Origin of the sequence: Pseudoalteromonas lipolytica, assembly GCF_003515105.1 — a bacterium.
In the GTDB taxonomy this organism is placed as follows: Bacteria; Pseudomonadota; Gammaproteobacteria; order Enterobacterales; family Alteromonadaceae; genus Pseudoalteromonas; species Pseudoalteromonas lipolytica.
In genome coordinates, this window is record NZ_CP032092.1 from 173,015 (window position 1) to 230,685 (window position 57,671).

A 57,671-nucleotide genomic window follows, 5' to 3' on the forward strand; every position below is an offset into this window, starting at 1 on the left:
TATTAAATGGGCAGATGTCCAATTTATCTGAAGAATATATGGGGAAGATTGAGGCATCACCTTTCAGTCAATATCCGTTTGCAGATGTTAAGCAAGTTGCAATGCACCTTAGTTTTGATGAGTTAATTAGTGAAGGGGGCTTTGATGGCTTTGAGTTCAATGATTGGTTTTGGGGTCCGAAAAACCACTATGGAGTACAAAGCAGCTATATTAATCGCGTAGATGATATATCGAGAGGTAAGCCTTACTTTTTTCTTGTGATAGAAGTTTCAGGTGTAAAATTCTATCGAGCTGTCCTAGATGTAAACTTTATTCATAACAAGCATAGTTCGGCAAAAGTAAATTTAATTCCAATAGATGTTTTGTCATTTTTACCAGGGTCAGAGTTTAATATCTTTAATCGAACAGACTACCGTAAGTTGTGGCTAAAATCTTTGGAACAAGTATCCGTGACTGATGGTTCAATGAGTAATCGAGCAGTCAATATACTGCCAAAAGAAACAATTGATTGTTTGCCCGATACGTTTGCTTTTGATGTAACACTAAGTGAGTTGTTTGCTTTTAGAAAGGGGCAGACTGCATTACTCGACGGTGACTTTAACCCGGTAAAAAATTCACATGGAGACTACGTTGTTAATCAGAATGGTTTTCTAGGTTTAATGTCTACACAAGAGCCCGCCTTTCCCATATCTGTCAGCATGATGGGTAACTCGATAAATATTAGCTATTACAAAGACCATAAAATTGGGGATATAAGCGTTTATTTTGAGAAAAAGGTATTTTAATCAAAAAATACTGAAATTCAGTTGAAAATCACGCTTTTAAAAATTTTTTCAATTTTAAGATTAAGCCAGACTCAATATTCTGGCTTTTTTTATGGATTTTACAATTTACTCAATCGGTGAAACAGCGTTCATGTATGAGGTTCTAATGGGCCTTCGAAGAATGTTTGATTTTGGTTTTTCATCTTTGCATATTTTGATTGGTGCTACAGCTCTACTTTCACTGATGACTCTTGTAGTAAAAAGTTGGATCAACCCAAACTCTAACCCAGTACTATCTTGGTTTATTGGGCTTTGCATGTTCATGGTCTTGTGTGGTCCATTTTCTAAAGTAGATGTTGTTATTGAGTCGGTAAGAACAGGAGATGTGTATTATGTGAATGATGCACCTGGCATAGCAGCTGTTATTGCAATGATGACCTCAGGAATGTATGGGCTTTCACGAGATTATGAAGATTCATTCGCCTCACCGGATGGTTATCAGGCCGGTCAATTTCTCGATCCAATGAGGGCGCTAGTGGCGCTTGATAAATTTGGATATATGGGCTCTGAAGAACTAGATTCAGGCGTTAATGCCCAAAGGTACAGAATCAAAACATCTACAATGAACTACCTTCAAGACTGTGTAATTTGGGATCTTCAAGTTGGTGGCAATGACGCTGAGCTAAATGCTGACAAAATAAAAAATGCCCCAATGGAAAACTTTCTTGAGTCTATAAGAATTAATACACCATCAAGAAGCACTTATATTCAAATCGACACTCCTGCCATGGAGCTATTAACATGCCCAAACGCATACTTGAAGCTCAAAAGTTACTTTGATAGCTCAAGTTTCAGAGAGATGGCTGACAGGTTTTTGCAGAAAGAAAATGTAAAACCACAAGATGTTGAAGCCGGTGCGGAATCGATTTCTGCATTAAGCGCGACAATGAATGCATACCATTTAGCGACGGGAAGGTATTTATCAAATGTTTTTGCTGAAGCTGCTGCAAAAAGTGGGGATATGCAAGGGCTCCGCTCTGAACTTACTTTAATTGAAACAAAGTCTCAGCGACATTACCAAATGGCCGCCGATAGAAACCTAGCTTTGGAGCTATCAATTGGTTTTGCAACCTTCATTGAGGCCTTTGTGTTTTTCTTGATCCCAGTTATTGCAATCATGCTTGTAATGGGTGCTGAAGCTATGAAATCAGCTGCTATGTTCTTTGGGGTAACTGTGTGGGTTAACTTGTGGCCGGTAACCATGAGTGCGGTTAACCTTTTTACTTTACTTGCTATTCAAGGTCGATTCACATCAGTGTCAGCTGGTGGCGGTGGTGTAAGTGCAATCACATTTGGTATGTGGGGGCATAGCATGTCAACAATCGAATCATTTATTGCAGTGGCAAGTAGTTTGGCTGCTGCAGTTCCTATGCTCACTTTATATATACTGCATAGGGGTGTTCACACCATGATGGGTGTATCTAATAAGACGTCTCCTGATACAAATATTGATTCAAAGAAATTGTCACCTGATGTCACAACATCTGCAAATGGAGGTAAAGCAAGTCAAGGTGATACTACTATGCAAGCCAGTGATGTTCATTCCTCATATGGCCAATGGAGCCAAGCTCAACTGAATGGTGGACAACGAAATGATGTAAGTATTAATCCGGGTGGCGCAGGGCCAGCCTCGGGTTACCTTAAACAGTCATCAGCTGAGTTGTCAGCGATTGGCTCTAGAAATACTCAATTGGCAAATACTGAAGCCGCTAGCCAAACATTACAAAAAACTGCCACTGATAGTAAATCTGCTACTTTAGATTCAATCAAAGGCTATAAACAAGGAGAGTCGTTTGAGAGTGTGGATACTTCACAATTATCAGAGGACGAAGCTTTCTTAGCGGCACAAACCGCAGCATATGCAACTGAAAATAACATGAGTTTATCTGATGCATATGATCACGTACTACAGGGCTCGGCAAGCATGGTAGCAAAGGGGGCTCCATCAATAGCAGGGTTTGGTTTAGGTGCTGATGCGAAAGCAGCGATCACAGCAAAAGCAGCATCACAAAAGCAAGTAGGCGCCTCAGAAAGATTGTCAGAGGACGAACGTGCACAAGTTTCTGAATCGATAAAAGCTAACTGGGGGAATGCAGTAAAAATGGCTCAATCATCGAGCAGTGATAACTCAGTTGCAAGTAAAGAGGCGGTTTCCCGACAGGAAGCTGTTACAAATGCTCATACAAATATGCTTCAAGCTCAAGCCCTTGAAGCTGAGGGGAATACAGCTAGCTCCGCTTCAAAAGTAATGACGCAAATGAATGCGGGTGAGGTTCAAAACTCAACAACAGGAGCAAATAAAGCATCAATCGGCTCAATTGTTTCAACACTTTCAGATGAGCAGCAGCATGTTCTTTTAGGTAGTTTGATTGGTGATGAAGGCTTAAATAGTTTATCTGGTGACAAGAGAAGTGCTTTAATTTCTGAGTTGGGAGATAGGTTCGACTACCACAAAGAGCAGGTAAATAAAGGTGATAACGCGAGATTACCAGAAAGCCAAAAAAATAATATTGCTTTGGCCAATACGGTTACTGATGCAATCGCAAGAATGTCTGGAAATACAGAAGTGCTGTCTACAGATCATAATGGTAACCAACTTCCTCTTTCAACTGGAGTTACAGCACTTAAACAAGCTAATACCGAAAGAGGAGCTTCTGCAGGCTTAATGAGAGAATTAGGTGAAACATTACAAGCGCCGAGCCTGATTTCACTTAGTGACCAATTGAATGGATATAAACCGAGTGATAATTCACATATTCCAAAACCTGAAGATAATACTGGCATAGACACCAACACTTTAAGTAATGATGTAAATAGTGGCATAAAGACTGATCCAACAAACATGTTCAATAATGAGCGTAATGCACAAGCATTTGCTGAACACAAAGAGCAATCTCAAAACGAGGTTAGTAGTAGAGGTGCACCTGGTACAGGTGCTGTTAAAGCTAAGGGTGAGGATGTTGTTTCTGAGTCAAAAGATAAAAATGCAAATAATTTAGCGCATGCATTTGGATCATTAAAAGTATTAGGCTCAGAATCTAATGAATTATCTGGCGGTGTAGTTAGTTCTATTGGCTCACTATTCACCTCTTCAGTGGGTGAGGCTGTTACGGATGAGTTTAAGAAGTCTGGTAATGGTGAAGGTATTAATTCGAATCTAATTGAAATGGGTTTTGGTGTTTTATCAAACAATACACCAGAAGCTATTAGAAACTTACTAACTAGCGCAGCAAATGGTGAAGGTTCGATTATTAATGGTGAACGCTTATCTCCAAATGAAACACTAATGTATGCTGGGGCTGTTCAAACAGCAATGCGCCCTGAGTCTCTAGCTGCCTTCAATGAAAGTTTAAATTCAAACTCAGCTCTTCTTGCTTCAACGCTACCTAATAACCCTTACAGAAATGCTCAAGAAAATATCTCAGCTGTACAGGAGATGAGAGAGAATGAATCAATTAATAATGCCCTGAAGAGTAGTGAGTTAATTGCGGCATACTCAGCATTGGCAAACCTTGATGACGGTCAAATTGAGGACGTAATTGCAGCCACGAAAGGAGATGATAGTTTCTTAGGTATTAATGATGCTAAATACGCTCGTCATTTAGAAGCGCTAAATGAGTTATCCCCACAGTTAGGTTTAGAACCTCAGTACAACCCATCAAGGTATAAAGATGAGCCAAGTCAAAAAGGTAGTTTGGAATCAGTAAACTACGACTCTCAAGCTAGCTCAATGGCTGGGTTTGCTGGATTAAATGAGAGAGAAAATTTAGCTCGAACTGAAAACAGATCGAAACCTAGTGGCCAAGGTCTTGTTGAGGGTATTACCAAAGGAAATTATGACCAAGATGCCAAAGAGATAGCTAAATATGCGTTAGCAAACTTTAATGCAACTGGTGATACATCAGGAGTTAGCTTTAAGGAACTTAATGATCGAAATTTAGATAATTTTAAATCAGCACAAGTTTCTAGTCGAGAATTTAGTATTCCTGACTTTACTAACATCACCCCTGAAGCAATGGAAGATCTGAATAAGATGAGGGATGCACTTTTAATTGCAGGTAAAGATAGCGAGGCAGAAACACTAACAAATACAATTGCTTCTATTACTTCAGATGAGCAAACTAAAAATGGGTATGAATCAAGTGCATCTAAGGAGCATGAAAGCCAAGTAATTAATAACGCAATTCACTCAGAAGGTGTTTCTAGTAAAGCGAAGGAGTTTGCCGCGAACGCCCTTTATGGCACAAGCGATACTCCAAGAAATCTTTCTCATGATGACATGAGAGATCTACTTACAATAAACAACTTACTAAGCACAGCTCCAGAAGCACAAAGAACATTAAGTGAAGCGATCACAACTGCCTTCACACCGAATTATAGTGATGCCGGTACTAAAGAAGCAAATCCACCTGTAAACAGCCTTAATTCAAGCGAAGCCTCAGTGCCGCAACAGTCTGTAAATGAAAGTGATTATGATAAGAGCCCTGTCACACAACAGAATTCACTGAGCGAAACACCAAAAAGCTTATCAGTTGATAATAACCGTGGTGAAGCAATAGAAGAAACCCCTATCAAGCCAAGTGAGGTACATAGTGGGGTTAACAGTACTGGTAAAGATGAAAGCGGGAATGCTCTATCTAAAGAGACATCGATTGCAGGAAATGATTCAAGGGATCGCATTGATACCTACCAATATTCTGGCACAAAAGATGATTCTTATCCGAATACTACAGATTCAGGTCGTTCTTTAGTGGGCACACAATCAGAAAACCTTCAGGCTTCAGTAAGTAATGGCGGCACATTAAATAGTGAGGTTGGTTCTACTGGCAGTACCACTAGTCCAGGGTTGCAAAGCAGCCCTGCGAGTACAGACCAATCAGAAAGCCTTCAGGCATCGGCAAGTACTGGCGGTACGTTAAATAGTGAGGGCGGTTCTACTGGCAGTACCACTAGTCCAGAGTTGCAAAGCAGTCCTATGAGTCCAGACCAATCAGAAAACCTTCAGGCATCGGCAAGTGGTGGTTCTATTGTTGCTGAGTCTAGTCTAAAAACTGACACAAGCGATGATAATGTGCAGACTCAAACACAGTTAACAGCTTCTAATTCTTCTCAAAAAGGTGAGTCTTTTGAGCAATCTAACTCAGATGAAAGTTCAGTTTTGAACAACTCTAGCTCTGAGAACCTAAGTTTTAATGAAACAAACGCTGGTGAAGCAGAGATGGTTAACAATAGAGAAAATTCAATTGAAGAGAGAAACCCGTCAGGCCTACATCCTGTAGCTGGTGGTGAAGTCACTATGACCGAGTCACAAGAGGTTGGATTAAGGCAAGTTCTTGATAATACAGAAATGAGCAATGATGCATTATTAAAAGCGGAAAATATCTTGTCTCTAGGTGCAAATTCCAATTTGAGCTCATTTACAAAGGAAGAAAAAGCAGAGCTTTTAGATTTGGCTGACAATCTAGAGGCAAATAATTACATAGCTGAATCATTACAAATCAAAAGAACGTTGGAGAGCTAACATTGACGATGACATTAGAGCAAGAATCAGCAGCTAACGATGTTAATAATCACTCTTTGATTCTTGCTACAGCAGGTAGTGGTAAAACAAAAACATTAATTGAAAAAGTAAAAAACGTACTAAAAAAATCATATGACAGGAAGGTTATTCTCGTTACATTTACAAATGCGGCCGTCAACGAAATGCAAGAAAGGTTGGAAATAGCTCTTCCACAATCATCAATAAATAGAGTTTCTGTAACTACATTTCACAGGCAGTTTCTTAACCAAACAAAGAAACTCATGCAAGGTAAGCTACTAATTGGAGCAACATACTTCAACTTTATTGAGAGATTGAAGAATTACATCGAGAATGAGCACCTACTACCTGAGTTAAAAGTAACATTCAGTGACATTACGAGCATTTTAAATGATCAGCCATTAGATGAAAAAAAAGGGTTTGATAAAGACGCTGTTAAGCTAGTTAAAGAATGTTATCAAGAGTTAAAGATAAAGAACCACCTGTATGACTTAGATGACGCAACCAGGCGCGCGGTAGAAGGAACTTTAAGTGGGGAAATACCGCTATTAAATTGTACAGACCTAATGATTGATGAGTTTCAAGACACAGATTTACTACAATATGAGTGGATTGCCCTGCAGGGACGCGGAGGGATTAATCTAACACCTGTTGGAGATGATGATCAAAGTATCTACTCATGGAGAGGCGCTAGAAGTTATGAAACAATGCTTATGTTTAAAGATGAATTTAAACCCAATATTCATATGCTTGCAAAGTGTTTTAGATGTAGACCTGAAATAATAGATGCCAGTAAAAATCTAATAGAATTTAATAAAGATAGAATTCCCAAAGGTATGGTCTCGGGGAAGGAAGTTGGTGGCACTGTTAAAACATACATACATAAATTTAAAAAAAGTATGCTGTTAACATTTTTGGAAAACTACAATAAATATGATGGCGAGTGGGCGATCCTAAGCAGAACTAATGTTGCATTGGATTCAATAGAAGAGTTTCTGATAGAACATGAAGTAGCGTATTCAAGAAACAATCAAACAAGTATTTTTAAAACAAGCGCTGGTGATTTCGTAATTAAACTGTGTTCATATCTTTTAAATAAGTTTGCACACTACCATCTGTCAGAAGTTTTAGGGTACTTAAAAGAGGATGAGAACCTAATTCCTTTAATTTCTGAAAGTATCAAGAGTAATTCTGATATTGAGTCATATCTAAATAATTACGGTCAATCAATTAATGGAACGGCTTTTGAAATGTTCTATTCAAATTATTATTTATTTGAAAACACTCATGATTCCAAAGAAATAAACACCAGAATTGATTTGTTGATTGATTTCATCATAGAGCGCCGCTCAAAAGGCGACAAGCTGAATAAATGCGCTGTTGAAACATTACTTCTTGAAGGGCTCAAGACAAAAACAGGCTCTTGGTTCGAAAGAATTAAGCTTTACTCAGATAAAATTAAAGAGCAAAACAGCAAATCTGAAATTGATAAGTCAGTGGTAACTTTAACCACATACCATGGCTCTAAAGGCCTAGAGTGGACTAATGTGGCTATTTTTGATGTTATCCATGAAACAATGCCAAATATGCAGTCACCAATCGATGAGGAAAGACGTTTGCTGTTTGTTGGGATGACACGCGCTGAGCAACGGTTATTTATTCATAGCTACTTAAATAAGGCTGATATTGATGATTTAAAGGATGTGGGTGAATTGGCACTATTCAAAAAAGATTACGAATATAGCCCACCAATAACATCAGATATTAATGATGTTTGTTTTCCAAGCGAGTTTATCGAAGAGATTTACTACACTAACGATTAATCAAATGTTGTTTGACTTATTTCTGGAAATTTAATCTTTTGTATTGTTGACTAAAAATTTATAAGCAATTATATTGATTATAACCCTAAAGGTTCATCCTTTAGGGTTAACCAACCAACACAGACTATCAACGTCACAACCACTCTTCTGAGTCATTATCGGAATACAAATTTCCAATAATGATTTCTCAATCCACTTTACCTTTTAGGTCTTTGATTTTTGCACTATGCATAATTATGCCTATTGGTATTAAAGTGGCTTCTAGCTGTTGAAGTTAAATCTCAGCGTTAATACCTTCTTGGTATTAAGACGGTTGAAGTGATTCTTTCACAAATACCTAACCAATTCCTATACGGGATACTCTTCTGTATAGAAATCGAAATCTCAATCGATGCGACCGCTATACAGATCTACTTATTTTTAGTTCTGCGTTTTCGGTCAAATGCATTGGAGGAGATTATGGATATCATTCTTATATTACTGGCGTGCACATATGTTGCAATCAAAATTCACAGCATCATCGTTAAGCCAATTCTATCAATAGCTAGTTCAAGCTGGGGTTAATTTGAATAAACTAATTCCAACCTACTCGGGCTACAACAATCACAATCAGTTAAAGATTCAGAGTGTATATTGCATTGTATATGACAGGTTAACGTTAAAAGTTTTAGCAACAGCTGAAACACATAACGAGGCCAGTCAAATAGCAACTGAGATATTCAACAAAGACAAAGTATTCGCTGTTCCCGGTGAAATTAGGTTTTCAGATGAGAGTATTTCACATAGTAATATTCTTGGAATGAACCTTGTTAATTTTGAATTCTTTGTTGAAGCAAATATGAGTCATCCACTGATTAAATCAACTTTCACAGGCGAGCATTAGCTCCCTGTGAATTTCCTTACTGGTTATACCTATCCAGCTTGAAGCAGGATGCTTAGGTATAACCAGTAAGGAGAAACCTATGTTTGAAGATACCGCTTTTCATATTTTCGACAAATCAACATCAACACTTACATTATTCACAGGTGAGATAAAACAGATTGATGTTAATCATTTAGACAAACCAGACTACCTATCAGCTGTAAAGCAAAAGGCCATTTCTAGTGGCTTAATTGGCGAAAGTGATTTTGTATGTGAATGGGACGTTTAACAGATAGTAGGGTAAACCTTACTCTCTGAATGAGCTTTATATATTAGAGTTTATTCAAAGGGTTACGGTGAATATTGCCGTTATTTTTGATTAAGTCGCGCGATATTTTCTTTATGTAATTATATCTACATCAGTTGTGATGATTTTATAACTTTATAGAGGGCTTATTTATGCGTACTGCAAAAGATAATTCAGCAAGGCTTGGTGGTAGAGTCGCGAGTCTTGATATCAGAAATGGTCAAGATGGGTATTTTGGTACTGTGACAATTGCTTGTGATGACGGCTACTTTAAGAAGTCAAACGAACCTAACGGACAAAGTGAGTGGGTTGACAGAATTTACTTTTTTGATGTCAAAGTGGATAGTCGGTTTTTAAAGAATTTTAAACCAGCTATTGAAGTAGGGGACGAGGTAACTTTAAGGGGAAAACTTGTTCAAGAAAAGTGGACTGATAATGGTGGGCAAAACCGCTCTTCAACAAAGATTAAAGCTATCGAGCTAATTCAACATCTTAGAAAAGTTGAAGTGGAATGTTTAAAAGCCACTGGCTTAATTGGCAATCAGAACCAACAAAATAGTCACCCACAACAAAATAGTTCTTCAAACTACCAAAGTGCGCCTCAGCATCATAGTCAACAGCAAAATAATGCACAAAACTATCAGCGCAGCCAGCAAGACCAGAGCGCACCAATACACTATCCGCAATCGCAGGGCGGTTTTGCTCCTAAACCTCAACCAGGGGGGTATGGCGGTAGTCAACAATAACAAGCTAGATAAGGTTTCCTAGCCTAGGAATTTGCATGACAAGGATGTCACTTTTGTTTTTTCTAATATTCATAATACCTTTTCGCTTCTCGCGAATAACTCTGCTATGGCAGTTAAAGTTGAATATTAGTTACGCACTCTCAACATCAAGTTGAAAAGCAAAAATCTATTTTGTGAGTGCACACCAAGCAACATCGTTGCTTGTTTTAACCTCTGAGGGTTTAACCTTCACAGGTTAATCCTTCAGGTTTTTAAAATTTGGAGGAACTTATGAATAACAAATCAACCGGCGCATATTTACGTCGTCGCGAACGCAAATTAATTAAACGAGCAAAACGTGATGGATCTAACAAGTTAGTTATTCGCGCAAGCCGTTTATATCAAGAGTCAAACCGCGTTTTTCACGGTTAATCTCTAACCTATCTACCAACCCACAAGGGGAATTTTCCCTTTGCTGGGGATGTTCCCTTTAAAAATCTCTTTGGAGGAGAACATCATGGCTAGACCAAAAAAAGCCATAACCAAAGCTCAAATAAATGCAGAACTTGAAAGAAAGAAGCAGTTTAAGCCGAAGCGAACAACTGATCACTTTCTGTCAGTAAATGCAGAATATACGTGCCATTCGTTAGACGAAGACATCATAACAGCTCATCGAGCTGGTAAAGTTGCCTCAGGGCAGGATGTATTTTTTGGTTTAATGGATGATTGTTTGGATGCTGCAAGAGGTGAATATTACATTCATTGGTCAGACGAGAACATTAAGGCGTTATGGGAAAGTGTTTTGTATCGTTCACTAGGTATGCTTCGGTATACTAAAGCGAATTCAGAGATGCTAAACGACGAACTTGAATGGATTTGCTCTGCAAATTTTGATTATGTATGCCAGTGTCTAGATTTAGATGCTTGTTCAATTAGAATTGCAGTACCACAGATATTACAACAGTATAATCAACTTAATGAATTACTTGTAACTAACAAATACGCTAAAGCTCTTTGTGAATACAAGCACTTCATCTTAAATGGTAGCAATTTCTCATCGTCTAACTCTCACCTTTATAGTGACTTAGAAGGGCCTCACATCCCTCTTTGGCATGATCTAAAGTTTTAGGAGTTGATAATGGAAATTTATTCTATTCATGAGTCTAATACTTGGATTCTACTTGATGATAATGTTACTGAGCGAAAGCTGCTATTAGGTCAGAGTGATGAAGGCTATCACTTTGGTCATATTGATGGTTGGCCAGACTCAGTTGAAGTTTGGAATTCTACCAGTTATGCAACTAAGGAATTAGCGGCAGAGGCTCAAGTGAATTTTATGCTAGACCTTGCAGATGAGGATGAAACAGAAGAAGTATATGAAAAGTGTTCTGTTCTAAACTCACCAAACCTTCATCTTTATGAAAAAAGTTATATAGACTTTTTAGAAGTACCATTTTAAATATTAAGAAATCAAACCCATCAAGGGACACTATACCCTTGAAGGGATAAGTGTCCCTCAAAAATCTCTTTGGAGGAGACACAATATGAATACTCAAGCACAATCAAACGTATCTACAATTAAACCAGCAACTAAAATTGATTATAACGAAATGATAGAAGTTGACGCTCATGAGCGTTTCCCTGAAATCTTCGACCCTAATCAATATAAGATTAAAATTCGTAAACACCGCCACCCCAATTGTCAAAAAGCAGACATGCATTATACGCCGGATGAAGTAACACTTCGTAAAGCGTTAGCATGGTGGCTTGCGCCTGCCCAACCGAAACCTCTTGGCTTGGTTGGTGAAACAGGTACAGGTAAAACGGAGTTATTACTATTCATTGCAGATCGCTTTAATGAGCCTGTCTTCATTGAAAAAGTAACCGTAGGCATGAGTGGTGAGCGCTTAGAAGGTGGTTATGAATTAGCTGTTGATGGAAAAGGTAATAATGTTACTCGCAAGCGATACAGCCAAGCTGCATGCGGATACAAATACGGTGGTTTAGTTATCTTAGATGAAGTGGATAAAGCTAATGAAGATTTATCAACATCGCTTCATTTGTTTGTTGAAGGCAAGCCTTGGACACTTAGTGTTTTCGGTGAAACCATAAACAAACATGCTAACTGCCGAATAGCTGCTACAGCTAATACTACCGGTGGTGGTGATAGTGATAGGTATATTACTTCACAACGTTTAGACCAAGCATTACGTTCGCGTTTTGGTTGGTTAAAAACTAAATACCCAAGCAAAGCAGTTGAGTTGGAAATTTTGGAAAAGAACTTTCCGAAACTAACATTGCCGATTCGCAAGCTTATGGTACAAACAGCTGACTCTTTAAGAACAGCTGCATTAGGTAAAGACCACGATGGCAACATCGATAATGGATTAGGGTGTGTTTTTTCAACACGAACTTTAGTCCACTGGGGTTTTTACATGATGACATTTGGTGCCAATCGTTCTCCATATGAGTCATTTGAATTTTCGTTCTTAGGTTCCATTGATAATGATGAAATTGAAGAGGTTAATTCTGTTGTTCAACGAGTATGGGGTGATGAAATTAATAAACCACTTGGCGAGTTAATTAAAAAAAAGTAACTACCTCAAACACTAACACATCTTCTAACTCGGCCAACTTAAAAGTTGAGAGAGGGGACACAGTGTTTGAGTGCTTTGAAATTGAAAATGGTCGTTTTGTTGGTTTTAGCTACCAACCATCAAATGGTAAATACCTCCGTATTGAAGGGGGTAAAGACCCACTTAAAATTGACGATGTAAGAGACATTAAAGCTATGAGTATGTCTGAGTTAATTCAGGCAACCGATAAGATTGATTACATTAGGAACGGCAATCCTTATTTTCTTATTCATTCGGATGAGAAAATGAAGAACTGTGACTTTGTAAACTGTCGAGCTCAAGTTATGTTCAATGCTCAAGGTAACCTGAAATGCAATAACCCGTTTGATGTTTATCATCATGCCGGTGAAGGTAAATATTGGGCTGTAACATCATTCCAAAATACGACATATGTGTTGTTCAAGAATGATAATACTGAATGGAAATGGGTTTTTATGTCTGTAAACGGTGAGAGAAATGCTCTTGCCAAAAATAAAGAACAAAGAGGTTATTCACTTATGGGGATAGGCCACTTTAATCAAAATACATGGGATATTGAAGTGATGTAACCAATCACAGGTCCTATTAATCAACCAACCCTTTGGGGAGTACTTTCCCCAACAGGGAAGTCTCCCCTTTTTTTATCAAATTGGAGGAGACAACATGTCTTTATCAAACGAAGCAATCGCAAATGGCAAAGAGTTAGCAGAACAAAACACTTCACTTAAAAATGGAGCATGTTTGTTAGGCTGGCAATTAAGATCGCCATGTGGTGAATCAACTTTACCGAACGCAAAGATAGAACTAGATGGTCAGAAAGTATCATCTAATCAAATCAAGGGGAGTAAACTACAGTGGTTTCCTAGAAGCAAGCTGAAGCTTACAACGAAGTACAACAACCGTCTTACACGAACTTTTAATAGTTATGGTGTTAAGTACGGAGACTTTACGGTTGTCCCAACAACCAGATTAGATGAACTTAAGTCAGAGCTTGATGAAATAAAGCGTGATTGGCAAGACGAAGTATCAGTATTAATTGCTGAATATGATAAGTCAGTTAATCAACATATGGCTGAAAATTCGGATATCGCTGCACTGATCCATAAATATGCCTTATCTCAGGTTGAGTTCCAATCAAAATTCAAACTGACGTTTACAAAGCCTCTGGCTATGAAAGCGCTTTTTGATGATGATGAAGACGATATCAAAAATGATGTTGCAGAAACTCTTTGGCAAGAAATTGCTAAGGAAGCAAGTAGTGTCTACAAAACTAACTGGTTTAAAGACAAAACACCAGTTAATCGCGTAAGCCAAAAAGTACGTTCACCATTTAGAAGAATGATGAATAAACTTATTGATTTATCATTTGTAGATAGTGGTATTGAGAATGTGGTCAGCACAATACAGGAAGTTTTAAATAACTTACCTTCTAGTGGCTACATTGAAGGTCATTCATTTTCAGAGTTAACCAACTGGTTACTCGTGATGAGTAATGAAGACACACTTCGCCTTCATGCAGAAGGAAAACCTCAATATAGTGCAACACCAGAGCCGGAAGTAATTACACATGAGGATACCGACGAAGCGAATAATTTCGTTTCAGGTGAGTCAAGTGTATCCGCTTCTGAGAGTTCAATCATTGTAGAAACAGCTGATCAAGAAAATTCTTTTGAATTTGACCTAGCGCCTACAGAAGAAACCGATTTTTCCGAGCCTGTTGAGCGCAACAACTCATTAGGTGATTTTGGATTTAATTGGTAACAAATAAAGGAAGCAATCTAGCTTCCTTTAATTCTAAACCCACAGGGGATACTCACCCCTTGTGGGTGTATCCCCTCTTAAACATTCCTGGAGGAGATGCAAATGAATAAATCAAAACTATTAAAACGATTTAGAATGCTTTCAAGAGTAATGAGTAACCGTGGTGACATTACGATTAACTTAACTGGTAACAGATGCTATACAGATTACAACAGCATTACTTTACCCGTAGGTGATCTTGAAAACCCCGATTATCTCGAACTTTTGGAAGGCGCTATTGATCATGAAGTAGGCCATCTACGATGGACCGATAGAACATGGACAGCTAAGTCGTATGAAAAAGGAGCATTTTTCAATGCTATTAGAAATGGCATTGAGGATATTCGTATGGAAAGAATGGTTTGTCTGGAGTGGCCGGGTGCCATCTTAAATTTATCTAAGATGGTTACCCAAGGTATTAAAAAGGGATGGTTCAGTAAACCAACTGATAGCTTCCCGCCTTCATTACTGTTACAAGCTGTAGTTGTATATTATGGTCGATATAAAATTAACGACCAAGTACAACTAAATGAGTTCTGTGAAATTGCAATAGCTTTATTAACTGATTGTATTGGCCAAAAACCAGTACACGATTTAATTTTGCTATTGGATACGATACCAGCTCTTCGATCTAACCAACATAGTTATGAACTTACAGAACAGATCATTCAGTTACTTAAGAAAATAGAGTTTAAACCAGGCGATAGCCAAGGTAATGACTCAGGCGATAGCCAAGGTGATGACTCAGGCGATAGCCAAGGTGATGACTCAGGTGATAGCCAAGGTAATGACTCAGGTGATAGCCAAGGTGATGACTCAGGCGATAGCCAAGGTAATGACTCAGGTGATAGCCAAGGTAATGACTCAGGTGATAGCCAAGGTAATGACTCAAGTGATAGCCAAGGTAATGACTCAGGTGATAGCCAAGGTAATGACTCAGGCGATAGCCAAGGTGATGACTCAGGTGATAGCCAAGGTCAAAACTCAAGTGTTAGCCAGCAAGTAATTAATTTTGTAAATGAATGCCTAAATGCCGATGAAAGTCAGCTCATGGCAGATTTGCATGAACAAGTTAATAACGAGCTAGAGAAAATGGCTGATGAAGTAAGATCAAGTAATGATATGGAGCAACTAATTGACTTCAATGCTCCTTTAATATCAAAAAATGATCGTGGCACAGTTGGTACTGCAGATCTAAACCTAGCCAAGAGACTTTCAACACCTATAAGTCGAGAACTCCATAAAATAATTTATGGGTTAGACCGAAAAAGTGTGAATTTTTCTAAGCAAGGTAGGACTGTTGAGGCAAATAGACTTGCTGGAGTAAAAGCTGGTAATTTTAATGTTTTTAAATCAGAAAGAATTACTAAAGCCCCGACAATGGCGATATCAGTCCTCGTTGACAGGTCTAGTTCAATGAGTGCTTTTGAGATGAATGGTGCAAACACTTCTGCGCTCGCAATTAACTTAGCAATAGATAAGTTGAAAGGCGTAAATAGTGAATGCATATATTTCAGTGCCGGTGACCTATATGAAGCAAAATGCTTTAAATCAACAACTAAAGCCGTTAAAGACAACTTTAGAGTCAGTAGTAGAGGCGGAACACATACAGGTTTAAGCCTTTACTCTGTAATTCGTAGGCTTTCACTACGTGTAGAGCAAAAGAAAGTTGTTTTTATCATTACTGATGGCCAAGAAAGCGATCTAAAGTATTTAGAAAAGTCGATTGAAATGTCGGAACTTCTAGGTATTCAAATTGTATGCATTGGTATAAACACAGGAATGCTTTATGGCTTTGAGAATCAGGAATTACTCAACATTCAAACCGTTGAAGAGTTACCTTCAATTCTAAAACAAGTAATTAAAAATAAATTAATCGCTTAACCAAGTAATGCGCCCTTTTGGACGCATTTTAAAGCAAACACAATGTTTTAAAATGCGGCTATAAGCCAAATAGATTTTCTGCTTTTATCTTAATTTACTGATGGCACCTTGCTATCAAATTTACCGTAAGGTAATTAATTTTGATAAAGCATAAAAGCTACTCAAATCCTTGTATTTGTGTAGAACAAGTATCGACGTCTCGTTGTTACTTTGGGTTTAACCCTAGACTTAGCATAAGTGAGTTCAGCTTGCTTGTGTTCAACAAACTTAAATCAACCCATAGGGGATTATTATCCTCTGGGTAATTGTCTCCGCTTAATGTTTCTTTGGAGGAGACAATGACTATTTCTAACTTAAAACTAAATGAAGTAACTGGTAAATATATAATCACGTCTGAGCTTAGCTCTGATGAAATTATTGAAACAGCCAAGAAGCTTCTAAACAATAGGTTGAGAAGAGGAGCTATTTTTAATAGTCCTACTCAAGTAACTGATTATCTTGAAGTCCATTTGAAGGGGTTAGAGCATGAGGTTTTTTACATGCTTTACCTTGATAACCAAAATAGACTAATAGACAAAGAAATACTTTTTACCGGAACGATAAATGCTGCAAGTGTTTATCCCCGGGAGATTGTAAAAAGTGTACTAAAAAAGAATGCAGCCTCTGTAATTTTAGCGCACAACCACCCATCAGGTATTGCTGAGCCATCGCAAGCGGACAAGCTAATAACCACTAAGATCCAACATGCACTCAATCATATTGATGTAAATGTGTTAGATCACATCATTATTGGTGAAAACACAGTCTCATTTGCTGAGCGCGGCCTTATCTAACTTAAATTAAACCAACCCTTGTGGGGATACTTCCCATAAGGGGCGTATCCCCTTTTTTTGTACTCTTTGGAGGAGATACGCATGAATAATTCAATTAAAAAGGCAATTATGCCAATCCCATCGTCAATACCTAACACAGAAGTGAGAGAGGTACATATTGGCGGTAAAACGATTCTTTCATTACGTGCTAAGTGGGGACCTTTATTTGAAGGTCAACAACGAGCTCAAGCTCAAGGCTAAACGTATGAGTTAGCCTTAGGGCTAACTCTTCTTTTTATTCGAGGCGACCACCTAAAGCGCCTTGTATTCAGGACGCTTTAGGGTCGTCTTGAGGAATAGGAGAGTTGTAATGATTGAATCAAAAATAGATAAAGTACTTGCTTTAGTTAAGTCAAATGGCGGGTGGTCTTCTGTCTACTCAGCCTACCCAGGACTTAATGAAGCAGTTTCAAAATCAAATAACCACGGTGGTTCACCACAAGTACCATGCCCAAAAACTGGAAACGGAAGAACTAAGTTTCGCCTTTTCCGCGATTGGGTTGATACCGGTGGCGCATACCATAACGATGTAGGTGCTTTACCTGGTGGAATCGATGTAATTGCGTTTATGGAAAGTTGCTCAAAAAGCGACGCTTTAAACAAAATAATCGATATCTGTGGTGGTGACTTATCAAGCATCTCGCGCGAATACGTTCAAAATGTGAAAGCTTCACAGCCAAAAGGTATTAACGATGATGAAAAAGCAAAACGAGTCGCAAAACTTGAGAAGCTTTTTCAACACGCTATTCCTGCAGCTCATGATCAATCTGGTCGGATACAAGCTTACTTGAACAGCCGTGGACTTAAAACTGATGCGAAAACTCTACCGTATACACTTGGGTATGCTGATGAGCTTTGGTGGGGAGATGGTCAGTCTAAGCCTAAGAAACTTCACGGTTTATTAGGCTCAATGACTGATTCAGATGGTAATCGAATCACGATTCATCGAATTTTCCTGAACAATCAAGGCTTAAAAGCTGATGTACCTAATGCGAAAATGTTAATGCCTCCGCCAAGCTATATTGGTGGATGTTCTATCAAAATTGACTCACCTGTAACTGAAGGAGATAACACCTTCATTGGCGTATGTGAGGGGATTGAAACTGCATTAGCTGTACGCGAGGCTACAGGCTGTCCTATGTGGTCATGTTATTCGGACACTTTGCTAGAAATGGTTAAAATTCCAGATAATGTGACTTCAGTATTAATTTTTGCTGATAAGGATGCTTCTGGAGCAGGTCAAGAAAAAGCAGAAGCATTAGCTGCAAGACTACGTAGAGAAGGAAAGTTTGTTGATATTTATATGCCACCTTTAGATATACCTAATGGCAGCAAAAGTATGGACTGGCTGGACACCTACAACTTAGCAGGCCCTAGTGCTTTTTCATTTCGCTTACCTGTTGACATCTCTGTTAATACTGGAGGTGTCAAATGATTAGCGTTTCTGGTCAAGTTTACAATGACACAAATGGAACACTATTACAGACTTTAGAGCTGAATAGTGTTGCCCCTACATCTAACTGTAAATCAGGTTTTTGTGGGGCGTGTCGCATCAAATTACTAAAGGGCAATGTCGAATATATCGATGAACCAATTGGCTTTACAAATGAAGGTGAGATATTACCTTGCGTTTGTAAGCCAAAAGGTGACATTGAGGTTGAAGTAACCTTTTAGATTTTTACAACCAACCCATGCGGGGAGCCCCCCGCTTGGGAAGCTCCCCCTTTCTTTGGAGGAGCAATGAGTAAACATCATATTGAAATGGCAAAAGCTGGTGGTTCTCAGCTACGTCATTTCGCAGCATACCGTAATGGATACTATCCAGATATGGTTATCAGACACTTCATAGCAAAAACTACTCACTTTTTATTAATTGAAAAATATAGAAAGACTGTAGATTTGCTTGTGATACACAATGTGACAATCGCAAATGCCTGTGAAACGGCAGAATTGCTATTTGAAGCATAAACAACCCTTGGGGGATTACTCCCTCAAGGGTGTGAACCCTCAAATTTACTTTGAGGAGATTCAAATGAATTGCTTATGAAAAACAAAATGCTAAATAAGATCATGGTTGAACTAATCTTATTAGCAACAATTGTTGGCTATATTCCAGAGCTCTCTGTTAGTGGTTTTGCGGATATGTTTGGCCGTGTGGTTTCGACAACAAAACATGCTACGAAATTCAAATTCAAGGACTTATAAAGCTAGTCATTGCTTTTGTTTGTATGTTGGCATCTGTTGTGATAGGTTTCTATATAACTTTCCTAAATGGTTCCGAGGAGGACGATCAAGATGAATGAAATCCAAGCTATTGGTTTGACCTTTTTCATTTTTGGTAATGTAGTTTTTTTCGGTAGTTATTTATGGATGCACCACCGAATAAGCAAAAAATAAAATAAGAAAAGACCGTTAATCGGTCTTTTTTTTTGTCAAAATTTGAAGAGAGGAGCTACTGCGCATAGAACAATAACCAGTAAGGGGTAGACGCGAAGCTCTTCTATATTGCTGAAAATAGAAAAATTTCAATCAATTCCAAGTGTGTGAGTAGAATAAAGATTCATACCAAGTATTAAACTATCATCCTAAAATGGCAGCGATTGCATCGGTACGCTGCCATTTCTAAAACGTTTTTGCCCCATTACGCGTTAACGTAAATACTCTAATGGCAGCTGTGGGGGCGAACAACGGACCTTGCTGCTAACCTCAAGGAAGCAAATCAATCCCAAACTGCTTCAGCAATAAAGAAAACAGCCAAAAGCAAATTACAGTTATTAATGAGCTGATGAGTAACGATAGCCAAAAACTGTAGCGCTGCATCAGCATGGGGAAAAGTAAAAACATGGGCAATGTGGGAAGTACATACCAAAAAGTGTACCAAGCATGATTGGCTATTTTCTCTGACGGCTGCTTTTCAACATATAACCAAATCATGGCTAAAATTGTGACTGTCGGTAAGGCCACTATTAGTGCGCCTAGTTTATCATTTCGTTTTGCTAGCTCTGATGCCGCGACAATGACCGTAGCGGTGATCAAATACTTAGTTATTAGCCAACCCATATAATGTCCTTAAATGAAAAAACCGATTGCCTATCGGTTTTTGTTGTGACAATATAGCCAACGAATTAAATAGAGTAAAGTGTTATGCAGTTAGGTGAACTAGAAAAGTTAGTGCTTCAACATTTCTGGAATGTGAAAGAAGCGGATGCAAAGCAAGTACATAAAGTACTGGGGTTAGCTCGTGGTAATTCGTTAAATACTATCCAAAGTACGCTTGATAGGTTATTTAAAAAAGAATTACTTAAACGCACTAAACAAGGCCATGCGTATTGTTATTCAGCCAGAGTCGATCGTGAAGGCTTAATTGCTCAACTTATTTCAAATGTAACCAGTGACTTTGTTGATGATGGTGAAAATAGCTTAATTGCTGCGTTCAGTTCTGCTTCGGCACAGCTTAATGACGAACAACTCGATACATTAGAAAAAATGATCGAGAAACAACGCCAGCTTAGAAAGGAGCGGGCTTAATTATGTTAGTTGGAGATATGGCAATCGTTCTAAATTTGCTCAGTGTTTCAGTGCTTGCATTTGTGATCGGTATTGCAACTGTTGCTGTCGTATCTCGTTTTGTGTTGTTCAGACTCAAACAAGTCAGTTTTAATAGTCAAAAGTTTATATTGTGGTCACTAGTGAGTGCACCTTGGTGGATAGCCTTTTCTTGTATTGGTTACTTTATGCCTTACTCGTTAGGGTTTGATAAAGTTTTTAACATAAGCTGGTTCGAAGATTTTGCCCATTGGCACCATATCGATATTTTTAGCTTTTCAAGTTGGCACGCGTTAACCTTACTTTTAGCACTAATCTATTTAGCTTGGCGCGTAACTAAGACTACCTTTGTTAGAACCAAACAGTCCATCGCATTGTCGAGTTTACTAAGCTTTACTGATGCACAAGATGCTAGGACGACTAATGGCAATCAATATTTATTGATGCCTGTTAAAGTGCCTGTTGCCTTTACTACAGGTTTTATATCTCCCAAGATATATGTATCAACCGGACTACAAACCCAAGTTAGCGATGAACAACTTAATATCATCGTTAATCATGAACTGGCCCATGTAACGGCAAGAGATCCGTTATTTAAAGTGCTTTTCACGGCACTTGCCAGCTTCTATCCGTCACGTATAAAACAAACCCTAATCGAGCAATATGTCTTAATGACGGAAAAGATAGCCGACAATGAGGTCACTAAAGAATACGACCATCTTGATATCGCACAGACATTAATTGATGTCGCTAGACTTCAAAAAGCACTTCCTACGGATTGCGATCAGGCGTCTGTTAGCTACTTCGGACATGATTACACGAGTCTTCGTGTTGAGGGGTTATTGAATCCAATTAATAAACCGTCACTTACTACTATCATCATTACTCTAGCATTATTGGCAACTATGCCAGTACTAGCGGCATCCACTGTCGATAGTTTTCATCACTTTATCGAAACTTTTTTCATCCATTAATTAAGGATATGGAATGAGATTTAATCTTTATAAAAGCAACAGCAAAAAACCGATCGGCAATCGGTTTTTGGCTGTTGGTCTAGTTTTAACAACGGGGGTTAGTTTAGTAACATCAACCCCCTCTTTGGCAAACGCGCAAATCCAGCAGCAATCACAGTCATCACATCAGGTTATAAATTTAAGCAAGGCTGTGACCATGACTCTAGAAAGTCATCCTGAGCTAAAAGCCTTGATAGCTCAAGAAGCTGTGTGGCAAGGTAATATCGAACAAGCTGGCATTGGAGAGCGTCCTCAAATAGGTTTAATGATTGAAGATGCGTTAGGGACAGGTGAGCATAGCGCATTACAAAGTATGCAATCAACGCTCACATACTCTTGGTTGCTTCAACAAGATCAAATTGATGGCAGAGTTAATGCGGCAAAAAGCCAAGCAAATGCAGTAATAGTAGAGCAAAAAATAAAAGCCCTCGATTTATCTGCGACTGTTGCTAAACAGTTTGTTGAAATCTTGATAAAGCAAGAGCGCTTGAAACTCAATCAATTAGCGGTATCTCAGGCACAGGAAGTGGTTGACGCTATTGTCAAAAGAGTAAAAGCAGGCAAAAGTTCTAATGTCGAAATGCGCTTGGCTCAAGCTGAGTTGGTTCGAAGAAATCTAGCTGTTGAAGATTTAGAGCACGAATTAAAAGCCAGCCATTATCAACTGTCATCCTTATGGGGTAAGCCTCAGGCTGAACTTAAGTTAACGGGAAATTTAATGCTTAAGCCGGAAATTCCATCTGTAGAAAGCCAGCTAAACAAGCTTAAGCAAATCCCGCAAATACAGCAGTTCGCTAATGAACAACGTATCGCCCAGTCTCAAATGGAACTTGCACGTATTGAAGCCAAACCTCAGTGGCAATTCACTGCTGGACTAAGACGATATGAAACGACCGATGATTTTGGTTTAGTGGCGGGTGTCTCTATTCCTTGGGGAAGTGAAAATAGAAATGCAGGAACAATGGCTGCCTTACGCGCAAAACAAGATGTTCTGGCAAGTCAGCAACAAGCCCTAATGCAGAAACTCGATGCGCAGCTCTATGTGCTATTGCAAGAAATGGCACATTCCCATCATGTCATTGAAACGATTCAATTAGAAATAATTCCCGTACTAGAAAACGCGTTGACGGAAGCCGGTCAAGCATTTGATATCGGTAAGCTTAGCTACAACCAGTGGAGTGATATACGTAGAGAGCTGCTCAGCGCCCAAAATCAGTTACTTGATGCTTATCAATCTTTGCATTTACAACATATTGAAATTCAACGCCTAACTGGCGTGCCCGTTAGTGATAGCGAGTAAAACCATGAGTAAACTTATGAAAAATAAAAATATTCTGTCGTCATTAAGCTTGGCGATTATTATCTCATTCACAGGTGTCGTCGCACCTAATGCTATTGCAGCATCAACACCTGCGGCAGAGCAAGCTGAACCAGAGAAAGGTCCACACCGTGGGCGCATGTTACGAGATGGTGATTTTGCCATTGAACTCTCTATTTTTGAAACTGGTGTGCCACCAGAGTTTCGTGTTTGGGCGACAAATGATGGACAACCTATAGACCCAAAGAATGTCGATTTAAACGTAAAATTAATTCGCCTAGGCGATGGCACTGATGATATTAACTTCAATGCTCAAGGTGACTTTCTTCGCGGTGATATGGTGATTTATGAGCCTCACTCTTTTGTTGTAGCCATTGAAGCAACTTATCAGGGTAAAAAGTACAATTGGCGATATGACAACTTCGAGGGTCGCACCACAATTGAACAGGCAGTTGCTGATGCAATGGAAATCAACACTGAAATCGCAGGCCCTGCGACAATTCATCAAACCATACCCGCTTATGGAAAATTAAGTTTACCTGTGGACGCTAAGCGAAACATTGCTGCGCGTTTCGATGGTGAAATCACCAAATTACACGTCAATTACGGTGAAATTGTTAAAAAAGGGCAAACGCTATTCACAGTAGAAAGTAATGAAAGTCTTAAGCCCTACGTTATTAAAGCGCCCATTAACGGTGTTATTACCCAGTTATTCGCAAACGCGGGTGAGCAAACTAATGGTAAAACCTTACTCACCATTACTAATTTTAATCGCCATATTGCCAAATTAGCGGTTTATCCTTCGGATTATTCCAAGGTTAAACTGGAAACGCCAGTATCGTTAAACGTTGAAGGTCATGAGGAAAGCTTTGCAGGTAAGGTGTCATTTATTGAGCCTAGCGTGAGAGATGATCAGGCAAGAATTGTTTGGGTCGAATTAGAAGATAGTAACCTTGCCGAAGGAAGTTTTGTAAAAGCTGACATTGAAGTTGCAACCATTGATGTGCCACTGGCTGTAAAGCGTGTTGGCTTACAAGGTTTTAGAGACTTTACTGTTGTTTACGCCAAAGTGGGTGAGCAGTATGAAGTTCGTATGCTTGAGTTGGGCAGCGCTGGAGGCGAATGGATTGAAGTATTAGGTGGCCTAAAAGCGGGAACCGAATACGTGACCGACAATAGCTATATTTTAAAAGCCGACATTGAAAAGTCTGGCGCATCACACGATCACTAGGAGCGTATAAATGTTGGAGTCAATTTTACGCTTTTCAATAAAGCGCAAATTCCTTGTTATGGTGATGGTGTTAGCTGTGTCAGGTTTGGGGATATGGAATTTTACCAAACTACCGATTGATGCAGTGCCCGATATCACTAATGTACAGGTAATGATCAATACCGAAGCGGCTGGGTTTACGCCATTAGAAGTTGAGCAAAGGGTAACTTTTCCGTTAGAGACCGCGTTGTCGGGTTTACCGGGGTTAACCTATACCCGCTCAGTTTCTCGTTATGGTCTATCTCAAGTGGTTGCAATATTCAGTGATGATACTGATGTCTATTTTGCCCGTCAGCTTGTTAATGAGCGTTTATCAGCGGCACGCGCTGAATTACCGCTGGGCTTAGAGCCTCAACTTGGGCCAATTGCGACAGGTCTTGGTGAAATATTCATGTTCACCGTTGATGCTGAGCCTGATGCTACGCATGCTGATGGCACGCCTATTACACCAACGGATTTACGAACCGTACATGACTGGACAATAAGACCACAGTTAATGCGGGTGCCGGGTGTAGTTGAAGTGAACCCGATAGGCGGATTTGAGCGTGAAATATTAGTCGCTTTCAAACCTGAAAAGTTACTTGCTTTTGGGCTGTCACAAGCCGATGTGGTTGATGCAATTTCGCAAAACAACCAAAACCAAGGTGCAGGCTTTATTGAGCAAAATGGCGCACAGTGGTTGTTAAGGCTGCCCGGTCAGATTACTGATATGACTGCCATTGGTAATATTCCGCTTAAGTCGCTTGATGGTTCATCAATTTTTATAAAAGACGTAGCCGATATTGAAAACGGCAAAGGGCTAAGAACTGGTGCTGCTACACAAAATGGTCGTGAAGTGGTGATGAGTACGGTATTTATGCTTATTGGCGAAAACAGCCGCACCGTTGCCCATGCCGTGGGAGAAAAGCTCAAAGAAATTAACGCCACTTTACCAGAAGGGATTGTCGCAACCGCTGTTTATGATCGCACTAAATTAGTTGATAAAACCCTGCAAACGGTTCAGCTTAACCTGACCGAAGGGGCGGTTCTGGTTATCGTTGTACTTTTTGTCTTATTAGGGAATTTCCGAGCCGCATTCTTAACGGCTTTAGTGATTCCTTTTGCCATGTTAATGACAGTGACAGGTATGGTACAAACTCGCGTGAGTGCAAACCTGATGAGTTTAGGCGCGTTAGATTTTGGCTTGTTAGTCGATGGTGCCATTATCATTGTAGAGAATTGTCTTCGCAGGCTAAGTCAAGCAGGAAACAATCCTCTGCAGCTAAAAGAACGCATGGAACTCGTGTTCGAAGCAACAAAAGAAGTTATACGCCCAGCTCTATTTGGCGTGTTTATTATCACCGCTGTTTACTTACCAATTTTTGCCTTAGAAGGCGTTGAAGGCAAAATGTTCCACCCGATGGCGATCACCGTGGTTATCGCGTTACTTAGTGCTATGGTGTTATCGGTTACCTTTGTACCAGCTATGGTTGCCTTGTTATTTAAAAAGCCCGTGAAAGAAAAACATAGCCCAATAATTCGTGGTGCTGCTGTTCTTTACAAGCCCGCTTTGAGCTATGTATTAAAAGCCCGCTGGTTAGTTGTTGTAGTCGCAACAGTATTAGTTGGCTTTACAGGTTATCAGGCAACTAAGTTAGGCAGTGAATTTGCGCCTAATTTGGATGAAGGTGATATTGCCATGCACGCGCTGCGAATTCCGGGTACGTCATTGTCTCAAGCAATCGCGCTTCAGGAGTCTTTAGAAGATAAAATTAAACAAATGCCAGAAGTTGAACGCGTCTTTGCCAAAATAGGCACTGCCGACGTTGCAACAGATGCCGTTCCGCCAAGTGTCGCAGATAACTTCATTATCCTGAAACCTCGCGAGTTGTGGCCTGATCCAGATAAGACAAAAACTCAAGTTGTAGAAGAGTTAGCCGCGCTAGTACAGCCAATTCCGGGAAACCGATATGAGTTTTTACAGCCAATACAAATGCGTTTTAACGAATTGTTAGCTGGGGTGAGAGCTGAACTTGCGATAAAAGTGTTTGGTGATGACTTTGATACGTTGACTACTTTAGGCAGTGAGATAGAGGGTGCAATTTCTCAAGTTGAAGGTGCCGTAGATATACAAGTTGAGCAAACGACAGGGTTACCTATGCTTAATCTTGTGCCAAATCGTGAAAAACTGATGCAGTTTGGTATTAGTATTAGCCAAGTACAGTCTCAAGTGGCAACAGCTATGGGTGGTACAGTTGCAGGTAAGTTTTATCAAGGCGATGTGCGCTCAGATATTGTAGTAAGGCTCACAGAGTCCAAACGTAATGATATCGATTCAATACCTTATTTACCGATAACTTTGGCTGATGGACATACAGTACCACTTAAAGAATTGGTTGATATTGAGCTGATATCGGGTGCTAACCAAATAAATCGTGAAAATGGTAAACGTAGAGTGGTAGTAACTGCCAATGTTCGTGGTAGGGACTTAGGTAGTTTTGTTGCAGACATACAAGCAGCTATTAATGAAAACGTTGAAGTACCTGCTGGTTATTGGGTGGAATATGGCGGCACTTACCAAAAACTGCAATCCGCTTCAGAGCGTCTGAGTATCGTTGTGCCTGTCACTTTAATCATGATTGTTGGTTTGTTAATCCTCGCGCTTAACTCATTTAAAGATGCCATGATCATCTTTACGGGTGTTCCACTTGCATTAACTGGTGGTATTGCTGCGCTGTTATTACGTGATATTCCATTCTCAATTTCGGCAGCAGTTGGCTTTATTGCCTTATCGGGCATCGCTATCCTTAATGGACTGGTTATGGTGTCGTTTATTAGAGAGCTGCGTAAAGGTGGCTTAGCACTTGATAATGCAATCTTTGATGGTGCGATGACGCGTCTTCGCCCTGTGTTAACAACCGCACTGGTTGCTTCATTAGGTTTCATTCCTATGGCGTTAAACACAGGCATAGGATCGGAGGTTCAGCGACCTCTGGCAACAGTAGTCATTGGTGGCATTATTTCGTCAACGATTTTGACTCTGTTTGTCATTCCTGCCTTATACAGAATTTTACATAAAGAAAAGGAGTCTATTTTGACTGATGTTGAAGTATTGGAGTCTCAAGATGCCAAGTAACATGATTAAAGTACTGACCTATCTGACGATTGCGCTGTTAGCGCTTCTCAGTATCGAAGCTTTTGCTCACGGAGTCGATGATAAAACCAGAGCATTTTTAGAGCAAAATAATGGAGTACAGTTTATCCCGTTTTTATATATAGGCGCTAAGCATATGATAACGGGCTATGACCACTTGCTGTTTTTAGTCGGTGTTATCTTCTTTTTATATCGTAGCCGTGACGTACTGTTGTACGTCACCATGTTTACTATTGGGCATAGTACAACCCTGTTATTTGGTGTGTTAAGTGACATACAAGTCAACGCTTATTTAATTGATGCCATAATCGGTTTTTCCGTAATTTATAAGGGCTTCGATAATCTAGGAGGCTTCAAGCGTTGCTTTAATTGGCAGCCTAATACTCAGTGGGCGGTGCTGATTTTCGGTCTGTTTCATGGCTTTGGTTTAGCTACCAAATTACAAGAATTTAGCCTAGCTGATGAAGGTCTTATTACCAACCTGATTGCTTTTAACTTAGGTGTTGAACTTGGTCAATTTGCTGCGCTCGCACTTATTTTGATCATGATAAATGCATGGAGAAAACTGCCGTCATTTCAACGTTTTTCGACAGTCACGAATACTGCACTAATGAGTGCTGGTGTGATGTTGATGGGCTTACAACTTACTGGTTACTTCACTATTTAATCGATTTTTAACTTATAGAAATACAGAAATACAGAAATAAAAGAGAATTTTATGCAACATACAGTTAGTACCAAAACACTCGTTAAAGCGAGTATTTCAGCAGTCGTTGTCGCGGCTATTGCACTGGTTACCTTTATCTTACCAGCAGAGTACAACATCGATCCGACAGGTATTGGCAACAAGTTAGGTTTAACAGAACTTGCACAAGCGGTTGAAATGGAAACAACGTCATTAGAGACAACTAAAGGCACGGATGAGTTTCAAACAATAGAAGTGACAGTCCCTGCGGGACGCGGCATCGAATATAAATTTTATATGAAGCAGCATGAAAAAATGTCTTATGAATGGTTAACCGATGGTGCTCCATTGTACTTCGATTTACATGGTGAGCCTGAAGGTGACACAACGGGATATTTTGAAAGCTATGCTATTGCTACAACTAATGAAATGAAAGGCAGCTATACCACGCCATTTGCTGGTTCTCATGGTTGGTATTGGAAAAACAAATCAGATAAACCAGTGTCAGTACAGCTACTGGTTAAAGGGCAATACGAAGTTATTGGCCTTAAACAATAACGAATTTAACTTTACGAATTTCATACCAAATGGAGACTAAAATGAACAAACTAATATCAATCGTTGCGCTTTGTGGTGCCTTGCTAACTAGTAATGTACAGGCACATGGAGATCATGGTGTCATCAGCGGTCAGAAAGCTGTTAGCATCGCTGCAACACATATTCAAAAGATGACGTTTAAAGACGCTGGCTTTGAAGTCGGTAAGTTAGATGAGTCATGGAAAAATATTGATAAGTCGCAACTTTCGATTGCTAGCGTTGAAGACAATTTCTATGTAGTTAGTGCATCTAATGCTAGCAACGAAGATAAGCTTTACTTCCAAATTGCAATAAACGGTCAAGTATTAGCGGTTAAAAATAAAAACGACTTTTAATCAATTAAAAGGCACCTTTTGATACATGCATGAGGTGCCTTTGTTTTGTATCAAGTACGCTTATGACACAGAGCCACTGGTCGGCTCTAACTCATTTTTGTCCAAAAACGAGTTTGAAAGCGTTGGTTGAGGCTGTGATGAAGAAACCTGTATGATACTTTAATACGCAGTGGCAGCCCGATACTGACTTGGTTGTAGAAATTAGTATGAATCTTTTTTTGGGGTTACGTATCATTTAGAACGGTACGAACAGGGTTACTTGACTGTTTAGTATGAAACTTTATTCCTCTTCCACACCAAGCTAACTTAATAACTAACAGCCATGCCAGAACTCTGAGAGTTGGGCCATCTGATAAATATCGGTGCCGTCTTCATCATAATTTAGCTTGTTTTTATGTTGAATGGGACTAAACCAAAAGTTAACCGGTTTACCGTTTTCCACTTTCTTAAAAGCTATTTGAATTTGTGTATTAGCATACAACTCTTCATGAGGATGATATAAATCACCGATAGACTCGTATCCTTCAGGTGTTGTAAACATTACCTTATAATAACCTGGTCTATAGCTATACTTTTCCTCAATCAATACTTTTACACTGTAAAAATTTGGTATTACAAAGGTTCTGCTATCCAAGCATGACACACTATTGTCTTTAACAATAAAATGTCTACCAGGGTGAGATTTAAGGTCTGTATTTGCTTCAAGCGTATCCGGGTAAGTAAATCCACTTTTATGGCCAAACATTCCTTTTAATGACTTCTGTCTATCTTTATAGCTAGAGTTAATCTCAGTACCATTTAGCATGATCACATCGTATAAGCAGACTGAGCCATCATCGAGGATATACGTTTCTAAAACGCCACTTTCAAAGCTTCCAATTGCAACTTTAGAGGCAAGCATTTCCTGAATGTTTTTGTCTAATGTGAAAGCATTACCTTTAATATCTACAGCTTGTATTGAATTAATCGATTCTTGGCCAAGTTTTATATAAGCCCGCTTACCTTGCTGTACAGGAATAACAACAGGGTCATTTATTTTGCTAAGCTGTTCTGCAAAAGGCACGTCAAAGTCACACTTATACATAGGAGGCTTAAAATTGCTAAATGGCAAACACGGAACTTTAGTCTTTAATTGCTCGATAGGTTCATATCCATCAATAACCCTAGTTCGAAGCATGTTAGAGTAGTTCATTCGAGCAATGCCAAGGCAGTCGAATGGCAAGCGAGCCGTTTCTTTCATATAACTTATTTTTTGCTGGCCATAATACTCTCGAACTTCAAACTGTGTTTCGTCATCGCTTGCGAAAAATGCAATTTCACGCCAGTTCTCACGCTTTCCCGATTTATTTAAAATTTCTGACTCAACTTTAATCATTCAGATAACTCCAAAATCAAGGTTATAAAATTCGCACTGATCTTCTGATGCTTCATTCATTTCGGTATCTTCATTACTCACTTGGCGGTTATGTTGGCCTAGTACGATAATATTTGCAGGTGGTTCAATGATGTCATCTAGTTTTTTTAATGCTTCTTCAAGTTCTCCACCTTCTGTTGAAACGTACTGTGAAGTAATTACGCAGCTAGCAAACTTATCGTTATTAGCCTCTTTGTAGTACTTAAAGAAATCAGAGTAATATGAAGTTAATCGGCTTTTTAAAACGGGTAAGATTGGATGGCTAATTACACTATCCTGCATGTCTAGTGTTTTCAAGGCACGAAGAATTAATGCAAAACCAGCCCATTCAAGTGTATTGTTGAATACATCCATACCCCCAAATACGTTGTTTTGCCATGCATCAAAAGCAGAGTGCATTTCATACTCATCCATATACCAAACTTTGCTTGTACCATTTTCAAACTCTAATAATAAATAGCAACCAGAGTATGAAGCCTCCTGAGTGCTATCGCCTTTAACGTGAGATACTTTGTTTGAGCTAACATCAATTGAAAACTTATCGTTGTCATAAACCACTGCAAGTTCATAGCTTTTTACAATACCTTGAGTTTCAAGGTAGGCAATTACATTATCTGTATTTAGTGCAGGAAACAGACAATATGCAGTAGTGTAGGGATGTTTCCTAACTCTTATGTTTACTAGGTTAAGCAGCTCAGGACTAAGAGAGCCGATCAGCATATCCATTTCTTTAATTGTCGCAACAACGTCATCTAGGGCGCACTCTTTAATCAAAGCGGAATAATGAGAATGTGAAGCCAAGTTGAACAATGTTTCCCACTGTTTAATATTGTCTGAAGTAGATTTGATTAGCTTTTCAATTTGAACTGATAACATTAGTACGCCTCACGTGAATAAGCACTTTCGAATTGTTCTTCATAAGCTTGCTGATTGGAGCTGTGCTGACAATCTTGATCATCAAACAACATTGGGTCATTCATAACACTATCTCTATAAATACAAGGGCAGAGAGTCTTCCAGTGACGTTTAATAAGGGTTTTCTCCCTCATTTGATCCACATGTACTGAAAGCCACGCTTCATTGCCCATCGCCTTACCTTGCTCTTCAATAGCTAAAATCTCCTCAGGAGGCATGACTGTAGTCTTAAAAGAACCATCAATTAGCTCAGTTTGACAATAGCCACCGGCTAATTGTCCACGCATTGCTTTAGATAGTACGGTTGTAGTGTGGGTAACTTTTGAATTTACACCGTTGTATTGGAAATTGTCTTTTTCATAAAAAACATTCGCATTAATTTGTTTTACTTTTCCAGAACGGTAAGCAAGTTTAAGAATTCCCTTGTAGCCTAATCCTAATTGAGTCACATATTGGCCTGATGATTCACTATATTCAGTTTTTAAAAAGCAAAGCTGCTCAGTAGGGCAAAGTGAAAGGCCTATTTTTGCAGCTTTTAAAAATGAACTGATTACGGACTCAACTGGAGTGTAAGGGAAGCTATATTCTACGTTTAATCCAGACATAACGATTTGATAGACGTAGTTTAGCTCTGTATTAAAGTCTAGCTTATAACCATTTTCGGAAAGATAAGCATCAAACAGGCCTTTGCATGCTGTTAATTTTCCATACAATAAATTTTGATATTCTTGAAGTGATAAACTCATAACGCTCACCGTTGAACTTGGATATGTAATTAGAATATTTGATTTAAAAAATCGCGCTTATTACCAGTCAATAACAACGACCTCATCGTTTTTGGTGTATCCATACCAGTTTTCACTATCTAAACATTCTTTAAGAGTTGCAATTGCTTTCTTCATGTCATTATGAGCAATCATCTGGCGGGTACGTTTCATCTCAAAAACCTCGCATATATCAGCCTCTAAATATTCAACACCGATAAAAGCAAACAATTTAACGGGAATACCTGCTAAATTCGCAACATACTTATAGAAACTCTCTTGAACGTCATATCGAAGATCTCGGCATTGGAATCTAAACTTATTTGGATTGGCTGAACGAGTAGACTTAACATCACTGGCAATTGCATGCTTGTTAATGTAATCGAATTTTACTTTAAGCATTAATCCTGAGTCAGGATCTCGCGCTATTACAGTAAGCTCCGCAAAGCCATTTGAAATTAATCGCTTAGCTCTAGCGTGAGATTTGAATGTATCCAAAATTCTATGGGCGTCATCCCAGACTAAACCATCTATTGGTGTTTTATGGGTTATGTGTGACAACGCTCCATCGTTAAAAGCAGCTAATAGACTAGAACACTTATTATTTTCGACCATTTTTACAGCTTCGTTGTAGGCTTTAACTCCAGCGCCTTTAATTATGGATTTTGCAATCAAATCATCAAAAATTAGAGTGTTTGGTTTAGCATCTAACAAGCGCTTAACTAACTCTGATTTAGTGCCTGAGACCTTTTGACCTGCGGCTTTTAATGCGTCCTTTAGCTCAGCACTTGTGTGAAGCGCTGTAGGATACTCAATGGCAAGAGGTACACGGAAATAGCGATCATAAAAACCAATTGGCTCTAATATTAACTCATGACCATAAGTGCCAGTATCAAGAGTGTTTCTTTGTGCAGCAGTTCGTTTTCTTTCCTCATTAGAAAAATATTGACGAAATACATGAGCTGGTGTGTTTTTCGCTAACTCTTTAATCAGAGATGAGCTATGAGCATCTAATTTGTGGTAAACAGAATTTGGCACACCGCTATAAATACCTTCAACAAGATCACCATTAGAGTCCAAAAAGTTTGGATTACCTAAATCATCGTATGCAGGCAGAATAGTGTTAAACCACTCTGTAGGTTTTTCTGTTTCTTGAACTTTTAGATTTGCTGATGCCATGTTCTTGCCTTGCTCTACTTATTTAAAGTAGTAACATCATGTCATAGAGATTTTTTCGTGCTGAACTGAAGAAGAAAACCTATCTTCAAAGTTAATGATGAGAATTGAGCGCGATCTTTAATTTTATATAGATTGCTATTATGGACAATTAAACTAGGAAACTCGATGTTCGAAGGAAAAGCATTAAAAGATATTATTGGAAACCTTAGCGCTGATTTACCTGATACTCATTTTAGTGTTGAAGCACACCATCAAATAACCGATTTATTACCAAGCGAAATGGTCGAAATTATAAAAAATTATTTCGAGGATCTAACCATTCAGAATATTTTGACGGTGGATGGAATAATACAGCGTATAGAGTGTGCAACCTCTACATTCACAGTGGACGTTATAGCACTTACAGATTGGAATGAAGAATCGCCATGTGGTGAGTTAAACATTGTCGCCAATTTTAGTGAAAAATACAGATTCATTAACTTGATCACAATAAATGAAATCAATGAATCAGTACCTGGGCTGAAGTTATTCAGAAAAAATGAAAACTTACACTCAAGCACTCTACTGACAATATCATTTGGAGTCACAGCGCAAACTCTAATTAATCAGATAAATTATTTATTAGAAACAACTCAGCGGCTACAGCTGTCTTTATTTGATGAAAAGTCGAACTCTGTAAATTAATTCTATTTATTAAGGAGTTGCCTGATGTGGTTTATTACGACGTTGAAAGAGCCATATAAATTCTATAACAAAAATGGAATACCTATATTAGTCTCTGAAATTGAGTGGACAAACTGCATTTATGACGCTGATGGTGATGTAGTTGGGGAATGTTCACCAAGTGTAATAAAAAATAAGCAGCAAGCACTTTTAGCTTTAGTGGGTGCCGGAGTTTTTGGCTTCCCTTCTAAAAGTGAAGCCAAAGAATTTGCTAAGGGTCTTAAACTAAAAACGTGGAACTATCTGCAATTAGGTTAACGATAATAACTTGATCATTAAGAGCAAGCATTTGTAGAGCTGTATTGGGGTAGCATATTAATTCAAGTATAAGAGGTGTGATTAATGGGAAGGTCAAAACCTGTGAGTTTCGCTGGAAAGCACTTTGAAAGACAAGGTGATGCTGTTGATTATTTTAATAATCAAAAAGTAGAGCTGTTACCAGAGGGTACAATAGAGAATGGCGAACTCTTCGAGTCTTTAAAAGAAGTTTTTGAACGGTACTGTGATAATTCGCCCGGATATGAATTAAATGGCAGGTTGATAACAGGCTTCAGTGTCGCATATGAAAAGCGCCATGTAGAAGGAGTTTGGGCAACTCACCCTTGCTTCAAAGTTCACTTTTCTAACGATGAGGTGAGGCCGTTTTCCATAAAAAAGCAATTAAGTCTTTAGCTGATAACCAAAACTAGAACTTTAAGTAGTAGCAGTCTAAATCAGCTAAGTTAAATACGTCCATTTATTAGAATAGCCACCTATTTTTATTAGGTGGCTATTTTATAGCATCTATTTGTTGCCAACTTACTCGCACTGGTGAACTGAAGCCATACTCATGAATTCATCAACTATAGTGCTTAGCTGTGGAAACCTAGTTTTAACCTCGTATAAGTACATCAAAAGCTTTTGATTGTTGGTTTCGCAATTCAGATAAAAAGGTATGGTTATTAAGTAGTCAGCAAGTGCTGGTGGTATGATTTCAACATGACCGGCATTGTTACGAAGCTCGAAAAACTCTAAGTCACTAACAGCAGAAATGTTAAGCTCATTTAGTTCATCACTTTTGCTCTTAACATACTCAATATCTGCCTTCATTGCCCAAAATGGTACCCAAGCTGAGTTGCTGAAGTTATTTATAAGTTTTTTATAATCACATCTTTCAGTCAGGCTACAATCTAAGAATTCTAAATTAGCTTCGTTGATGTCATAAGGTAATGATTTTACAGCCTCAAAACTGTCTTTTATGACACCTGTCTCTTCAGTAGAGGCAAACTTTATACGATGAAGCCAATATAAAACTAAACCATCAGCATACTCGCTGCTTAAACTTTTAAGGTTTATTCCAGCATAACTCTCAACAGGAATAAATTGGCCGTTCCAAGTAACCGGTTCAGAGAACAGAAATGTACCTTGGTTAAGCTTGCCATTAAAGTGATCGATAATAGTTGAGTAGTCAAAAGTTGGCTCTAAAATAGAGTTGTCAGCGGGGTGACGTAATTGCAAATAAACTATTGATAAAATAGAGCAAAGTAAAATGGCAATGATAAACCACTTCGAGTTTTGATATTTTGAGTATTTATTCAGGTTTGTAAACATAAAAGCCTCCATATGTATGCTTAATAATGTACAGATATACGCAACATATAGAGGCAAAAAAAAATCTAATATTTTTAAAAAATTACTTTTTATTTTGAGGTTGCTCAGCTTTTCGTAGCTCTACCTCTTTTTTGATTTCAAGCTCTTTAAGCTCAACATCACGCTGGTGAGTGGCTTGAATTGCTTTTTGTTCATCGCTCTTTCTATTCTGCAGTCGCTTTTCTAGTTCATCGAATGCAACAGACACTTTCTCTTCTACTGTTTTAGCACGCAAAGACTGTATTGCTCGGTTATATTCTTCATAAGGCATTTTTACAAGAACATATGCATTTGCTACTCCATCAACATTATACAATTCACGCTTTACTCTCTGCGCACCGGCAACACTAACTTCTTCGACAATTGAATCAATAAGCATATTAATTTGAGTCTCAAGATTTGAATCTAGAGTCTGGTTTTCATATGAACGCTCTTGGCCAGAGATAAGCTGTTTAAAGCTCTTTGCTACATCAAATTTAGCTCTGAGCTCGGCTGCTTTTAATGCAAAAGGAGGTTTGTTTGATGAACCGTATCCAACGCCAAATACACCTGTTGAGTCAGATTGTGGTACATCTAAGTACCAATCTGGAATACTATTAATGAGTTGGTCCATTTTCTCGGTTTTTTTATCAACTTGCTTTTGGTGAGCAACTTCTATCTGTTCAATTTTTTCATGGATACCGTTACTAGAACATGCTGAAACTGTTAGTACAGTGATCGCGATTAATAGGTGACCTTTTAAAGGTTTCATGTATTTCTCCAAATTTGAATTTCAAGAGTAACGATACAGGATGTTTAAAAACGCGCATTTTAAAAAAAACTTAAATTTGATAAATCAGCAGGACAGCATTTATGATCCGTATAACCCCCAAATTTGTGAGGGTTATTGAAGAAACTAAAGGATTTTTGCATGAACAAATTCGCCATATTGTTAGGGTTGTCATTTATTTTGCCCAGTAAAGTAATCGTTGTAACTGGTGGAGGAGACCAAGGCGGCCCAGCATATGAAAGTTGGCAAGGGTTGATTATTAAAGATAAAAATCGTTGCTCTACGTAGGTTAAGTTGCAGGCTCGACCATTCCGAGAGCGCCATTTGCTCCCTTACCTTTTCTAGATAGTAAATACTAACATCTAAACAAATGATGACCTGAGTGTGGCCAACTTAAAACTATTTTAATTTTAAGAGCTGTTAATTTCGTTACTTTTACATTATACAAGTTTATCTTTAGTTTAGGGTGTATTTACATTTACGCATATCTACAGCTTTGTCCTTTCTAGCAATACTTCTCATCCTAAATATTTAATGACTTTGTTTTCTTAGTTGAAATATAGATTAACTTCAGACCTTATTTCTTTCGTCAAACCATCAACAGGATCTACTTACACTGTTATGTAAATATAAAATATATTGTATACAGTGATAATTTTATGTTACAAAAGTGTTTCTCTTTCCGAGTTGGATAGAGAAAACAATAATTATCAAAGGTAAATTATGAAAATTAAAACATTAATTCTGGCGCTACCTATACTTGGAGCAAGCTCTTTAGCTCAATCAGCTAACCTGCAAGAGCGCTTGTTTACACCAAAAAATGCAGAAGTTGAGCGCACACATCATCACGGTGTAGATCACCAACATAATGAAAAAGCCCCTATAGCTGAGTTGCAAAAGCAGCCACAACAACTTAATCAATTTATGATGCGCAGCCAAGCCGCCGTTGTCAGTTGTGATTTAGCTGCGATGGCAAGTGCAAGCACTAGTGCAATTATCACTGAACTTAAGAGCCAAGGTACTAATTGCATTAATGAACTTTTTAGTGCGCCATCTTCTATTCAGAGTCAGGTTTATAGTTCAGATAACATGTATGCCGTTGCAAATCATGCTAAGTCACTCTCACAGACTTATGCTGGTGGTGGAGATGTTGATTTAGAAGCGCTGTTTTTATATTTGCGTGCGGGTTTTTATGTTGAGTTTTATAATGCTGACGTGAATTTTAGCTCTTGGGTACAACCTGCAGTAGTTGATGCTATAGATGCATTTGTAAACAATAGCCACTTTTATGATGATAATGATGGACACGGTAAAACACTTGCTGAAGTTATCATAACTATGGATAGTGCTGAGCAGCAGCATCGTTACTTAAACGTGGTAAAGCAGTGGTTAACGCGCTTCAATGAGAGTTATGCTGCAAAATGGAATATGCGTAGTGCTGTTAATGGTATTTTCACGCTACTTTATCGTGGCCAGTGGAATGATGCATTTGTAACCGCTATCGGCACTGATACTGACTTAGTTGCTAAGCTAAGCGCATTTACTCAAAAGCAGTGGATGATAGACTCAGATGCACAATACTTGATTGTTAACGCTGCCAGTGAATTAGCTCGTTTAAAACAATATTCAGGCACGCCAATACAAGCAAGTGTTGATACTGGTTTGAAAGCTATTTTTAGCACCTATAACAGTTTTGGTTATGGTGATGCAGTATGGCTTGCAGCAGCTGATTCTGTAAGTTATTACTCAGATTGTAATGACTACGGTATTTGTGGCTTTGTTGATGAACTAACTCAACAAGTGTTGTCACAAAATTATAGCTGTAGTAGTACTATAAAAATTCGCTCGCAAAATATGACGGCTATTCAACATGCAGCAGCATGTGATGCTATGGGCGCTGAAGAAGGGCTTTTTCATAATAAGCTAGCCACAAATAACACCCCTGTTGCTGATGACAACAATAACTTTTTACAAGTAAATATTTTTGACAGTAGTGACGATTATAGCAAGTACGCAGGTGCTATCTTTGGTATAAATACTAACAATGGCGGTATGTATTTAGAAGGTGACCCATCTGTAGCTGGCAACCAAGCTAATTTTATAGCTTATGAAGCAAGTTATGCCAATGCAGAGCACTATGTATGGAACTTAGAGCACGAGTATGTTCACTATTTAGATGGCCGTTTCGACTTATATGGTGACTTTAACGCACCCACAGAAGATATTGTCTGGTGGTCTGAAGGGGTTGCAGAGTATGTTGCTAATTTAAATAACAACGATGCTGCAAAAGCCACTATTAGTGATGGCTCGCGCTATACACTAGCGCAAATTTTTGACACCACCTATGATGGATTTGATCAAGATCGAATTTATCGTTGGGGTTACTTAGCTGTTCGCTTTATGTTTGAACGTCACAACAACGAACTTGATGCCATGTTGGCTCATACCCGCACTGGTAATTGGAGTGCCTATAAATCAAAAACTGTAGAGTGGGCCAATAACTATGAGAATGAATTTGTACAGTGGTGCGATGACTTAGTTGCAGGTACGAGCACTAATACCTCACCAGTAGCACAAATTAATGGCCCATATTCTGGCATGCAAAATAACAATATTAGCTTCACGAGTAATGGCAGTAATGATAGCGATGGTAGTATCGCCAGTTATCAATGGAACTTTGGCGATGGTAGCAGTTCAAATCTGGCAAATCCTACTCATAGTTACACAAGTGCAGGAGAATACACCATAACATTAACTGTGGTTGATAATGAAGGTGCAAGCCAAACTGTCACTACAGTAGCAACTATCGAAGCTGACAGTAGTGTTGATGATGGTGTGCTATTGAATAGCCAGCCAATTAACATTAGTGGCGCTCAAGATGAATTTTTATATTTCACTTTTGATGTTCCTTCAGGCGCCAGCGACCTTATGTTTAATTTAACTGGTGGTACAGGTGATGCGGATTTATATGTAAGTTTTGAAGCAGCACCGAGTGAAGCTATATATGATTGTCGCCCTTACATTGGTGGTAACGAAGAGTCGTGTGCTATAAATCCTGCACAAGTAGGCCGATACCATGTGATGGTTAGAGGTTATAATGCATTTGATAACGTTCAGTTAACAGCATCATTTACCCAAGTGACTTCTAACGTGCCAGCTGTGTGTGCTAGTCAAGGTAGCCGAAGCAGTGGCCGCTTAAATGATGGCGAAGTAATTTGTCTAGGTAATAGCGATCCTATGTGGTTTAGCATTGCAGATGTTCAAGGCCAAAATGGTATTGCGATCACCACCGCTAATGGTAGTGGTGATTTAAGTCTAAGCTACGCTGCAAGTGGTTGGCCAAATGGTAACAATGAAGTGGCTGAGTCAAATAATAGCGGAAATGGAGAGTGTATTTATATTTCAGGCCAGAGTGAATACTGGGGCTACCTAAAAGTAGCTGGTAATAGCACTGGTGCAAGCTTAGTCGTCGACTTTAACAGTCAAGGGTGTCGTTAGTTAATATATAAACTTAAAGCGTGATCTCACGCACTTTATATAATGGAGTCATCAGTTTTCTGGTGGCTCTTTTTTTATAAAGAAACAAATGCAAAGGTTCATTTCTTCAAAGTCAAAACACCCCTTTAGCTTTTTTCTGGTGTTTTAAACTAACTATAAATTGAACTACTTGGATGTAAAGTTGATAAATAAACATTCAATTGTACTTACGTTGCAAAAGTGTCGCCAAAGCTGACAACTTCAATATTGATGAGTGCATTGAAAGGTAATTAAATTAGGCCAAAGGTGGCTGAATACCAAGAGAAAGAAAGCAACATCAACTCAGTTAACGCTGGACTAAACAATGGTTATCTAAAGAGAAGATTAAAGCCACTTTCTTGCGAAAGTGGCGTTTGTCCTATTGTTAAGCTTAGGACAAAGTTAGCTCTTGAATAAGGCGAATAGGCTCACCATCAACATTTAAAATGGCCTTTACAGAAATCTGTTGTGGTTTGTCAGTTTTTGTTACTTTGAAGGTGTATGTTTTTTGTTCATAAGGTGCTAAATCAACACTTTTCTGTTGAGATTTTGCGGGAGTGGCTTGCTCGAATGATGTCGAGGTTAGAATAATGTCCCCAGTTGTTTCTCCAGAATAAGGACCAGATAAATTAAACGCTACTAACCAATGGTCTTCATGCTCTTTCGTTTTTACTACATTAAACTCAACGCCATTAAACGGGGTTACTCGCTTTGAGAGCGTAGTTTGGTGCGTTAACGACTTCCATTTGAGAGTTTGCGCAATAGTAATCTTATCAGCATTTATTTCTGTTGGCAGTGAGATATTATGTGTTCCTGAGCTCAAGTTGCGTTTTAGCTGATGAGTTTTGCTTGGCTTATCAGCGCTATCTATGAGTGATACTTGTGCAGTAATTTCTAAAGGGGAATCAGTTGGATTGACCACTCTTAAAAAAGGCTTCTGTTGGTGATAATAAATATCAGATTTAACCCCGGAAAGTGTACTAAAACCAGCATTATTTAATGTGGCTATATATTGACTTTCTAAGGCCTCTAGTTCAGAACTGGCTTCATCATGCAGCTCTATAGAGGGTAATTTTGCTAAAATATTACTCAACTCAAGATCGCATTGTGGTATAAACCCCTCGTGTTGCTGACAGGTTTTAAAAACTCGGTTTAGTAGATCATAATTTTTAAAAAGCCAAGGGTTTGTAAGCGCATTCTCTGCTGTGATAGGCAACAAGCGAGAAGGGGTAGGGTTAAATAAGTACGGAGTGATTTTATGATTGTTATTTTGACCTAACAAGCTGATCTTTTCGCTGTTAAGTGTTGCAATCATTTGCTTATTCAGGGGAATAGAAAACTGCTGGGTTACTTTCTTACTACCACGTTGAGCGTGTAAGTTAACGCGTAACTGTGCTTGCTCGAGCGTTAGGTTTATTGCAAGTTTCTTATCTGCAATTAATGCATCTTTTATCTCAGGTGTCAGGGCTATTTGCTTTGTTTTAAAGTTATCGTAGTTTTGTACATTTATAATTAAGTGACTGCTATCTTCAACAACCAGCATCAGCAATTGATCATCACTAGCCTGCTCTTCACCAACAAAAGTACGGCGATATTTTTGGTTTTTTTGGTTACGCTTTCCTTGTAATGCTATGCCAATTTTTCCTCGATGTAATTGAGCTGCTTCGAACTCGATTAGCGCGGCCACTTGGTTTTTATTTGCTACATCAATGAGTGAACTAGGTTTTGGCGCTGGAAAGTCCATGACTGGGTGGTTGGCAGCAGAGGGGGGATTAATATCTAATCGTGATAACGCCGTTGATTGAGTATTACGTAGCCAGTAAGCGTTGCCGTCTTGCTCCCAAGGCCCTGATACAATATGGAAACTAGGTTGGATATTTTCTACAAAATCAGCAAAACCTTGTTCTATTTCCGACCAATTTTTAAAAGTACTTTTAAGCAGTGAGTTAGCTGTTGAAAGTGTGGCTTCGCTGTGTGGGTTCGCCAGTCTTAGCTCTTCAATAAAGTGAGCAAAGTACTGTGCCCGTTCAGGAGAGCTTAAAAGGTAATGAATTATAAAAAAATTAAGTCCACGTTTTAGTGCTGGATCGTCATTTATTTCTTCAATTGTAGGTTTATTTGCGCTGTAATATTGTTTTAAACCGGTTTCAATGTAATTCATTGGGGCGCGATCAAATACCATGACGGTGAGTTGTTTTTGCTTAGGATCATAAACATGGTGAGCAATCGAATCAGCTAAACCTTCGGTGATCCAATTAGGTGCCCACGTTGAATGGCCGTTTAATGCCATATGAAAAGCATGCATGGTTTCGTGAATAACTATATAACGCTGATGGTGCTCACGGTGGCTGGGGAAATTATATCCGGCACGGTTATAAAACATGGTTTCACCACCGGCCGTTTTATGTACCCCACGTAAAAAACCATCATCAAGCATGGCTTCTCGTACACGGGAGCGACTACTACCATAAACAACTGCAATGCGTTGGCGCTCAATATTTGGGGGAGCCATACCAAATAAAGCAACATAATGTGGATATGCCATTTCAAGTAGCTCTAAGTATAGCGTGACCTTCTCTTTGGGTAGATCACTTTTTAGCGCAAAGTGCTTACTTACCCACCAGTTGTAGCCCCGACTATTTCCTATTTTGCCATCGCTGTATGTATATGGAATTGTTTTTCCTAAAAACTCAATATCGATATTATTGAGTGTGCTGGTATAGCCCTGGACGGTAATGTTTGCTTGCATTTTACTTGGGCCGCTTTTTATGTTGCCGATATCAGGTTTATTATTCGCACTAGTATTAGGCGTGGGCTGACAGGCAGTGAGTAGTAAAGTTAATAATGTGAGAGATATAATTTTTGTCATTTTAGTTGCTTTGTTTGTATATTGTATGCAATATAAAATACTGCGTTTAATTGAAAAAGTAAACTATGAATAATAACCAACAATTACAATCAGCAGCACAGCAGGGAACCGATAAAAATAAACAAACTTGGCGTAGCTTTGGGTTAGGTTTCTACTTGGCTAATACCATGGAAATTTTTGAGCGTTTAGCTTGGTATGGCTTTTTTGCAGTATCGTCGGTATATATGACCACACCCATTGAGCAAGGGGGGGTCGGATTTAGTGATGCAGAGCGAGGCGCCGTACAGGGGATAATTCCGTTTTTTTTATACTTATTACCTGTGATCACTGGGGCTTTTGCCGATCGCTATGGCTATAAAAAAATGTTTACATGCTCATTTGTTGTGATGGCGCCAAGCTATTACTTCTTAGGTCAAGTGACTGATTTTAATTCGTTCTTTATGATTTTAATGTTAGTCGCTTTTGGTGCATCCTGCTTTAAACCTGTTGTAGTTGGCACTATTAGTCAAAATACTAACGACAGTAACCGAGGATTAGGCTTTGGTATTTTTTACACTATGGTTAATTTGGGAGGCTTCATTGGCCCGTTAGTGGCTGGGTATTTAAGGACTATTAGTTGGGATGCGGTATTTATTATGTCGGCATCTTGGATTGTTATTAATTTTATTCCATTGCTTTTTTACAGTGAGTCAAGCAGTAAACTACGTAGCAGCATAGGTGCGGCAGCGGTTTTACAGCAAGCTCAACATGTTTTGGGTAACAGCCGTTTCGCATTATTACTGTTTACCAGTGTAATTATTTTAATGACGGGGGGAGTTAGCTGGTTAACGTACACTCAAGCTTTTTCACTAATTACGATTTGGTTAGCTGCGAACTGGTTATGGGATAAGTGCGTAAGCGTGCAAAAAGCGTCTAAATGGTATCTACAACCGGTAAGGGTTAGCAATCGTAGTTTTGCACTATATTTAGCAATATTAACGGGGTTTTGGACGGTATATAACCAACTTTTTTATACTCTACCTCTGTTTATACGTGACTATATTGATACTCAAGATTTAGTTGTACTCTTGAGTTACTTTGGTCAATCAGCAGTGGATTTTTTTGCTTATGTTGATATTCAAGCTTTAAGTAACAAACTGCAAACACTGGCTGCTACTCATAGTGTAACACCAGTCAAAGAGGTAAATTTAGAGGCTGTGCGTCTAGAGTTAGTCCACTTAAAAGTTAATGTTCCTGTTGCTGAAATAGCGCTATTTTTTAAACAAGCCAGTGCTTCTAGCTTTTCGGCTGAGCAAAGTATGCAATTGGCGCAGCAGTGGCTTAAATACCGACAGGTAAACCCTGAATACCTGATTAATTTAGATTTTGCAGCTATTGTTCTGTTACAAATAATAGTAAGTGTTAAATGCCAGCATTTTAAAGTTATATCTGTCCTAATAAGCGGTTTAATTGTCACTGCAGGTGCTTTTTTAGTGTTGTTATTAATGAGCGCGGGGGTATTACTAAGCCAATTGGGCGGTTTAGTAGTGGTAACGGTTATATTATTAATTGCTTTTGGTGAAATGCTCACTTCTCCAAAAAGCCAAGAGTATGTAGCGAGCATAGCTCCAACAGGCAGTGCTGCTATGTTTATGGGTTATTACTTTGTATCTATGGCATTAGGCTTTTTATTTGCTGGATTTTTGTCTGGGTGGAGTTATGGTTACTTAGTCAAAGAGATAAAATCCCCCGAAATCATGTGGCTATTATTTGCAGGCATTGCACTAGTTACCGGATTTGGTTTTTATTTATTAGCGCGATACAAAAGGGTTAAATAAATGATTTTTAAAAATCTGTTTATTTTAATCACCGTGCTTTTAATCAGTCATTGTGAGGCTGCTGCTAGTGAGGTGGTTGATTATAAAAACTTAATAGATAGAACCGGAAGCCCATATTATATGCAGGACTTTGAGCAAGGCGGCCACCAACGTTTTAGCCCTCTTTTTGATCTAGGCGCGTGGCATGGACATTTGCTACCAACAGATGAAAACGTCGGTGCGTTCACCGGGCCTGCTATTGTTACTGAGGAGTATTTAAATTTTATAGCGCCTTATCTAGAAAAGCTGACTGTTTATAAAGGCCTGAAAGTCGATGAGGCCAATAAAGTGAAGCTAGCAATGCGGGCTTACAGTGAACCCGGCGCGTTAGTGCAAGAGCTAAGCGGTGATGGGGTAAACATAACGCTTACTTTGCGCTTTGTGACAAATCGCACTTCATTAGTTAAAACACAGATTAAAACCACAGAGCCTGTTACATTACATTTCACAGGAAAACTTATAAACCATTTACGTGCTAACAATGGCACCGAAAAAGCGGGGCGTTCGCCATTTGTGGTTTATCCGAAATTAAACCCCCGATGGCAAGTCACCAGCAATAGTATTGCGATTAGTTTTGGCAAAGTAAGGGCGCATGGACACCTGCTCACCTCGGGGAGTTCACAGTTATTGCTTAAAAAAACATTAGCGGTTAAAACACGTCATGACGACCTAAGTTACTCAAGCAAAACGCACATAAAAAACAATCGCACATTCTACACAAGCTATTCATATTTATTAAATAATCAAGACGTGGTACGTGAAAGAGAGATTGTTGATGAAATTTTAAAGCAACCCGAACACTATTTATCACGTAGTAAATTACGTTGGCAAGAGTATATAAATAAAGCGACACAGCCAATTAGTAACAAGCAGCCAGCCTTACAAAAACTTGCGGTAAAAAGTGTTGAAACGTTAATTGGAAATTGGCGCAGTAAAGCTGGTGCAGTAGGTTTTGATACCGTTAGTCCTGCCGTGACCGGTCGCTGGTTTTCAGGTAATCAAACTTGGCCTTGGGATAGCTACAAGCAGGCATATGCACTGGTAACATTTAATCCAGAGCTTGCTAAACAAAATTTGAATGCTGTGTTTGAGCATCAAATAACGCCAAACGATGCTGTCAGGCCATGGGATGCTGGATTTATACCTGACTTAGTGGCCTATAATTTTAGTGCAAAACGCGGTGGGGACGGCACAAATTGGAATGAGCGTAATACTAAGCCAAGCTTGGCAGCTTGGGCTGTGTGGCAGGTGTTTGAAAATACAGGCGATACTCAGTGGCTCGCGCACATATACCCTAAACTAGTTGCTTATCGTGGATGGTGGCTACGCAATCGTGATCATAATAAAAACGGTGTGCCAGAGTATGGTGCCACGGTTGATAAAGCTCATAATACTCGTGACGGCAAGTTATTATTTAATGTAAAAACCTCGGCAGGTTGGCGAACAAGAAGTGGCTTAAAAAACTATAGGACTTACCTAAACGATGAAGCAACCTTAGAAATTAAAGTTCCGGCACAAACAGCCGCATCTTGGGAATCTGGTCGTGATGATGCTGCTGTGTTTGGTTTTATAAATAATCAACAGTTAAATCGTTATATAAAAAACGGCGGGATTCGTGGTGACTGGCACGTTGGTTTTGCAGAAAATCGTAATGATACAGGTACATTAGTTGGGTATTCATTATTGCAAGAATCTGTGGATCAAGCCTCTTATATGGCTGCTGATAACCGTTATTTAAGTAAAATAGCGAAGCAGCTTAAGTTACCGCACCAAGCAAGTTACTTTTTAAGGCAAGCCGCTCAGTTAAGGGATTATATCAATCGGTGCATGTTTGATAAAAATACAGGCTTCTACTACGACATTGAAATAGCAGATACCCCCTTAGCGAATGGTTGCGCTGGGAGGACTTTAGTAAAAAGAGGCAAAGGTCCTGAAGGGTGGTCACCGTTGTTTAATCAAGTAGCGAGTATGGAACAGGCCAGTGATGTGGTAAAAACAATGCTTGATAACAATGAGTTTAATACTTACGTTCCGCTTGGCAGTGCTGCGCTGACTAATCCGGCTTTCGGTGCGGATATTTATTGGCGTGGACGAGTATGGCTTGATCAAGCTTACTTTGGGTTAGCAGGTATGAGTCATTACGGTTATTGCAAACAAGCTCAGCAATTAAGTGAAAAGCTATTAAATCATGCCAATGGTTTGCTTTCTAATGCGCCAATACGTGAGAATTATAATCCGCTTAATGGTGAGCAACAAGGAGCGCCTAACTTTTCATGGAGCGCAGCACACTTATTACTAATTGCTCAAAAGCAAGGTAAATGGTGCCAATAATTGGCACTGTTTAATTCAGTTCACCAGACTAATCACACTATGGCATAAATTAATCACCACTGCTTAAGCTTCACAAATTACAAGAGAATTAACACAAATAGAATATTGTATACAATATTCTATTTGTGTTAATATTTATAGGAGTTACCTTTAAGCACAGGAAATATGATGAAAACAACGAACACAGATTGGCGCTTTTCAGTTATGCCGGCCGTATTCACATGGCTAAAAGAGTCTGAATCTGGATCATTTGAAATAGACTTTGATACAACAAAGAAATACGCTGCAGAAATTTTAAAAGTACAAGGGAAAGGCGGTAGTAGAATGGGGGGGCTTGTTGGCTCAGGCACATTAGGTGAAAATAGTTATCTAAGTGTTGATCAGCGTCTTTCTTTACTTGAAGCTCTTTCTGATGTTGCAAAAGAATACGGTGTGCCACTGATCAGTGGTGCTGCGGCAGAAACGAAAGAAGAAATAGCTGAAATTGTAAAGCAACTTGCATCTGTTGGCGTAGATACTGTCATGGTTATGCCACCAAAAACCAAAGAAGCACCTAGTGATGAAGATATGTATGCATATTATGCGCTTTGTGCAACAGCCGCTAAAGAGGCTGGCATTACAATTATGCCTTATAACAACCCAGATGCAGCTGGCTACCATGCGCTCTCAACCGAGCTTCTTAAAAAACTTGCTGCGCTTCCTGAAGTAACTGCGTTAAAAATATCGACGTCAGATGTTTCAATCATTGAGACGATAATGCTAGAAAACAAAGATGCAAAAATTTTGGCAGGTGTAGACACTGTCACTGTGCATGCCGGACTAGCAGGAGCATGTGGCGGGATCACAGGTGTAGGTTGTATCTTTCCAAAAGCGAGTGTGACGATGCAGGAGTATGTAAATAAAGGGGAATGGGCTGAGGCTAACAAAATTTCTCAGGCTATGAATTCCATCTCTTACTTGGATGCTCAACCGCTACTTATGGAGTACCTTAAGTGCGCATTTGGAATTCATCATGACGATAAGGATGGTGGACTTCGTACTTTCGGTAATAAATTAACTCAACAGCAAATTGATGACGTTCGTGCAAGATACCTTATAGCACGAGAGAGGCTTAAAGCTTTGGACTTGTTAGGCTAATTCGTTGTCTAGTTCTTTCAAGTACTAATTAGCTGCACGGTAAGTATTCGCCGTGCAGCAATGAGTATATTTATCTTATAACCCAAATGGGTTTTCGAGGCTATGAGCGGGTTCAGTGAACCACTTTGGACCATTTTCAGTAATATAAAAGTGATCCTCTAAACGCACACCAAATTCACCAGGTACAACTAGCATTGGCTCATTACTAAAGCACATACCTGCGGCTAGAGGTGTTTTATCGCCGCCGACTAGGTAAGGCCATTCATGGATGTCTAAGCCTATACCATGACCGGTACGGTGTGGGCAGCCAGGTGTTTGATACTCAGGGCCAAGGCCTTGCTCTGCTAAGTAAGAGCGGGCAGCGTTGTCGACACTCTCACAACTTTGACCTGTTTGAGCTGCATCAAAAGCGGCCATTTGTGCGGCTTTTTCATAATTCCAAAATTGGCGTTGGCGGTCTGTAGCTTCACCAAATACGTAAGTGCGAGTTATATCTGATAAGTAGTCGTGTACTTTACAGCCAGTATCAATTAAAACCATATCTCCTTTTTTAAGAATTTGTGGCTCTTTGACACCATGAGGAAATGATGTCGCGAGGCCAAACAAAACGATGCAAAAGTAGTTACCAGGCGCGCCAACTTTTTTGTGCGCTTGTTTAATAAATTCTTCTACCTCAGTTGTGCTTATACCCTCATATAGCATGCTGGCTGTGGCCTGATGAACTTTTAAGGTCATATCCATCGCACGCTGTATTAGCATTAGTTCATTGGCTGACTTATGCATGCGGCAATGAGCTGTAACAGGCTGTGCATTAACGAGGTTTAAGCCTGTTTGCGCTTTATTTATGCCATCGAAAATGAAAAACTGCGCGCTTTCGTCAATCCCTACAGTGCCGTTCTCAGCAATGCCCATTTCGGTGAGCACTTTGACAAATAATGCATAAGGGCTTTCGTGTTCAAGCCAGCCGCGAATTGGGCCTTCTATAACTTTAAAGCCATTGAGAGAGCCAATTTCAAAATCAGGGGCTATATATTGTACTTCGCCCTTCGCGGGTAAAATAGCACCGACCATGCGCTCACTTGCGTACCAGCGCATACCCGTAAAGTAAGTAAGGTTAGTCCCTGCATTTAAGTAAATTGCATCAATATTATTGGCTTGCATATACTCTTGAGCACGGGCAATACGGGCTAGATGCTCATCAGCTTGAATGGGAATTAAATCGCGAGTCATATTGGAAAGACTAGCAAGTGCTTGTTCTTTCGTTTGAGTACCAATACCTTTGGTCATCATTAGGTTCTCCTATGTATTTGTTTAATTATAATTTTTAAAGAATTAGCGCATAAACCGGTTTATAGAATATGGCTCTAAATTTATGGAGGGGGCTTTATTGAGACACAAATCTGTAATTAACTCGGAAGTTATGGCTCCTTGTGTCAACCCTAAATGCTGATGACCAAAGGCAAAGTACAGGTTATTGTGATTGGGGGCTTGGCCTATTATAGGTAATGAGTCAGGCAATGATGGCCTACAGCCCATCCATGTAGTCTTGGCACTAAGAGGCTGGCTAGCTAATAACGCTTGTGCATGGGGCAGTAAAGCTAATGCACGTTTATTATTAGCCTTTCTATTTATACCCGCAAACTCCACTGTGCCTGCCACTCTTAACCCTTGACTCATCGGGGTCATGATAAGACTCCGTTCAGCAGAAGCTACGGGCCGTGTTAGGCCATGGTTAATATTAACCATACAGTGGTAACCACGCTCGGTATCTAAGGGTGCTGTGTATCCAAGCGGCTCGATGAGAGAGGCACTCCAAGCACCCGCTGCGATCACGACTTTATCGAAATTGAGACTATCTTGTTCATCACTCACCATAAAACCTTCACTCTTAGGCGTGATAGCAACTACTTTCTGTTGACGAAATTGCCCTTTTAATAAACTGAACTTTTGCGCTAATTGGATACAAAATAAATGTGGTTCAATACTATGAGCAACGTCTTCAAATAATAAAGCGTGTTTTATTTTGTCGGATAAACTGGGCTCTAGAGCATGTACTTGCTTTGTATCAAGTAGCTTTACTTTAATTCCTTGCGCTTGATACATAGCCAAGGTGCGCTGCACATCAACCAATGGGGTTTTTTCAAAGGTAAGTAAACTCCCTTGTTTAGTAAGCAGGTGGCCCAGTTGATAGTTTGCTAATAATCTTTCATAAGCATGAATTGCATGTTCATTTAAGGCTTTGAGAGCATGTGTATGTGCAATAAATCTGGCACTAGGCATATTTTTAATAAACTGCCAAAACCAAGGGAGAGCTTTTATTGCATAGCGCCAATCAATGCGCAATGGTCCTAATGGGTTAAAAAGCATAGCAGGTAATTTTTTTAATAATGCTACCTGCGCTAGAGGAAATACCTGTTCGGTGGCAAAGTGCCCAGCATTACCTTTTGAACAGCCTTGCGCTAGGCCATTTTCATCGTATAGCGTCACTGCAAAGCCAGCTTGTTGTAACTGTAAAGCTGTGCAAATACCAATTACACCGGCACCGATCACGGCGACTCTTTGAGTTCTTGTATTGGTCAAAATTACCTTCCCCTGATGATAAAAGTAAAACGCTATACGTTTTATAAAAAATAAATCGATATTGTATTTACTGACAAGTAGTAAGAAAAAACTCTACAAGCTCTTTCTAACTCATTTTTAGATATAATTTTCAATTAGTTATGTGTAATTAGTTATTTGTAATCTTTTAAGCGTGTGTACCTATAAATTTAATATTAAAATAGGATATTGATTATTGTATACAATATACTTATCATATCAAGCATAAATTCAGTTCGGAATAGGCAAATGAAAACCAATTGGCATGGTATAAACCCAGCAATAGCCGCTCAGTTTAATATTGATGAGTTAGTTAGCTCTACATGGCAACTAGTTGGCAGCGCTATAGTAAAAGCTATAGCAGATTTTAAACTACTGGTTGTAAATGAAAAAACTTCTTCATCAACGCTTAACGATACTGCGAAAGCGTATTGTGTTGATGTAAATAAACCTAAATTGGATTAAGTGATGCGCAAAGGAACATTTTTTTGTATAGATGGCCATACTTGCGGTAACCCTGTGCGGCTTATAACAAGTGGCCACCCTCTGTTACAGGGAAATACCATGAGCGAAAAGCGCCAGGACTTTTTAGCTAACCATGACTGGATCCGTCAAGCGCTCATGTTTGAGCCCAGAGGTCACGATATGATGTCGGGCGGTTTTTTATACCCACCTACTAGCGAAGATGGTGATGCAGCCATTTTATTTGTAGAAACTTCCGGCTGCTTACCTATGTGTGGTCACGGTACAATGGGTATTGTTACCTTCGCCTTAGAGCATGGTTTGCTACATGCTAAAACCCCCGGTACTTTAAAACTGGATACGCCAGCAGGACGAGTTCAGGTCAATTATGAAATGATTGGTGGTAAAGTGCAGTGGGTTAAAATTTACAATGTGCCTGCTTATTTAGCGCATCAGTCTATATGTATCAATATTCCAGAGTTGGGCGAATTAAAGGTTGATATCGCCTTTGGTGGTAACTTTTATATTATTGTTGAACCACAGAGCAACTTTAAAGGTATTGAACATTTTAGTGCAGGGCAATTACTCAAATACAGCCCATTAGTGCGTGATGCTATTAATACCAAAATACAATGTATCCATCCGCTCGACTCTACCGTTCAAGGTGCTAGCCATGTGTTATGGACTGGCTCACCCAAAAATTCCAACTCAGATGCGGCTAATGCGGTTTTTTATGGAGATAAAGCCATTGACCGCTCACCATGCGGAACAGGCACTAGCGCCCGCATGGCTCAGTTGTTTAGTAAAGGCTTATTGCAGCAAGGCGATGCATTTATTCATGAAAGTTATATTGGCAGCCAGTTTATTGGCTGTATAGAGCAGGTGTCTGAAGTGGCAGGTCAAACTGCTATTTTACCTAGCATTCGCGGCTGGTCTCGGGTAACCGGAACGAGCACCATTACAGTAGATGACGACGACCCATATGCCTATGGGTTTCAAGTAATTTAACGAGGAGAAAAGCATGACATTAACAGGACAAAGCCTAATTGCCGGACAATGGCAAGGTCGCGCTGAGCAAGGTGAATTTCAAGCCTTTTCACCGGCTAAAAATCAACCATTATCGACACGCTACTTTAATGTAACGAGTACTCAGTTAAATACGGCAGTTGATGCTGCTGATAATGCTTTTATCGAGTACAGAAAAACGAGTTTTAGTCAGCGTGCAGATTTTTTAGAGTGTATTGCAGAGCAAATTTTAGCACTTGGCGATGATTTACTAACGCAAACCGCGCAAGAAACCAATTTACCTATAGCACGCTTACAAGGTGAGCGAATGCGCACGGTTAATCAGTTAAAAGCATTTGCCAGTGCACTGCGTGAAAACCCAGACTCACCACTAGGTTTAAAGCTGCTTGATGAAGCTGATAGTAATCGCTCGCCACTACCTAAACCTCGTACAGAGCTTAATTACTTACCTCTTGGGCCTGTAGCTGTATTTGGTGCGTCTAATTTTCCGTATGCATTTTCAACACTCGGGGGGGATACCGCCGCCGCACTTGCAGCAGGCTGCCCAGTGGTTGTTAAAAATCATACTGCGCATCCAGGCACTGGGGAGCTAATGGCCCGTGCAGCGCTTGCTGCGATTAAAGAATGTGATATGCCGCTAGGTGTATTTTCAATGCTGCAAAGTGATGTTTACGATATTTCGCATCAATTAGTCGCGGCGCCAGCTATTAAAGCTGTTGGTTTTACGGGGTCATTTAATGTCGCACGTTTACTACAAGAAACAATTGCCAAGCGTTCAGAGCCTATTCCGTTTTATGGCGAGCTCGGCAGTATAAATCCACAAATAGTTTTACCAAAAAAAGCTCAAAATGAAGGTAAAGCTATGGCTGAAGCGCTATGCCAATCAATGCTAATGGGTAATGGCCAATTTTGTACCAGTCCTGGCTTATGGCTGGTACCAACGGGCTGTGATGAATTAGAAGCCGAGGTAGCCAACTGCATTAGTGCAGCCGCCTCAGATACTTTATTAACCCCAGGTATTGTGAAGACCTTTAAAAAGCAAGTTAGCCAGCGCAGTGAGCTCGAAAACGTAGAGCTTATTGCAAAAGGCGCACTTACAGAAGACTTTCATGGTAATGCCCATGTATTTGCCTGTAATGTTGATACCTATTTAGCAACCCCTGCATTACGTGAAGAAGTATTTGGCCCAGCCGCTTTATTGGTTCGCTATGAAAGCATAGAGCAGTTAAGTTTACTAGTAGCAGCGCTTGAAGGGCAGCTTACGGCAAGTGTGCATGACAGCGCTGATGATTTAGCTAAAGCTGAACACGTTATAGAAGAGCTGAAATACAAAGTAGGGCGTTTAATACACAATCAAATGCCAACCGGCGTAGAAGTATGTGGCTCAATGAACCATGGTGGACCATTTCCAAGCTCCACAGATGTACGTAGCACTTCCGTTGGGTTAAATGCAATGTTGAGATTTTTGCGACCAATTTGCTATCAGTCTTAGTTAATTGTAGCGGGAGTGCAAATTGCATTTCCCGCTATCTCTTTATTATGAAGGATTCTAACTTGGCATGCGTGTTTTCATAGGTATAATGCATATTAAATGCAATTTATAGAAATTACTATGGCCATAGAACATAAAACTCGAACTCAGCTTGTTGCAGAAGCTATCCGCGAAAAAATTCTTTCAGGTGAAATCAAAGCGGGAGATCCATTACGTCAAGCAGCATTAGCCACTGAGCTAAACGTAAGTCGGATTCCAGTACGTGAAGCTTTGCTTCAACTCGAAGCTGAAGGGTTAGTCAACTTTGAAGCTCATAAAGGTGCGACTGCTACACAGCTTTCGGCATCTCAAATTGATGAGATTTTTGATTTAAGAGCATTGCTCGAAGCGGAACTACTAAAACATTCGATAAATAATTTAACTGATCAGGATTTAATTGATGCAGAATTAATTTTAGCTGAGCTTGAAAGCGCTATGGACGCTGGCGATACTCATTTAGCTACTGGAGATTTAAACAGTCAGTTTCATGCTAAATTATACAGCCGCGCCGCGCGCCCACAAACCCGTGAGCTGGTTGATATGTATAGTAAAAACTCTGAGCGCTATGTACGTATGCATATTTTATTGGCAGGTGGTTTAACAAAAGCTCCTGAAGAGCACCGTACTTTACTTGAGTTATGCAGAAAAAAAGACTGTCAAAATGCCTGTGAATTTCTAAAAAATCATATTGTTAAAGCTAAAAACGATATAAAAAAATTACTAATAAAATTAGAAGGTGAAAAAAGTAATTAAAAAATATACCTAGCAACTAGTACAGGCTATTAAACTCTAATTTATAACTTTAGGCATTGCTTTTGCTTTCCAGCAGCAATAATACAGAAGTGATGCCTTCCCTCCCTTTTTATTATTCCAATTAGCACCATAAATAGATCCTTTCTGTTGGGTCGAAAGTTCATAAGAATTTTTCACTAATAAGATCAGTTGCTTAAAGATGAATATGAATTATGTGTATATTTAATATTGTATACAATATGTAATGAGTGTATATTTTTTGTCGTCTAAGTTAAATAGGCAATAAAACCAACAGGAACAAGGGAACATTCACATGTTTACAAATAATAAAAAGCAAACTCGGGGAATAGGCATTAAATCGCTGTTAGCAACGGCGGTAACGGCTGCATTAATAATGACTCCTACAGCAAAAGCAGTTGATGGTAGTAGCATTGTTAAAGGTCATGTAGTGGCACAAGCTGGCAACGATTTAACCGGGGCTACAATAACTTTAAAACATAAAAGTAAAGGCTTAGTGTATACCATTACTAGTAATAATGATGGTGACTATTTACTGCGCAATGTGCCAGTTGGTACATATGATGTCACTATAAGTAAAGAAGGCTTTGAGCCGTTAGTTGAAGAAAATGTTGCAGTGACGATTGGTCAATCAATTATTCTCGATGCACAATTATATAAAGCCGGTAGTGATATTGAGCGAATTGCTGTTACGGGATCCGCCATTCGCCGTGTAGATATGGCTTCGTCTACTTCAGGTCTAACATTCAGTGATGCTGAATTAAAAGCTATGCCAGTAAACACTGGTTTTGAAAGTATTGCGTTATTAGCTCCAGGTACAGCGGCACCGGGTGGCGCAAGTTTTAATGGTGCTTCAAGCTTTGGTGGTTCATCAGCAGCTGAAAATGGTTATTACTTTAATGGCTTAAACGTAACCAGTATCCGTACAGGTTTAGGCTCAATTCGCTTGCCATGGGAAGCTATTTCACAAACGCAAGTGAAAACGGGTGGTGTTAGCCCTGAGTTTGGTGGAGCACTTGGCGGTATTGTTAATGCGGTGTCTAAGTCTGGTGATAATGACTTTAACTTCGGTGCAGAAGTACGTTGGGATCCTGATGGTTTACTTAGCCAGCACGACTCTATTTATCAAGAAAATGGGACTATTAGCACTAATACGAAGCAAAGTAGTTACGATTTTAAAGAGCTTCAGTTATGGGCTAGTGGTGCAATCATCGAAGATACCTTGTTTTTTTATGGTTTGTTTGCACCGCGCCGTGAAGAGTCAACTGGCGCAGGACAAACAACTTATTCTGATTTTGAGCGCGATGAAGACCGCTGGTTTACAAAAGTAGATTGGTTTATAAATGAAGATCACTCAGTGGGTTTTTCAGCAATGAACAATAAGCGCACTTGGACCGATAAAACCTTTGCTTACAGCTGGCAAGAGAATGTGATTGGTGAGCAACAAGGTGTGGATGCACCAGGGGAAGATGGCGGTAAAGTATATAGCTTAAATTATAATGGCTACCTAACTGATACTTTTTCTGTTTCAGCAGTTGTTGGCCGAGTGACTGAAAACGTTGAAAATGTAGTCGCATCTCCAAATCCTGGAGTTTGGGATGAACGTGATGGTTTTGTCACTTTAAGTCAACACACAAATTCATCGGTAACAGAACAAGAATTTACGCGTGACCAAGCAAGAATTGATTTCAACTGGGATCTAGATATGCATTCAATCCAGTTTGGTGTTGATTACACTAATGTAAAAGTTGATTACTTTGAGGGCCAAAACGGCATTGGTGATGCAGAAGGTTGGTGGACGGTTAAAACTGCCGGTGATAATGATATATCGGGAGCTTCTTTAGGAAGTGACTTTATAGAAAGACGAGTTCGAAGTCGCGAAGTCGATTCAGATACAACTTCACTCGCTTTTTATATTAACGACTCATGGCAAGCAACCGATAATTTAGTGCTTAACATGGGGCTACGCTATAGCCAGTTTGAAAACACGGTATCAGATGGTCGTGCCTTCGTTGATATTGACAATCAAATAGCACCGCGTTTGCAAGCTATTTATGATGTATCGGGTGATGGCAGCGCTAAGATTTTTGCTACATATGGACGTTATTTCCAACCCGTATCTGCGAACATGAATATCACCCAAGGATCTGCTTCGATTGAATGGTTTGAGTACTTTGAGTTAGATGAACTAGACGCAAACGGTGCACCAACTTTAATGGCTGATGGCTCGCCAAGCAGAGGAGATATGTTGCGAGATAGGCGTTGGCGCCAGCGTGGTATTACTGAACCAGGGTTGATTGCTTCATCTGCATTAAAACCAATGTACAGTGATGAATTTACTATCGGCTATCAGCAAGAAGTATTCGATACTATGTCAGCGGGTGTACGCGCTATTTATCGTGATCTTGGACGCAGCGTTGAAGACACTGATGTCGGCCCAGTATTAGCTAAAAAGCTTGCAGAAATGGGCATTACCGATAACGTGGGTCAAGGTTCTTACTATGTGCTTAATAACCCAGGTGAAGCTATTCAAATGTCATATGATTTTGACGGTGATGGTCAGGTTGATGAGGTTAATTTAAGTGCTGATGAACTTGCTTTACCAGAGGCGCAGCGTAAGTACTTAGCACTTGAGTTTACCTTAGATGGCAATGTGACGGATGATTTACGAATTAATACTTCGTATACCTGGTCACATAGTTATGGTAACACTGAAGGGCTTGTGAAAACGGATAACGACCAAGCTGATCCAGGCTGGACAACCTCTTATGACTATGGCGATTTGATGGATCACGGCTACGGTAACTTACCTAACGACCACCGCCATGCATTTAAATTCAGTGGTGCATACAACATCACAGAAGCTCTGACCATTGGTCTTGTTGCCCGTACTACATCAGGCCGTCCTAAAAGTTACTTTTCAGTTCATCCAGCGGGCGTAGATAGCTGTGCAGAGGGGAATCCTTGGGATGCGTGTATTAGCCAATACTATGATCAAGCATCACATTACGATGAAAATGGTAATCCAGCTCC

The 57,671-nt window shown here is 39.4% G+C and carries 50 protein-coding genes (2 of these 50 running past the window's edge); 40 read left to right on the plus strand and 10 right to left on the minus strand.

The window, feature by feature from the left end:
• The 19 genes from D0907_RS20665 to D0907_RS21115 form a co-directional block, all read left to right on the plus strand.
• On the plus strand, nucleotides 1-785 hold the final stretch of the coding sequence (locus D0907_RS20665) for a hypothetical protein (RefSeq protein WP_118845596.1). It extends 991 nt beyond the left edge of the window; the window shows 785 of its 1,776 coding nt (coding positions 992-1,776); its start codon lies off the left edge, out of view; its stop codon occupies nucleotides 783-785.
• 91 nt (nucleotides 786-876) lie between these two features.
• Complete coding sequence (locus tag D0907_RS20670) at nucleotides 877-6,345, plus strand: conjugal transfer protein TraG N-terminal domain-containing protein (protein WP_118845598.1); 5,469 nt, start codon at nucleotides 877-879, stop codon at nucleotides 6,343-6,345.
• Nucleotides 6,346-6,353: 8 nt separating this feature from the next.
• Nucleotides 6,354-8,186 carry a UvrD-helicase domain-containing protein gene (locus D0907_RS20675; protein WP_118845600.1) on the plus strand — a complete coding sequence of 611 codons (1,833 nt, stop codon included), beginning with the start codon at nucleotides 6,354-6,356 and terminating at the stop codon, nucleotides 8,184-8,186.
• A gap of 565 nt (nucleotides 8,187-8,751) precedes the next feature.
• On the plus strand, nucleotides 8,752-9,069 hold the full coding sequence (locus D0907_RS20680) for a hypothetical protein (protein WP_036973816.1): 318 nt from the start codon (nucleotides 8,752-8,754) through the stop codon (nucleotides 9,067-9,069).
• A gap of 79 nt (nucleotides 9,070-9,148) precedes the next feature.
• The gene (locus tag D0907_RS20685) at nucleotides 9,149-9,337 is read left to right on the plus strand and encodes a hypothetical protein (protein ID WP_036973817.1); all 189 of its coding nucleotides are present in this window, start codon (nucleotides 9,149-9,151) and stop codon (nucleotides 9,335-9,337) included.
• A 170-nt stretch (nucleotides 9,338-9,507) separates the two neighbouring features.
• Nucleotides 9,508-10,101 carry a single-stranded DNA-binding protein gene (locus D0907_RS20690; RefSeq protein ID WP_118845602.1) on the plus strand — a complete coding sequence of 198 codons (594 nt, stop codon included), beginning with the start codon at nucleotides 9,508-9,510 and terminating at the stop codon, nucleotides 10,099-10,101.
• 270 nt (nucleotides 10,102-10,371) lie between these two features.
• Complete coding sequence (locus tag D0907_RS21105; RefSeq protein WP_162898092.1) at nucleotides 10,372-10,512, plus strand: hypothetical protein; 141 nt, start codon at nucleotides 10,372-10,374, stop codon at nucleotides 10,510-10,512.
• An 85-nt stretch (nucleotides 10,513-10,597) separates the two neighbouring features.
• Nucleotides 10,598-11,209, plus strand: a complete 612-nt coding sequence (locus D0907_RS20695; RefSeq protein ID WP_118845604.1) for a hypothetical protein — start codon at nucleotides 10,598-10,600, stop codon at nucleotides 11,207-11,209.
• Nucleotides 11,210-11,218: 9 nt separating this feature from the next.
• Nucleotides 11,219-11,539 carry a hypothetical protein gene (locus D0907_RS20700; RefSeq protein WP_118845607.1) on the plus strand — a complete coding sequence of 107 codons (321 nt, stop codon included), beginning with the start codon at nucleotides 11,219-11,221 and terminating at the stop codon, nucleotides 11,537-11,539.
• Nucleotides 11,540-11,624: 85 nt separating this feature from the next.
• A complete protein-coding gene (locus D0907_RS20705; RefSeq protein ID WP_118845609.1) occupies nucleotides 11,625-12,677 on the plus strand; it encodes an AAA family ATPase in 1,053 nt (350 codons plus the stop codon).
• 62 nt (nucleotides 12,678-12,739) lie between these two features.
• Nucleotides 12,740-13,264, plus strand: coding sequence for a hypothetical protein (locus tag D0907_RS20710; protein WP_118845611.1), 525 nt, complete (start codon nucleotides 12,740-12,742; stop codon nucleotides 13,262-13,264).
• A gap of 94 nt (nucleotides 13,265-13,358) precedes the next feature.
• Nucleotides 13,359-14,456, plus strand: coding sequence for a DUF3150 domain-containing protein (locus tag D0907_RS20715; protein ID WP_118845614.1), 1,098 nt, complete (start codon nucleotides 13,359-13,361; stop codon nucleotides 14,454-14,456).
• Nucleotides 14,457-14,558: 102 nt separating this feature from the next.
• Nucleotides 14,559-16,379 (plus strand): VWA domain-containing protein, encoded by a 1,821-nt coding sequence (locus D0907_RS20720; RefSeq protein ID WP_162898093.1) that lies wholly within the window; start codon nucleotides 14,559-14,561, stop codon nucleotides 16,377-16,379.
• 305 nt (nucleotides 16,380-16,684) lie between these two features.
• A complete protein-coding gene (radC, locus tag D0907_RS20725) occupies nucleotides 16,685-17,212 on the plus strand; it encodes a RadC family protein (protein ID WP_341868790.1) in 528 nt (175 codons plus the stop codon).
• Between the two features lie 81 nt (nucleotides 17,213-17,293).
• Nucleotides 17,294-17,452, plus strand: coding sequence for a hypothetical protein (locus D0907_RS21110; protein ID WP_162898094.1), 159 nt, complete (start codon nucleotides 17,294-17,296; stop codon nucleotides 17,450-17,452).
• Between the two features lie 109 nt (nucleotides 17,453-17,561).
• Complete coding sequence (locus D0907_RS20730; RefSeq protein WP_118845620.1) at nucleotides 17,562-18,686, plus strand: toprim domain-containing protein; 1,125 nt, start codon at nucleotides 17,562-17,564, stop codon at nucleotides 18,684-18,686.
• Complete coding sequence (gene yfaE / locus D0907_RS20735) at nucleotides 18,683-18,925, plus strand: class I ribonucleotide reductase maintenance protein YfaE (RefSeq protein ID WP_036973826.1); 243 nt, start codon at nucleotides 18,683-18,685, stop codon at nucleotides 18,923-18,925. Before D0907_RS20730 ends, yfaE begins: the two co-directional genes overlap by 4 nt.
• A 66-nt stretch (nucleotides 18,926-18,991) precedes the next feature.
• Entirely contained in the window at nucleotides 18,992-19,219 is a 228-nt protein-coding gene (locus tag D0907_RS20740) for a hypothetical protein (protein ID WP_036973827.1), read from the plus strand.
• Nucleotides 19,220-19,294: 75 nt separating this feature from the next.
• Entirely contained in the window at nucleotides 19,295-19,456 is a 162-nt protein-coding gene (locus D0907_RS21115) for a hypothetical protein (RefSeq protein WP_155950873.1), read from the plus strand.
• 501 nt (nucleotides 19,457-19,957) lie between these two features.
• Here the strand turns inward: D0907_RS21115 and D0907_RS20745 are convergent.
• Nucleotides 19,958-20,311 (minus strand): DUF3147 family protein, encoded by a 354-nt coding sequence (locus D0907_RS20745; RefSeq protein WP_028834937.1) that lies wholly within the window; start codon nucleotides 20,309-20,311, stop codon nucleotides 19,958-19,960.
• A gap of 84 nt (nucleotides 20,312-20,395) precedes the next feature.
• On the opposite strand from D0907_RS20745, the gene D0907_RS20750 reads away from it, so the two are divergent.
• The 8 genes from D0907_RS20750 to D0907_RS20785 are packed head-to-tail and all read left to right on the plus strand — an operon-like array spanning nucleotide 20,396 to nucleotide 29,148.
• Nucleotides 20,396-20,779, plus strand: coding sequence for a BlaI/MecI/CopY family transcriptional regulator (locus tag D0907_RS20750; RefSeq protein WP_028834938.1), 384 nt, complete (start codon nucleotides 20,396-20,398; stop codon nucleotides 20,777-20,779).
• 2 nt (nucleotides 20,780-20,781) lie between these two features.
• Entirely contained in the window at nucleotides 20,782-21,771 is a 990-nt protein-coding gene (locus D0907_RS20755) for a M56 family metallopeptidase (protein ID WP_118845622.1), read from the plus strand.
• Nucleotides 21,772-21,784: 13 nt separating this feature from the next.
• Entirely contained in the window at nucleotides 21,785-23,110 is a 1,326-nt protein-coding gene (locus tag D0907_RS20760) for a TolC family protein (RefSeq protein ID WP_118845624.1), read from the plus strand.
• 16 nt (nucleotides 23,111-23,126) lie between these two features.
• Nucleotides 23,127-24,359, plus strand: a complete 1,233-nt coding sequence (locus tag D0907_RS20765) for an efflux RND transporter periplasmic adaptor subunit (protein WP_118845717.1) — start codon at nucleotides 23,127-23,129, stop codon at nucleotides 24,357-24,359.
• 10 nt (nucleotides 24,360-24,369) lie between these two features.
• On the plus strand, nucleotides 24,370-27,513 hold the full coding sequence (locus D0907_RS20770; protein ID WP_118845626.1) for an efflux RND transporter permease subunit: 3,144 nt from the start codon (nucleotides 24,370-24,372) through the stop codon (nucleotides 27,511-27,513).
• Nucleotides 27,503-28,198 carry a HupE/UreJ family protein gene (locus D0907_RS20775; protein ID WP_062566916.1) on the plus strand — a complete coding sequence of 232 codons (696 nt, stop codon included), beginning with the start codon at nucleotides 27,503-27,505 and terminating at the stop codon, nucleotides 28,196-28,198. The genes D0907_RS20770 and D0907_RS20775 overlap by 11 nt, the downstream gene beginning before the upstream one ends.
• Nucleotides 28,199-28,249: 51 nt before the next feature.
• Entirely contained in the window at nucleotides 28,250-28,774 is a 525-nt protein-coding gene (locus D0907_RS20780; RefSeq protein WP_063704080.1) for a hypothetical protein, read from the plus strand.
• 41 nt (nucleotides 28,775-28,815) lie between these two features.
• Nucleotides 28,816-29,148, plus strand: coding sequence for a DUF6488 family protein (locus tag D0907_RS20785; protein WP_062566918.1), 333 nt, complete (start codon nucleotides 28,816-28,818; stop codon nucleotides 29,146-29,148).
• 313 nt (nucleotides 29,149-29,461) lie between these two features.
• Here D0907_RS20785 and D0907_RS20790 read toward each other — a convergent pair whose 3' ends face one another.
• The 4 genes from D0907_RS20790 to D0907_RS20805 are packed head-to-tail and all read right to left on the minus strand — an operon-like array spanning nucleotide 29,462 to nucleotide 33,420.
• The gene (locus D0907_RS20790) at nucleotides 29,462-30,523 is read right to left on the minus strand and encodes a hypothetical protein (RefSeq protein ID WP_118845629.1); all 1,062 of its coding nucleotides are present in this window, start codon (nucleotides 30,521-30,523) and stop codon (nucleotides 29,462-29,464) included.
• Nucleotides 30,524-31,438, minus strand: coding sequence for a hypothetical protein (locus D0907_RS20795; RefSeq protein ID WP_118845631.1), 915 nt, complete (start codon nucleotides 31,436-31,438; stop codon nucleotides 30,524-30,526).
• Nucleotides 31,438-32,223 carry a recombinase RecT gene (locus D0907_RS20800; RefSeq protein WP_118845633.1) on the minus strand — a complete coding sequence of 262 codons (786 nt, stop codon included), beginning with the start codon at nucleotides 32,221-32,223 and terminating at the stop codon, nucleotides 31,438-31,440. The genes D0907_RS20795 and D0907_RS20800 overlap by 1 nt, the downstream gene beginning before the upstream one ends.
• Before the next feature lie 60 nt (nucleotides 32,224-32,283).
• Nucleotides 32,284-33,420, minus strand: a complete 1,137-nt coding sequence (locus D0907_RS20805) for a PD-(D/E)XK nuclease-like domain-containing protein (protein WP_118845635.1) — start codon at nucleotides 33,418-33,420, stop codon at nucleotides 32,284-32,286.
• A gap of 165 nt (nucleotides 33,421-33,585) precedes the next feature.
• On the opposite strand from D0907_RS20805, the gene D0907_RS20810 reads away from it, so the two are divergent.
• The 3 genes from D0907_RS20810 (at nucleotide 33,586) to D0907_RS20820 (ending at nucleotide 34,815) form a co-directional block, all read left to right on the plus strand.
• Nucleotides 33,586-34,104 (plus strand): hypothetical protein, encoded by a 519-nt coding sequence (locus D0907_RS20810; protein ID WP_118845637.1) that lies wholly within the window; start codon nucleotides 33,586-33,588, stop codon nucleotides 34,102-34,104.
• A 24-nt stretch (nucleotides 34,105-34,128) separates the two neighbouring features.
• Nucleotides 34,129-34,401 carry a hypothetical protein gene (locus D0907_RS20815; protein WP_118845639.1) on the plus strand — a complete coding sequence of 91 codons (273 nt, stop codon included), beginning with the start codon at nucleotides 34,129-34,131 and terminating at the stop codon, nucleotides 34,399-34,401.
• Nucleotides 34,402-34,485: 84 nt separating this feature from the next.
• A complete protein-coding gene (locus D0907_RS20820) occupies nucleotides 34,486-34,815 on the plus strand; it encodes a hypothetical protein (RefSeq protein ID WP_118845640.1) in 330 nt (109 codons plus the stop codon).
• A gap of 126 nt (nucleotides 34,816-34,941) precedes the next feature.
• On the opposite strand, the gene D0907_RS20825 is transcribed toward D0907_RS20820, so the two are convergent.
• Nucleotides 34,942-35,733, minus strand: a complete 792-nt coding sequence (locus tag D0907_RS20825) for a hypothetical protein (protein ID WP_118845642.1) — start codon at nucleotides 35,731-35,733, stop codon at nucleotides 34,942-34,944.
• A gap of 82 nt (nucleotides 35,734-35,815) precedes the next feature.
• The gene (locus D0907_RS20830) at nucleotides 35,816-36,523 is read right to left on the minus strand and encodes a hypothetical protein (RefSeq protein ID WP_118845644.1); all 708 of its coding nucleotides are present in this window, start codon (nucleotides 36,521-36,523) and stop codon (nucleotides 35,816-35,818) included.
• Nucleotides 36,524-36,682: 159 nt separating this feature from the next.
• Between D0907_RS20830 and D0907_RS21120 the strand changes: the two genes are divergently transcribed.
• Nucleotides 36,683-36,829 (plus strand): hypothetical protein, encoded by a 147-nt coding sequence (locus D0907_RS21120; RefSeq protein ID WP_162898095.1) that lies wholly within the window; start codon nucleotides 36,683-36,685, stop codon nucleotides 36,827-36,829.
• A 435-nt stretch (nucleotides 36,830-37,264) separates the two neighbouring features.
• Nucleotides 37,265-40,039 carry a collagenase gene (locus D0907_RS20835; protein WP_208706596.1) on the plus strand — a complete coding sequence of 925 codons (2,775 nt, stop codon included), beginning with the start codon at nucleotides 37,265-37,267 and terminating at the stop codon, nucleotides 40,037-40,039.
• A gap of 409 nt (nucleotides 40,040-40,448) precedes the next feature.
• On the opposite strand, the gene D0907_RS20840 is transcribed toward D0907_RS20835, so the two are convergent.
• A complete protein-coding gene (locus tag D0907_RS20840) occupies nucleotides 40,449-42,926 on the minus strand; it encodes a hypothetical protein (RefSeq protein ID WP_118845649.1) in 2,478 nt (825 codons plus the stop codon).
• Nucleotides 42,927-42,991: 65 nt separating this feature from the next.
• Here D0907_RS20840 and D0907_RS20845 point away from each other — a divergent pair, with 65 nt between their 5' ends.
• From D0907_RS20845 to D0907_RS20855, 3 genes are all read left to right on the plus strand, one after another.
• Nucleotides 42,992-44,743, plus strand: a complete 1,752-nt coding sequence (locus D0907_RS20845) for an MFS transporter (RefSeq protein WP_118845651.1) — start codon at nucleotides 42,992-42,994, stop codon at nucleotides 44,741-44,743.
• Nucleotides 44,744-47,113 (plus strand): alpha-glucosidase, encoded by a 2,370-nt coding sequence (ygjK, locus tag D0907_RS20850; protein WP_118845654.1) that lies wholly within the window; start codon nucleotides 44,744-44,746, stop codon nucleotides 47,111-47,113.
• 168 nt (nucleotides 47,114-47,281) lie between these two features.
• On the plus strand, nucleotides 47,282-48,250 hold the full coding sequence (locus D0907_RS20855) for a dihydrodipicolinate synthase family protein (protein WP_036973847.1): 969 nt from the start codon (nucleotides 47,282-47,284) through the stop codon (nucleotides 48,248-48,250).
• 75 nt (nucleotides 48,251-48,325) lie between these two features.
• On the opposite strand, the gene D0907_RS20860 is transcribed toward D0907_RS20855, so the two are convergent.
• Both D0907_RS20860 and D0907_RS20865 read right to left on the minus strand, forming a co-directional pair.
• Complete coding sequence (locus D0907_RS20860) at nucleotides 48,326-49,540, minus strand: M24 family metallopeptidase (protein ID WP_036973848.1); 1,215 nt, start codon at nucleotides 49,538-49,540, stop codon at nucleotides 48,326-48,328.
• A 42-nt stretch (nucleotides 49,541-49,582) separates the two neighbouring features.
• On the minus strand, nucleotides 49,583-50,830 hold the full coding sequence (locus D0907_RS20865) for an NAD(P)/FAD-dependent oxidoreductase (RefSeq protein ID WP_162898096.1): 1,248 nt from the start codon (nucleotides 50,828-50,830) through the stop codon (nucleotides 49,583-49,585).
• Nucleotides 50,831-51,097: 267 nt separating this feature from the next.
• Between D0907_RS20865 and D0907_RS20870 the strand changes: the two genes are divergently transcribed.
• The 5 genes from D0907_RS20870 to D0907_RS20890 form a co-directional block, all read left to right on the plus strand.
• Complete coding sequence (locus D0907_RS20870; protein WP_118845658.1) at nucleotides 51,098-51,313, plus strand: hypothetical protein; 216 nt, start codon at nucleotides 51,098-51,100, stop codon at nucleotides 51,311-51,313.
• A 3-nt stretch (nucleotides 51,314-51,316) separates the two neighbouring features.
• Entirely contained in the window at nucleotides 51,317-52,318 is a 1,002-nt protein-coding gene (locus D0907_RS20875; protein WP_118845661.1) for a 4-hydroxyproline epimerase, read from the plus strand.
• 13 nt (nucleotides 52,319-52,331) lie between these two features.
• Nucleotides 52,332-53,828 (plus strand): aldehyde dehydrogenase (NADP(+)), encoded by a 1,497-nt coding sequence (locus D0907_RS20880; RefSeq protein WP_118845663.1) that lies wholly within the window; start codon nucleotides 52,332-52,334, stop codon nucleotides 53,826-53,828.
• A gap of 120 nt (nucleotides 53,829-53,948) precedes the next feature.
• A complete protein-coding gene (locus D0907_RS20885; protein WP_069439272.1) occupies nucleotides 53,949-54,620 on the plus strand; it encodes a GntR family transcriptional regulator in 672 nt (223 codons plus the stop codon).
• A gap of 313 nt (nucleotides 54,621-54,933) precedes the next feature.
• Nucleotides 54,934-57,671, plus strand: the 5' portion of a protein-coding gene (locus D0907_RS20890) for a TonB-dependent receptor (RefSeq protein ID WP_118845665.1). It continues 256 nt past the right edge of the window; the window shows 2,738 of its 2,994 coding nt (coding positions 1-2,738); its start codon is at nucleotides 54,934-54,936; its stop codon lies off the right edge, out of view.

What these genes read in the sequence shown, in the direction of transcription:
- D0907_RS20670 (WP_118845598.1), top strand. Translation starts at nt 877, where the DNA reads ATGGATTTTACAATTTACTCAATCGGTGAAACAGCGTTCATGTATGAG.
- D0907_RS20675 (WP_118845600.1), top strand. Translation starts at nt 6,354, where the DNA reads ATGACATTAGAGCAAGAATCAGCAGCTAACGATGTTAATAATCACTCT.
- D0907_RS20685 (WP_036973817.1), top strand. Translation starts at nt 9,149, where the DNA reads ATGTTTGAAGATACCGCTTTTCATATTTTCGACAAATCAACATCAACA.
- D0907_RS20690 (WP_118845602.1), top strand. Translation starts at nt 9,508, where the DNA reads ATGCGTACTGCAAAAGATAATTCAGCAAGGCTTGGTGGTAGAGTCGCG.
- D0907_RS21105 (WP_162898092.1), top strand. Translation starts at nt 10,372, where the DNA reads ATGAATAACAAATCAACCGGCGCATATTTACGTCGTCGCGAACGCAAA.
- D0907_RS20695 (WP_118845604.1), top strand. Translation starts at nt 10,598, where the DNA reads ATGGCTAGACCAAAAAAAGCCATAACCAAAGCTCAAATAAATGCAGAA.
- D0907_RS20700 (WP_118845607.1), top strand. Translation starts at nt 11,219, where the DNA reads ATGGAAATTTATTCTATTCATGAGTCTAATACTTGGATTCTACTTGAT.
- D0907_RS20705 (WP_118845609.1), top strand. Translation starts at nt 11,625, where the DNA reads ATGAATACTCAAGCACAATCAAACGTATCTACAATTAAACCAGCAACT.
- D0907_RS20715 (WP_118845614.1), top strand. Translation starts at nt 13,359, where the DNA reads ATGTCTTTATCAAACGAAGCAATCGCAAATGGCAAAGAGTTAGCAGAA.
- D0907_RS20720 (WP_162898093.1), top strand. Translation starts at nt 14,559, where the DNA reads ATGAATAAATCAAAACTATTAAAACGATTTAGAATGCTTTCAAGAGTA.
- D0907_RS21110 (WP_162898094.1), top strand. Translation starts at nt 17,294, where the DNA reads ATGAATAATTCAATTAAAAAGGCAATTATGCCAATCCCATCGTCAATA.
- D0907_RS20730 (WP_118845620.1), top strand. Translation starts at nt 17,562, where the DNA reads ATGATTGAATCAAAAATAGATAAAGTACTTGCTTTAGTTAAGTCAAAT.
- yfaE (WP_036973826.1), top strand. Translation starts at nt 18,683, where the DNA reads ATGATTAGCGTTTCTGGTCAAGTTTACAATGACACAAATGGAACACTA.
- D0907_RS20740 (WP_036973827.1), top strand. Translation starts at nt 18,992, where the DNA reads ATGAGTAAACATCATATTGAAATGGCAAAAGCTGGTGGTTCTCAGCTA.
- D0907_RS21115 (WP_155950873.1), top strand. Translation starts at nt 19,295, where the DNA reads ATGAAAAACAAAATGCTAAATAAGATCATGGTTGAACTAATCTTATTA.
- D0907_RS20745 (WP_028834937.1), bottom strand. Translation starts at nt 20,311, where the DNA reads ATGGGTTGGCTAATAACTAAGTATTTGATCACCGCTACGGTCATTGTC.
- D0907_RS20750 (WP_028834938.1), top strand. Translation starts at nt 20,396, where the DNA reads ATGCAGTTAGGTGAACTAGAAAAGTTAGTGCTTCAACATTTCTGGAAT.
- D0907_RS20755 (WP_118845622.1), top strand. Translation starts at nt 20,782, where the DNA reads ATGTTAGTTGGAGATATGGCAATCGTTCTAAATTTGCTCAGTGTTTCA.
- D0907_RS20760 (WP_118845624.1), top strand. Translation starts at nt 21,785, where the DNA reads ATGAGATTTAATCTTTATAAAAGCAACAGCAAAAAACCGATCGGCAAT.
- D0907_RS20765 (WP_118845717.1), top strand. Translation starts at nt 23,127, where the DNA reads ATGAAAAATAAAAATATTCTGTCGTCATTAAGCTTGGCGATTATTATC.
- D0907_RS20770 (WP_118845626.1), top strand. Translation starts at nt 24,370, where the DNA reads ATGTTGGAGTCAATTTTACGCTTTTCAATAAAGCGCAAATTCCTTGTT.
- D0907_RS20775 (WP_062566916.1), top strand. Translation starts at nt 27,503, where the DNA reads ATGCCAAGTAACATGATTAAAGTACTGACCTATCTGACGATTGCGCTG.
- D0907_RS20780 (WP_063704080.1), top strand. Translation starts at nt 28,250, where the DNA reads ATGCAACATACAGTTAGTACCAAAACACTCGTTAAAGCGAGTATTTCA.
- D0907_RS20785 (WP_062566918.1), top strand. Translation starts at nt 28,816, where the DNA reads ATGAACAAACTAATATCAATCGTTGCGCTTTGTGGTGCCTTGCTAACT.
- D0907_RS20790 (WP_118845629.1), bottom strand. Translation starts at nt 30,523, where the DNA reads ATGATTAAAGTTGAGTCAGAAATTTTAAATAAATCGGGAAAGCGTGAG.
- D0907_RS20795 (WP_118845631.1), bottom strand. Translation starts at nt 31,438, where the DNA reads ATGTTATCAGTTCAAATTGAAAAGCTAATCAAATCTACTTCAGACAAT.
- D0907_RS20800 (WP_118845633.1), bottom strand. Translation starts at nt 32,223, where the DNA reads ATGAGTTTATCACTTCAAGAATATCAAAATTTATTGTATGGAAAATTA.
- D0907_RS20805 (WP_118845635.1), bottom strand. Translation starts at nt 33,420, where the DNA reads ATGGCATCAGCAAATCTAAAAGTTCAAGAAACAGAAAAACCTACAGAG.
- D0907_RS20810 (WP_118845637.1), top strand. Translation starts at nt 33,586, where the DNA reads ATGTTCGAAGGAAAAGCATTAAAAGATATTATTGGAAACCTTAGCGCT.
- D0907_RS20815 (WP_118845639.1), top strand. Translation starts at nt 34,129, where the DNA reads ATGTGGTTTATTACGACGTTGAAAGAGCCATATAAATTCTATAACAAA.
- D0907_RS20820 (WP_118845640.1), top strand. Translation starts at nt 34,486, where the DNA reads ATGGGAAGGTCAAAACCTGTGAGTTTCGCTGGAAAGCACTTTGAAAGA.
- D0907_RS20825 (WP_118845642.1), bottom strand. Translation starts at nt 35,733, where the DNA reads ATGTTTACAAACCTGAATAAATACTCAAAATATCAAAACTCGAAGTGG.
- D0907_RS20830 (WP_118845644.1), bottom strand. Translation starts at nt 36,523, where the DNA reads ATGAAACCTTTAAAAGGTCACCTATTAATCGCGATCACTGTACTAACA.
- D0907_RS21120 (WP_162898095.1), top strand. Translation starts at nt 36,683, where the DNA reads ATGAACAAATTCGCCATATTGTTAGGGTTGTCATTTATTTTGCCCAGT.
- D0907_RS20835 (WP_208706596.1), top strand. Translation starts at nt 37,265, where the DNA reads ATGAAAATTAAAACATTAATTCTGGCGCTACCTATACTTGGAGCAAGC.
- D0907_RS20840 (WP_118845649.1), bottom strand. Translation starts at nt 42,926, where the DNA reads ATGACAAAAATTATATCTCTCACATTATTAACTTTACTACTCACTGCC.
- D0907_RS20845 (WP_118845651.1), top strand. Translation starts at nt 42,992, where the DNA reads ATGAATAATAACCAACAATTACAATCAGCAGCACAGCAGGGAACCGAT.
- ygjK (WP_118845654.1), top strand. Translation starts at nt 44,744, where the DNA reads ATGATTTTTAAAAATCTGTTTATTTTAATCACCGTGCTTTTAATCAGT.
- D0907_RS20855 (WP_036973847.1), top strand. Translation starts at nt 47,282, where the DNA reads ATGAAAACAACGAACACAGATTGGCGCTTTTCAGTTATGCCGGCCGTA.
- D0907_RS20860 (WP_036973848.1), bottom strand. Translation starts at nt 49,540, where the DNA reads ATGATGACCAAAGGTATTGGTACTCAAACGAAAGAACAAGCACTTGCT.
- D0907_RS20870 (WP_118845658.1), top strand. Translation starts at nt 51,098, where the DNA reads ATGAAAACCAATTGGCATGGTATAAACCCAGCAATAGCCGCTCAGTTT.
- D0907_RS20875 (WP_118845661.1), top strand. Translation starts at nt 51,317, where the DNA reads ATGCGCAAAGGAACATTTTTTTGTATAGATGGCCATACTTGCGGTAAC.
- D0907_RS20880 (WP_118845663.1), top strand. Translation starts at nt 52,332, where the DNA reads ATGACATTAACAGGACAAAGCCTAATTGCCGGACAATGGCAAGGTCGC.
- D0907_RS20885 (WP_069439272.1), top strand. Translation starts at nt 53,949, where the DNA reads ATGGCCATAGAACATAAAACTCGAACTCAGCTTGTTGCAGAAGCTATC.